General features: G+C 36.5%; 53 protein-coding genes, 2 pseudogenes, 1 riboswitch and 2 other annotated features. Of the genes and pseudogenes, 40 read left to right on the top strand and 15 right to left on the bottom strand.

Translation table 11 applies throughout. The features are described from left to right. The first annotated feature begins 337 nt into the window (after nucleotides 1-337). Nucleotides 338-862, top strand: coding sequence for a GNAT family N-acetyltransferase (locus BFJ97_RS08400; protein ID WP_068984198.1), 525 nt, complete (start codon nucleotides 338-340; stop codon nucleotides 860-862). A 244-nt stretch (nucleotides 863-1106) separates the two neighbouring features. Here BFJ97_RS08400 and BFJ97_RS08405 read toward each other — a convergent pair whose 3' ends face one another. Continuing rightward, the gene (locus BFJ97_RS08405) at nucleotides 1107-1727 is read right to left on the bottom strand and encodes a TetR/AcrR family transcriptional regulator (RefSeq protein ID WP_068984199.1); all 621 of its coding nucleotides are present in this window, start codon (nucleotides 1725-1727) and stop codon (nucleotides 1107-1109) included. Between the two features lie 254 nt (nucleotides 1728-1981). On the opposite strand from BFJ97_RS08405, the gene BFJ97_RS08410 reads away from it, so the two are divergent. The 3 genes from BFJ97_RS08410 (at nucleotide 1982) to BFJ97_RS08420 (ending at nucleotide 5695) form a co-directional block, all read left to right on the top strand. Continuing rightward, a complete protein-coding gene (locus BFJ97_RS08410; protein ID WP_068984200.1) occupies nucleotides 1982-3550 on the top strand; it encodes an AMP-binding protein in 1569 nt (522 codons plus the stop codon). 70 nt (nucleotides 3551-3620) lie between these two features. After that, complete coding sequence (locus BFJ97_RS08415) at nucleotides 3621-4913, top strand: MFS transporter (protein WP_254660139.1); 1293 nt, start codon at nucleotides 3621-3623, stop codon at nucleotides 4911-4913. A gap of 47 nt (nucleotides 4914-4960) precedes the next feature. After that, nucleotides 4961-5695, top strand: a complete 735-nt coding sequence (locus BFJ97_RS08420; RefSeq protein WP_068984201.1) for an SDR family NAD(P)-dependent oxidoreductase — start codon at nucleotides 4961-4963, stop codon at nucleotides 5693-5695. Nucleotides 5696-5848: 153 nt separating this feature from the next. Here BFJ97_RS08420 and BFJ97_RS08425 read toward each other — a convergent pair whose 3' ends face one another. Then, nucleotides 5849-7453, bottom strand: a complete 1605-nt coding sequence (locus tag BFJ97_RS08425) for an ABC-F family ATP-binding cassette domain-containing protein (RefSeq protein WP_068984202.1) — start codon at nucleotides 7451-7453, stop codon at nucleotides 5849-5851. Between the two features lie 281 nt (nucleotides 7454-7734). Here BFJ97_RS08425 and BFJ97_RS08430 point away from each other — a divergent pair, with 281 nt between their 5' ends. After that, complete coding sequence (locus BFJ97_RS08430) at nucleotides 7735-7962, top strand: hypothetical protein (RefSeq protein ID WP_068984203.1); 228 nt, start codon at nucleotides 7735-7737, stop codon at nucleotides 7960-7962. A gap of 332 nt (nucleotides 7963-8294) precedes the next feature. Here BFJ97_RS08430 and BFJ97_RS08435 read toward each other — a convergent pair whose 3' ends face one another. Further along, complete coding sequence (locus BFJ97_RS08435; protein WP_375200718.1) at nucleotides 8295-8519, bottom strand: DUF3923 family protein; 225 nt, start codon at nucleotides 8517-8519, stop codon at nucleotides 8295-8297. 801 nt (nucleotides 8520-9320) lie between these two features. Here BFJ97_RS08435 and BFJ97_RS25425 point away from each other — a divergent pair. Beyond that, complete coding sequence (locus tag BFJ97_RS25425) at nucleotides 9321-10175, top strand: excalibur calcium-binding domain-containing protein (RefSeq protein WP_068984204.1); 855 nt, start codon at nucleotides 9321-9323, stop codon at nucleotides 10173-10175. A 69-nt stretch (nucleotides 10176-10244) separates the two neighbouring features. Here BFJ97_RS25425 and BFJ97_RS08445 read toward each other — a convergent pair whose 3' ends face one another. Genes BFJ97_RS08445 through BFJ97_RS08455 form a run of 3 tightly spaced genes read right to left on the bottom strand, consistent with a single transcriptional unit; the run spans nucleotide 10245 to nucleotide 12397 of the window. Further along, a complete protein-coding gene (locus BFJ97_RS08445) occupies nucleotides 10245-11483 on the bottom strand; it encodes an FtsW/RodA/SpoVE family cell cycle protein (protein ID WP_068984205.1) in 1239 nt (412 codons plus the stop codon). Further along, entirely contained in the window at nucleotides 11470-11865 is a 396-nt protein-coding gene (locus tag BFJ97_RS08450; RefSeq protein ID WP_068984206.1) for a helix-turn-helix transcriptional regulator, read from the bottom strand. The genes BFJ97_RS08445 and BFJ97_RS08450 overlap by 14 nt, the downstream gene beginning before the upstream one ends. Continuing rightward, a complete protein-coding gene (locus BFJ97_RS08455) occupies nucleotides 11846-12397 on the bottom strand; it encodes a sigma-70 family RNA polymerase sigma factor (protein ID WP_068984207.1) in 552 nt (183 codons plus the stop codon). Before BFJ97_RS08455 ends, BFJ97_RS08450 begins: the two co-directional genes overlap by 20 nt. A gap of 285 nt (nucleotides 12398-12682) precedes the next feature. Here BFJ97_RS08455 and BFJ97_RS08460 point away from each other — a divergent pair, with 285 nt between their 5' ends. The 5 genes from BFJ97_RS08460 to recQ all read left to right on the top strand — a co-directional run bounded on the left by BFJ97_RS08460 (nucleotide 12683) and on the right by recQ (nucleotide 20461). Further along, nucleotides 12683-13705: a hypothetical protein gene (locus tag BFJ97_RS08460; protein WP_068984208.1), complete on the top strand. Its 1023-nt coding sequence runs from the start codon at nucleotides 12683-12685 to the stop codon at nucleotides 13703-13705. A 197-nt stretch (nucleotides 13706-13902) separates the two neighbouring features. After that, nucleotides 13903-14122: a binding site (T-box leader), on the top strand. A 174-nt stretch (nucleotides 14123-14296) separates the two neighbouring features. Then, complete coding sequence (argS, locus tag BFJ97_RS08465) at nucleotides 14297-15970, top strand: arginine--tRNA ligase (protein WP_068984209.1); 1674 nt, start codon at nucleotides 14297-14299, stop codon at nucleotides 15968-15970. 169 nt (nucleotides 15971-16139) lie between these two features. After that, nucleotides 16140-17318 (top strand): MFS transporter, encoded by a 1179-nt coding sequence (locus BFJ97_RS08470; RefSeq protein ID WP_068984210.1) that lies wholly within the window; start codon nucleotides 16140-16142, stop codon nucleotides 17316-17318. A gap of 252 nt (nucleotides 17319-17570) precedes the next feature. Beyond that, nucleotides 17571-18674: a TcaA NTF2-like domain-containing protein gene (locus tag BFJ97_RS08475; protein WP_068984211.1), complete on the top strand. Its 1104-nt coding sequence runs from the start codon at nucleotides 17571-17573 to the stop codon at nucleotides 18672-18674. Nucleotides 18675-18682: 8 nt separating this feature from the next. Continuing rightward, complete coding sequence (gene recQ, locus BFJ97_RS08480) at nucleotides 18683-20461, top strand: DNA helicase RecQ (RefSeq protein ID WP_068984212.1); 1779 nt, start codon at nucleotides 18683-18685, stop codon at nucleotides 20459-20461. Nucleotides 20462-20826: 365 nt separating this feature from the next. On the opposite strand, the gene msrA is transcribed toward recQ, so the two are convergent. Continuing rightward, nucleotides 20827-21378, bottom strand: a complete 552-nt coding sequence (gene msrA, locus BFJ97_RS08485) for a peptide-methionine (S)-S-oxide reductase MsrA (protein ID WP_083226964.1) — start codon at nucleotides 21376-21378, stop codon at nucleotides 20827-20829. A gap of 178 nt (nucleotides 21379-21556) precedes the next feature. Here msrA and BFJ97_RS08490 point away from each other — a divergent pair, with 178 nt between their 5' ends. Together BFJ97_RS08490 and BFJ97_RS08495 are read left to right on the top strand one after the other, a co-directional pair. Then, nucleotides 21557-22507, top strand: coding sequence for an LCP family protein (locus tag BFJ97_RS08490; protein ID WP_068984213.1), 951 nt, complete (start codon nucleotides 21557-21559; stop codon nucleotides 22505-22507). 64 nt (nucleotides 22508-22571) lie between these two features. Next, nucleotides 22572-23765, top strand: a complete 1194-nt coding sequence (locus BFJ97_RS08495) for an AI-2E family transporter (protein ID WP_068984214.1) — start codon at nucleotides 22572-22574, stop codon at nucleotides 23763-23765. A 102-nt stretch (nucleotides 23766-23867) separates the two neighbouring features. Here the strand turns inward: BFJ97_RS08495 and BFJ97_RS08500 are convergent, their stop codons facing one another. Then, a complete protein-coding gene (locus BFJ97_RS08500) occupies nucleotides 23868-24728 on the bottom strand; it encodes an alpha/beta fold hydrolase (protein WP_068984215.1) in 861 nt (286 codons plus the stop codon). A gap of 425 nt (nucleotides 24729-25153) precedes the next feature. Here BFJ97_RS08500 and BFJ97_RS08505 point away from each other — a divergent pair. Beyond that, nucleotides 25154-25571, top strand: a pseudogene (locus BFJ97_RS08505) (NUDIX hydrolase). A 31-nt stretch (nucleotides 25572-25602) separates the two neighbouring features. On the opposite strand, the gene BFJ97_RS08510 reads toward BFJ97_RS08505, so the two are convergent. Further along, complete coding sequence (locus BFJ97_RS08510) at nucleotides 25603-26778, bottom strand: aminotransferase class I/II-fold pyridoxal phosphate-dependent enzyme (RefSeq protein WP_068984216.1); 1176 nt, start codon at nucleotides 26776-26778, stop codon at nucleotides 25603-25605. Between the two features lie 218 nt (nucleotides 26779-26996). On the opposite strand from BFJ97_RS08510, the gene BFJ97_RS08515 reads away from it, so the two are divergent. Continuing rightward, nucleotides 26997-27821 carry a hypothetical protein gene (locus tag BFJ97_RS08515; RefSeq protein ID WP_368072740.1) on the top strand — a complete coding sequence of 275 codons (825 nt, stop codon included), beginning with the start codon at nucleotides 26997-26999 and terminating at the stop codon, nucleotides 27819-27821. A gap of 51 nt (nucleotides 27822-27872) precedes the next feature. Here BFJ97_RS08515 and BFJ97_RS08520 read toward each other — a convergent pair whose 3' ends face one another. Then, nucleotides 27873-28667 carry an enoyl-CoA hydratase/isomerase family protein gene (locus tag BFJ97_RS08520; protein ID WP_068984218.1) on the bottom strand — a complete coding sequence of 265 codons (795 nt, stop codon included), beginning with the start codon at nucleotides 28665-28667 and terminating at the stop codon, nucleotides 27873-27875. A 367-nt stretch (nucleotides 28668-29034) separates the two neighbouring features. On the opposite strand from BFJ97_RS08520, the gene BFJ97_RS08525 reads away from it, so the two are divergent. From BFJ97_RS08525 to queE, 4 genes are all read left to right on the top strand, one after another. Then, entirely contained in the window at nucleotides 29035-29910 is an 876-nt protein-coding gene (locus BFJ97_RS08525; protein WP_068984219.1) for a tyrosine-type recombinase/integrase, read from the top strand. A 252-nt stretch (nucleotides 29911-30162) separates the two neighbouring features. Beyond that, nucleotides 30163-30209, top strand: a riboswitch (PreQ1 riboswitch). Between the two features lie 354 nt (nucleotides 30210-30563). Then, nucleotides 30564-31223 (top strand): 7-cyano-7-deazaguanine synthase QueC, encoded by a 660-nt coding sequence (gene queC, locus BFJ97_RS08530; protein WP_068984220.1) that lies wholly within the window; start codon nucleotides 30564-30566, stop codon nucleotides 31221-31223. 3 nt (nucleotides 31224-31226) lie between these two features. After that, nucleotides 31227-31700, top strand: a complete 474-nt coding sequence (gene queD / locus BFJ97_RS08535) for a 6-carboxytetrahydropterin synthase QueD (protein ID WP_068984221.1) — start codon at nucleotides 31227-31229, stop codon at nucleotides 31698-31700. Then, nucleotides 31693-32421 carry a 7-carboxy-7-deazaguanine synthase QueE gene (gene queE / locus BFJ97_RS08540; RefSeq protein ID WP_068984222.1) on the top strand — a complete coding sequence of 243 codons (729 nt, stop codon included), beginning with the start codon at nucleotides 31693-31695 and terminating at the stop codon, nucleotides 32419-32421. Before queD ends, queE begins: the two co-directional genes overlap by 8 nt. 105 nt (nucleotides 32422-32526) lie before the next feature. Here the strand turns inward: queE and BFJ97_RS08545 are convergent, their stop codons facing one another. Further along, nucleotides 32527-33066: a recombinase family protein gene (locus tag BFJ97_RS08545; RefSeq protein ID WP_068984223.1), complete on the bottom strand. Its 540-nt coding sequence runs from the start codon at nucleotides 33064-33066 to the stop codon at nucleotides 32527-32529. A 242-nt stretch (nucleotides 33067-33308) separates the two neighbouring features. Here BFJ97_RS08545 and BFJ97_RS08550 point away from each other — a divergent pair, with 242 nt between their 5' ends. The 7 genes and pseudogenes from BFJ97_RS08550 (at nucleotide 33309) to bioF (ending at nucleotide 39158) form a co-directional block, all read left to right on the top strand. Then, nucleotides 33309-33827 (top strand): RNA polymerase sigma factor, encoded by a 519-nt coding sequence (locus BFJ97_RS08550; protein WP_068984224.1) that lies wholly within the window; start codon nucleotides 33309-33311, stop codon nucleotides 33825-33827. Beyond that, on the top strand, nucleotides 33824-34843 hold the full coding sequence (locus BFJ97_RS08555) for a DUF4179 domain-containing protein (RefSeq protein WP_068984225.1): 1020 nt from the start codon (nucleotides 33824-33826) through the stop codon (nucleotides 34841-34843). The genes BFJ97_RS08550 and BFJ97_RS08555 overlap by 4 nt, the downstream gene beginning before the upstream one ends. A 107-nt stretch (nucleotides 34844-34950) precedes the next feature. Then, nucleotides 34951-35507, top strand: a pseudogene (locus tag BFJ97_RS25795) (DUF4158 domain-containing protein); the annotation flags it as partial. Between the two features lie 394 nt (nucleotides 35508-35901). After that, nucleotides 35902-36450 carry a GNAT family N-acetyltransferase gene (locus BFJ97_RS08560; protein WP_068984226.1) on the top strand — a complete coding sequence of 183 codons (549 nt, stop codon included), beginning with the start codon at nucleotides 35902-35904 and terminating at the stop codon, nucleotides 36448-36450. Nucleotides 36451-36769: 319 nt separating this feature from the next. After that, nucleotides 36770-37273, top strand: coding sequence for a hypothetical protein (locus BFJ97_RS08565; RefSeq protein ID WP_068984227.1), 504 nt, complete (start codon nucleotides 36770-36772; stop codon nucleotides 37271-37273). Then, a complete protein-coding gene (gene bioW / locus BFJ97_RS08570) occupies nucleotides 37254-37985 on the top strand; it encodes a 6-carboxyhexanoate--CoA ligase (protein WP_068984228.1) in 732 nt (243 codons plus the stop codon). The genes BFJ97_RS08565 and bioW overlap by 20 nt, the downstream gene beginning before the upstream one ends. A gap of 3 nt (nucleotides 37986-37988) precedes the next feature. Beyond that, nucleotides 37989-39158: an 8-amino-7-oxononanoate synthase gene (gene bioF, locus BFJ97_RS08575; RefSeq protein ID WP_068984229.1), complete on the top strand. Its 1170-nt coding sequence runs from the start codon at nucleotides 37989-37991 to the stop codon at nucleotides 39156-39158. A gap of 224 nt (nucleotides 39159-39382) precedes the next feature. Here bioF and BFJ97_RS08580 read toward each other — a convergent pair whose 3' ends face one another. From BFJ97_RS08580 to BFJ97_RS24635, 4 genes are all read right to left on the bottom strand, one after another. After that, a complete protein-coding gene (locus BFJ97_RS08580) occupies nucleotides 39383-40237 on the bottom strand; it encodes a transglutaminase family protein (RefSeq protein ID WP_068984230.1) in 855 nt (284 codons plus the stop codon). Nucleotides 40238-40298: 61 nt separating this feature from the next. After that, nucleotides 40299-41264, bottom strand: coding sequence for an alpha-E domain-containing protein (locus BFJ97_RS08585; protein WP_083226965.1), 966 nt, complete (start codon nucleotides 41262-41264; stop codon nucleotides 40299-40301). Then, nucleotides 41218-42708, bottom strand: coding sequence for a circularly permuted type 2 ATP-grasp protein (locus tag BFJ97_RS08590; protein ID WP_068984231.1), 1491 nt, complete (start codon nucleotides 42706-42708; stop codon nucleotides 41218-41220). Before BFJ97_RS08590 ends, BFJ97_RS08585 begins: the two co-directional genes overlap by 47 nt. Before the next feature lie 55 nt (nucleotides 42709-42763). After that, on the bottom strand, nucleotides 42764-42922 hold the full coding sequence (locus BFJ97_RS24635) for a hypothetical protein (protein ID WP_175401719.1): 159 nt from the start codon (nucleotides 42920-42922) through the stop codon (nucleotides 42764-42766). A gap of 138 nt (nucleotides 42923-43060) precedes the next feature. On the opposite strand from BFJ97_RS24635, the gene BFJ97_RS08595 reads away from it, so the two are divergent. From BFJ97_RS08595 to BFJ97_RS08660, 14 genes are all read left to right on the top strand, one after another. Beyond that, entirely contained in the window at nucleotides 43061-43474 is a 414-nt protein-coding gene (locus tag BFJ97_RS08595; RefSeq protein WP_068984232.1) for a hypothetical protein, read from the top strand. A gap of 365 nt (nucleotides 43475-43839) precedes the next feature. Next, a complete protein-coding gene (locus BFJ97_RS08600) occupies nucleotides 43840-44799 on the top strand; it encodes a tyrosine recombinase XerC (RefSeq protein ID WP_068984233.1) in 960 nt (319 codons plus the stop codon). A 115-nt stretch (nucleotides 44800-44914) separates the two neighbouring features. Next, the gene (locus BFJ97_RS08605) at nucleotides 44915-45427 is read left to right on the top strand and encodes a DinB family protein (protein WP_068984234.1); all 513 of its coding nucleotides are present in this window, start codon (nucleotides 44915-44917) and stop codon (nucleotides 45425-45427) included. Nucleotides 45428-45708: 281 nt separating this feature from the next. Continuing rightward, on the top strand, nucleotides 45709-45858 hold the full coding sequence (locus BFJ97_RS08610) for a transcriptional regulator (protein WP_068984235.1): 150 nt from the start codon (nucleotides 45709-45711) through the stop codon (nucleotides 45856-45858). Between the two features lie 200 nt (nucleotides 45859-46058). Then, nucleotides 46059-46211, top strand: coding sequence for a transcriptional regulator (locus tag BFJ97_RS08615; protein WP_068984236.1), 153 nt, complete (start codon nucleotides 46059-46061; stop codon nucleotides 46209-46211). Nucleotide 46212: 1 nt separating this feature from the next. Continuing rightward, nucleotides 46213-46383 (top strand): transcriptional regulator, encoded by a 171-nt coding sequence (locus tag BFJ97_RS08620; protein ID WP_068984237.1) that lies wholly within the window; start codon nucleotides 46213-46215, stop codon nucleotides 46381-46383. Between the two features lie 258 nt (nucleotides 46384-46641). Next, nucleotides 46642-48342, top strand: coding sequence for a sensor domain-containing protein (locus BFJ97_RS08625; protein ID WP_254660140.1), 1701 nt, complete (start codon nucleotides 46642-46644; stop codon nucleotides 48340-48342). 567 nt (nucleotides 48343-48909) lie between these two features. Beyond that, nucleotides 48910-49455 carry a TVP38/TMEM64 family protein gene (locus BFJ97_RS08630; RefSeq protein WP_068984238.1) on the top strand — a complete coding sequence of 182 codons (546 nt, stop codon included), beginning with the start codon at nucleotides 48910-48912 and terminating at the stop codon, nucleotides 49453-49455. 371 nt (nucleotides 49456-49826) lie between these two features. Beyond that, nucleotides 49827-50047: a binding site (T-box leader), on the top strand. A 64-nt stretch (nucleotides 50048-50111) separates the two neighbouring features. Next, on the top strand, nucleotides 50112-51548 hold the full coding sequence (proS, locus tag BFJ97_RS08635) for a proline--tRNA ligase (protein ID WP_068984239.1): 1437 nt from the start codon (nucleotides 50112-50114) through the stop codon (nucleotides 51546-51548). Nucleotides 51549-51927: 379 nt separating this feature from the next. Continuing rightward, nucleotides 51928-52311: a hypothetical protein gene (locus BFJ97_RS08640; RefSeq protein ID WP_068984240.1), complete on the top strand. Its 384-nt coding sequence runs from the start codon at nucleotides 51928-51930 to the stop codon at nucleotides 52309-52311. A gap of 34 nt (nucleotides 52312-52345) precedes the next feature. Further along, nucleotides 52346-53182: a CbrC family protein gene (locus BFJ97_RS08645; RefSeq protein WP_068984241.1), complete on the top strand. Its 837-nt coding sequence runs from the start codon at nucleotides 52346-52348 to the stop codon at nucleotides 53180-53182. Between the two features lie 500 nt (nucleotides 53183-53682). Further along, complete coding sequence (locus BFJ97_RS08650; RefSeq protein WP_068984242.1) at nucleotides 53683-55365, top strand: DUF6138 family protein; 1683 nt, start codon at nucleotides 53683-53685, stop codon at nucleotides 55363-55365. Nucleotides 55366-55572: 207 nt separating this feature from the next. After that, nucleotides 55573-55983: a hypothetical protein gene (locus BFJ97_RS08655; RefSeq protein ID WP_068984243.1), complete on the top strand. Its 411-nt coding sequence runs from the start codon at nucleotides 55573-55575 to the stop codon at nucleotides 55981-55983. Nucleotides 55984-56306: 323 nt separating this feature from the next. After that, nucleotides 56307-57611 carry a PQQ-binding-like beta-propeller repeat protein gene (locus BFJ97_RS08660; protein ID WP_068984244.1) on the top strand — a complete coding sequence of 435 codons (1305 nt, stop codon included), beginning with the start codon at nucleotides 56307-56309 and terminating at the stop codon, nucleotides 57609-57611. Nucleotides 57612-57671: the final 60 nt, after the last annotated feature.

Raw genomic sequence — 57671 nt, forward strand, 5'->3', positions numbered from 1 at the left:
ATAATTTTTGAGCAAATTATTACATAATGAAGCATTCATATTATTATCTCAAACAACGAACAAGAAAAAATTGACATTTATATGTAATTTATTTAGAATATTTAGAAATAAAAGAAACGTATTGAATGAGAGTAGTAAGGATTTTTATCTTCATTATAGAGAAATCATATGGTGCAAGATTACAAAGAAATTTCCTAAACTTGCTCTAGAGTGGTAGGACGGATAAGGTCTTAACGGCTGATGTTCGTTATACGTTTCGAGTGGTACCACGTCAGTTACGTCTGTCGTCTCTTAGGTGATGATAGACGTTTTTTATTACATGAATGGGGTGATGAAGGTGAACATTAGAGAAGCTACAATTCAAGATGCACAAGGTATTGGAAAGGTTCATGTTGATAGTTGGAGAACGACATATAAGGATATTATTCCGGATCATTTCTTAAATAACCTTTCATATGAACAGAGAACAGAACTAGCGAAAAGGAATATTACAAAAAAAGATAATCACATGTTAGTAGCAGAAAATGAATTTGGAGAAATAGTTGGCTTTGCTGATGCCTCGACTAGAGAATCGAATGTCGTACCATGTTCAAGCGATTTAACGTCCATTTATCTACTAGAAGAATATCAAGGAAAAGGGATTGGAAAACTTTTATTGAAAGAGTTATTTATGTATTTTAAACAGAAAGGGTATCAGTCCATATTTGTAGAAGTATTGGCAGAAAATAAAACACGTTATTTCTATGAATATTATGGAGCGGAATATGTCAAAACAATGCAAATTACTATTGGTGGAAAAGTATTAGAAGAATATGTGTATGTGTGGAATGATATTGATAAGATCTTAGAAAAACTAGAATAAAGGGGCAATTGTCATCTTGTTCGCCTACCAAAATGATCAACCTTTTTTATTCTCCTATAAATGTTGGGGAATATAATTTCTAATCAGGTTTGTTCTTCAAACATCACACCTTATGTTTCCAAATATAAGATATTCCGTATCAATTAAATCAAATAAGAGTAGGCAATTCCCATGTAAAGTTAAAAAGGAATTGCCTCTTTTTATTTGGCGCAAATGATGAATCATATAGGTTATAGAATAAGTGTTATGAACATACTTCTGAATTAGAGATGCCCTTATATAAACCATTTAAAAATATTGAGATAAAGCCTTTACTCTCTTGCAATAAATCGAAATCCTTTCCAAAAACTAGCCAGTCGTATAAAGAACCACGCATACAACGAGAAATATAAATAGCAGTTTGCTGAACGTCCGTTTGTACAGATAGTTCGCCATCCGTAATGGCTTTTTGTATAAAAGAATGAAGAATTTTATAGAGTTTGCGTTCGGAATGGGTAAAGAAATTTTCTTCGTTTTCAATTAAGCCACTTTTGTAAACGGACCGCATTAAATCCATTCCTAAATCTTCTTTTAAATACTTCATTTGTGCCTCAATTAATGCAATAACCTTTTCCTTGAAGCAAAGATTTGCTGGTAATGTCGTTGTAAATTCCTCGTAAAAAAGATCAATTTCTTTAAATTTCTCTAAGAAAATATCGTACTTAGAAGAGTAATGACCATAGAATGCTCCTTTCGAGCTTTTGCTTTCTAGAACAATTTCATCAACAGTTACTTGATCAAAGCCTTTCTCTTGGAATAATTGAAGTGCTGTTTCGTATATATGTTTTTTTGTTTCTACCGCTTGTTGTTGTCTTGTTTTTTTCATTTTCTGCTCACCCAATTTTTATCAATTTCGCCTTTGCGTAAATCCATGACATCCGCCGGAAGCTACATCTTCATTCAATAAGTGTTTGAACACCAGTTGAATGAAGATAATATATTCTACTTAACTTTAACATAATTTGCGCCTGTGAATAATTTTATTTTTTGGAATAATCAGAAAAATATTGACAAATAATCGTCTTGCCGATTAATATACAGACTATAGTCTATGAAACTATTTTAAAAGGGGTGTACATAATGGATTTAATTGGAAATAGAACATTATGTTCTGTTTTAAGAGAGAGTGCTGAACAACAACCTGAAAAAAGTTTTCTTCATTTCGAAGATCAAAGTGGCATACTTTTTGAAAAAAATTATGGGGATTTTTTTCAAGAGGTCCTACGTTTCAGTAATGCACTTCTTAAGCTTGGCATAAAAAAAGGGGATCATGTGGTGTTACATTTACCAAATAACATGGAATTTTTTACAGCATGGTTTGCTCTTGCTGAAATTGGAGGCATTATGGTGCCAACTAACATTTTATCACCAGCAGATGAGATGAAGTATATGATTACACATTCAGAAGCTGTCCTTGTTATTACGGAAGAGGCTTACATCGAAAAGTTTGTAAGTATTAAGTGCGAAACGCCAACTATACAAAATATCATCATAACGAGACATCAAGGTAAACTTGAGGGAGTGTTAAATTTCAATGAGCTTATTAATAATGAAAGCGTTAACAATTCGCATTTTCCAACCGTTTTGTCAGAGGACATTGTGGCACTTCTTTATACCTCTGGCACAACATCGAAACCAAAAGGTGTTCAACTGACACATGCTAACTATATTTTCACAGGTGAATTAATGGCTCGTACCATTGCATTAACACCAGAGGATCGAACTTTTATTGTCTTACCGCTTTTCCATGGCAATGCACAATATTACTCAACGATGTCTGCCATCATGGTAGGAGCGAGTATTGCTGTGACTGAGAAATTTAGTGCTTCGCGATATTTTAAGCAAGCAAAGACATTAGGGGGAACAGTTGGTTCGTTATTTGCGGCACCTATTCGGATGATATTAGCAAAAGATTATGACGAAGATGTCAGGGATAATCCGTTACGACTTGTTCTTTTTGCACAAGCAGTAGCCGAACACCAGCTAATTCAATTCGAAGAACAATTTGATGTGAAATTATTGCAACTTTATGGTATGACCGAAACAGTTGGGACACCGCTTATTAATCCTCTATTCGGTAAACGAAAAAATATGAGTATAGGTAGACCAAGCATTGGCTATGAAGTTCAGCTGGTTGATGAACATGGGTTCCCGGTGAGACAAGGGGAAGTTGGTCAAATAGCTGTTAAAGGGATTCCAGGAAGAACTTTAATGGAGGGATACTTTAAAAACGAAGAAGCGACTAATGACACATTGAAAGATAACTGGTTACTGACAGGTGATAATGCACGAATCGATGAAGAGGGATATTTTTATTTTGTGGATCGTTTAAAGGATATGATTAAACGTTCAGGAGAAAATATTGCAGCGCATGAAGTAGAGGGTGTATTAGCGAAACATCCAGCGGTATTTGAAGCAGCAGTCATCGGTATACCAGATGAGATGCGTGATGAAGCTATTAAAGCTTATGTCATTTTACAGGCCGGCGCTACTGTCAGTGAAAAGGCGCTGATCGAGCATTGTCGAGAACGTCTCGCAAAGTTTAAAGTGCCAGATAGCATTGAATTTATGACGGATTTCCCTCGTACAGCTGTTGGCAAAATTCAAAAGCATGTTCTACGTAACTCGTATTTGATGACCAAAAATTGAATGTAGAGAGAAGGGGCTATATGAAAAATGTCAAAATATTATTAGCAAGTTTAGCGGGCTCGATCATTGAGTGGTACGATTTTTATTTGTATGGGACTGCAACGGGATTAGTTTTACTACATTATTTTTCCCTTCGACTAACCCTGCAATCTCTATTTTAATTGCTTTTGCTACATTTGGAGCTGGGTATGCAGCACGTCCAATTGGCAGTTTAATTTTTGGACATCTGGGTGACCGTGTCGGTAGGAAAGCCTCGCTAATGCTTACTTTAATAGGAATGGGCGGTAGTTCGTTCTTGATAGGTTTATTACCAACCTATGCACAAGTCGGGATACTCGCGCCAACGCTATTAGTCATTTTGCGACTTATTCAAGGAGTTGCTCTTGGTGGTGAATGGGGTGGTGCGGTGTTATTAGCTACTGAATCCGCTACGAAAGGTGTGCGTGGTTTTTTCGGTTCCATTCCACAGCTTGGTGTACCGATTGGCTTAGTGTTAGGAACATTTAGTTTTACACTTATTTCTTCATTAACGACAGAAGCGCAATTTATGGCATGGGGATGGCGCTTACCGTTTCTTTTTAGCGCTGTTTTAATTGTTTTAGCCATTTGGATTCGAAGCGGAATCGAAGAAACACCTGAATTTAAACGCAAAAAGGACAATGGTGAATTAGCTAAATTACCAATTGTCCAAGTATTTAAATATAACAAAAAAGATATTTTTCGCATTATTGGCTTAAAAATAGGAGACGGATTTTTCAACGTATTTTTAATGTCCTTTATTTTGGTTTATGCGACTACGTATATTGGCTATACAAGAGATGTCGCACTGTTTGCCCTGACAATAAGCTGTGCCACAATGATTGTAACGATTCCAATTGTAGGGTATTTATCAGATTTTATTGGTCGTAAGAAAATTTATATTGGCGGACTTATATCGATGTTACTCCTAGCCATTCCATATTTCGTCATGATTCCGATTCATTCAACTTATTTCTTTATTATGCAAGTCGTTTTACTAGGTGTCGTTTGGGCAGCTATTTTCGCAACTCAAGGTACGTTTTTCTCTGAATTATTCCCGGCGAATGTTCGATATACAGGATTATCCTTTGGCTATCAAATCGCTGCGGCTATAGTTGGTTTCGGACCTATGCTATGGACATCTTTAGCAACAGAATATGGGGCATCACCTTATTTATTTGGTCCATTAATGATCGCGGGCCTCCTTCTATCACTGCTACTTGCCGTATTTTCACCTGATACACGTACAATCACGCAATATGAAGAACCTGTTGAGAAAGTACATGAAGATGAACAGGTGGCAGATGCTCAAGTAGAAGTGGCGATGACCTCGGCAAAGTCGTAGCTTAATAAAGGAAATACGAGACAAGTAAACAATTAGGGGTGAAACAAATGGGAAAAGAAGTGGCAATTATTACAGGGGCTGCAAGTGGTATTGGACAGGCAATTGCTATTGCTCTATCAGAAAGAAAGATAAGTACAATTCTAGTAGATAAAAATCCATGTACAGAAACGATTCAGCAGCTTACAGGTGATTTCTTTGAACATAATGGTGATATCAATAGTGAAGCCTTTATCAATGAGGTCATTACGAATACAATCAAGCATTTTGGCAAAATTGATATTTTAGTAAATAATGCAGGAACGTGCGGTAGAAGTTCATTGGAAACAATGACACTCGAAGAATGGACACGCGATATTTCAACAAATTTACAGAGTACCTTTTTATTTATTCAAAAAGTAGTGTATCCGCATATGAAAGAACAAAAATATGGACGAATTATCAATATTAGCTCTATTTCAGGTATGAATGGCGGTGCTATTTCTGGGGGCGAAACAGTAGGAAGATCGGGCCCAGCCTATGCTGCATCAAAAGGTGGCATCATTGCGTTAACCAAATGGGTTGCAAAAGAAATAGGGACCCTTCATATCACGTGTAATTCTGTTGCACCAGGGGCTACTGAAACAGGCATCACAAAAGGTGTCAATTATGAAATTAGCAATCAGCCGATTAATCGTATGGGGCAACCAAGTGAAATAGCTGCTGCCGTTGCTTTTTTAGCAAGTAAAGAAGCAAGTTATATTACGGGGCAAGTGCTTGCGGTAGATGGCGGGTTATATATGTAGGAAGGATGACAATCTATGGAAGCGGGGAAGTAGTGATTAAAAGATTGAAGGTACTAGTTACTCAAATACAATCATTCATAGTTCAACATGATTCATTTACTTCATAAAATAACAGGGTTCTCCTTTTTGAATAGGAGAACCCTGTTTTGTGCATTAGTTTAAGCCTTGGCTATCTTTCCACTCTAAGAATTCATCATAAGTTAATAGTTTATCTAAAATTGTGCCGTCTTCACGGATTTCGATGACACGGTTCGCAATTGTTTGGATGAACTGATGGTCATGAGATGTGAAGAGCATCGCACCTTTGAAGCGCATAAGTCCTTCGTTTAGTGCTTGAATAGATTCAAGGTCAAGGTGGTTCGTTGGTTCATCTAATAAAACAACGTTTGCTGTGGCAAGCATCATTTTAGATAACATACAACGTACTTTTTCTCCCCCTGATAGGACAGAAGGGGATTTCTTTACTTCCTCACCAGAGAATAGCATACGACCTAAGAAGCCGCGTAAGAAGCTTTCTGTTTCATCATCAGGAGAGTATTGGCGTAACCATTCAACTAATGATTTCTCTGAACCTTCGAAGTATTTATCGTGATCATTTTCAAAGTAACTTTGAGAAGTTGTTACGCCCCATTTGAACGTACCAGCATCTGCTTTTCTTTCATCCATTAAAATATCAAGAAGAGCCGTTTTGGCCATTGGATTACCAAGTAAAATGATTTTATCTTCTTTGTTCATTGAAAAGCGAATATCCTTAAATAGTGTTTCGCCTTCATTGCTTGCTGTAAGACCTTCCACTGTTAACACATCGTTACCGATCTCACGTCCAGTTTGGAAGTTAATGAATGGATATTTACGGCTAGAAGGTTTAATGTCGTCAAGCTCGATTTTATCCAACATTTTCTTACGAGAAGTCGCTTGGCTTGATTTCGAAGCGTTCGCAGAGAAACGAGCAACGAATGCTTGTAGCTCTTTAATTTTTTCTTCTTTCTTCTTGTTTTGGTCTGCCATCATTTTTTGTGCTAATTGGCTAGACTCATACCAGAAGTCATAGTTACCAACATATAATTGGATTTTAGAGAAGTCTAAATCCGCGATATGCGTACATACTTTATTTAAGAAGTGACGGTCATGGGATACAACAATAACCGTATTTTCAAAGTTAATTAAGAATTCTTCTAACCATTGGATTGCTTTTAAGTCAAGGTGGTTGGTAGGCTCATCTAGTAATAGAACGTCTGGTTTACCAAATAAAGCTTGTGCTAATAATACTTTGACTTTGTCAGAACCTTCAAGGTCAGCCATTAGCATATAGTGAAGCTCGTCGCCAATCCCTAACCCGTTTAATAATGTTGCTGCTTCTGAGTCAGCTTCCCAACCATTTAGGTCAGCGAATTCACCCTCTAATTCAGCAGCACGCATGCCATCCTCATCAGAAAAGTCTTCTTTTGCGTAGATTGCGTCTTTTTCAGCTTTTACTTCCCAAAGACGTTTGTTCCCCATAACAACTGTATCTAATACATTGTATTCATCGTATTCAAAGTGGTTTTGTTTAAGGACTGATAAACGTTCGTCCTTACCCATTGATACGTGACCTTCTTGCGCTTCAATTTCACCAGAAAGAATTTTTAAAAATGTTGATTTACCAGCACCATTTGCTCCGATTAAACCGTAGCAATTCCCCGGTGTGAATTTTATATTTACGTCTTCAAATAGTTTACGATCGCCATAGCGAAGACCTACATTACTTACTTGAATCATGCAAGTTCCTCCTTTTTTTCACAATGCACCTAGTATATCATGAAATATGTTCCATAGTCTATAAACATTATTAAATCAACGTTTGACGTTATATAAACTATTTACAGTACGAATTACACCAAGATAAATTACCTTAACAGTATGCGTATGATGCAATACACTGAAAACGTATCATCAAAGGCATGCACGCTTGTATGTGTGCTACTGAATCGGTCGTCTCTTTGTATAATTATAGTACATTCCATTTATACTATCGTGTAGGTGAATGGAGGTGTTGACTAATGGAGTATGAATATAAAATGAAGTTTTACTTTGACGAAGGTCGTGAAGAAGATTATAAAATCAAGACAAATATTGAACAAGAAACATTTACAGAAGAAATGTCGAATAGATTCAATGAGAAACCCTGGTATTCATTTACGGAGACAGAAAATTATAAAACGATTTTTATTAGTACGAAAGATGTTTATAAGGTAGTAGTAGAAAAAGATGTTTTAACATTTGATTAATCCAATGTATTTAGTCACATCCAAATCAGGTGTGGCTTTTTATTATGTCTTGAAAGATCGAGTAGGATATAGAAAAAGGAAAGATATTAAAAGGGTTTTCGTTCTTTTAACAGATGCACATATTGCAAGTACTGATTCACCTTGATTTGTTAGCGTAGCATCAAACAGTTGGAGCTGTTTAGGCATTGCTCCTAAGTCAGCAAATATTAGTTTTTCTGTGATTGTGTTCGTGTCATGCAATACTTACAGTACATTAGTGCATATAAAAAAGCCACTTGAAGTGACTTTAAAAAACTATAACCCCGTTGAGTCAAAATAATCTTTTTATCGAATTATTGCGTTGTACTTTTTCTAACAAAATAAAGAAAAATCAGTTGAAACAGTACAACCACTATAAATACAATACCCAAAACTGCGAATGATATCATTTTAATTTCTGGCGTTTGAGCTACTCCTGCAGCATCGACTTCTCTTACTCCTATAAATATTGCTCCAACAGCAAAAATAATTAGCCACACAATATTTATAGCCCACCACATGATTTTAATAATAATCAACCTCTTTCTATAATTGTATTTGGTTCATCACCATAAATTAGAGTTGTTTTCCGTTCCAGCGGGGCACTTTCTAGGGTGCTTCCTGTAATCACTTTGGAGAAACCAGGAACGAAATCACTTAGTACTCTAAAATTCATACGCTCTTTAACCAAATGTCACTTTCGACTATTGGTGACGAATCGCAATCTTTTTTCGTATTTTTCCTTTTATGGTTTAATTATAATTCTTCTTCTTTTTATTGGAAACGAACTTGAGTCGGTGCTACCACTCAGCCTTAAGACTGATTTTCTTATCATTCACAAAATAAATGCAATAAACAGACAACCAAGAGTAGTTATCTGTTCCTTAATCTTAAATATTTCATTTATGTCTGTTTTTTAAATTAGTTCTTGCAAGACTTTGTTATTCAAGCACCCAAAAATCCTCGATATAGTTAGATGACAGCACTTTCTAATCCAATTCTGCGTTAACTCGATAGTACATCATGAAATATGTTCCATAGTCTATAAACATTATTGAATGAATGTTTATCATAAAATTAATGATTTGTCCTAGTTATTTGAAAATTATTGATTAATTCACCAATTTTGGAAACTATTTATGTATAATGAATTTGAAGGAGGGGAATTTTAACAAAAGTCTGACTGTAATGGTAAATGGATTGGCTTGTGACAAATAGCTGAGTTACTTCATTTCGAAATACGTATAGTTATTATGATAAGTATTCTTACATTATTTTCAAACAGACGCAAAAAGAAAGATAGCAAAAAATATACTAGACATAAATAGTAGGAGGAAACAATGAAACTGAAAACAATCGCAGCATTATTCGTTATGCTACTTTTAGCATTCAATTTTGAGGTAGCTGATGCGAGCTCATTTAAAGAAGTTAAAGTTATTACAAGTTCATCTATTGAAGTATATGAAAAACCCGATGCATCCTCAAAAGTATTAGGAACTGTGACAGAAGGAACGCTTGTAACACAAATCAGCGAGGGACATAATGGTACATTTTCACGTATATCCTATCTAAATAAAGATGGGAAAATAGTAAATGGCTATATAGCTGATATTGCACTTGATGATGCTCTATACGGTATTCAGATAGCTAGTTCTAAAAGTGGTTTGGTAGTGAAACAAACACCATCATTGAAAGGAAAAACAGTTGCGACTCTACAACATAAAATGGTTGTGAAAGACTTCGGTTCTGTTGGAAACGGATGGTCATTGGTACAATACGGTAATGTCATTGGCTATGCTACTACAAGTTTTATGAGTGAATCTAAACCAACAACAAAATATGTAGTAACACAAGGTCTTGTTGTTAGAAATATCGCTAGTCCTTCTGGAGATAATATCGGAGAACTTTCGAAAAACGAAGAAGTTTTAGTTCATTCTACAATTGCTGGTTGGTCATTTGTAACAACGCCACTGTACGGAGGTTATGTAATAGATTCACATTTAACTTCTAAAAATCCGTCGGCTAAAACTAGTAATGGATCAAGTGGCTCATCAACACCTTCAAACGGAAGTAAGTCAAAATATAAAAATTGTACAGAACTTCGTAAGGATCATCCAAATGGAGTAGGTAGCGATCACCCAGCTTATGAAAAAAAGCATGATCGTGATGGAGATGGATGGGCTTGTGAAAGATAATAAAATTAGCTACCTGTAATTGGGTAGCTTTTTTTTGATAAATTATTTAAGTTAATAATGCTCGATTTTTTAAATATATGATTTTCTTCGATAAATACTCAGCGTCAAGCCGATAGCAACGCTTCCTAGGAGCATTGGAAAAAGACCATAGCTAATAAATGGGATTGGCATTGACATAACGGGTACAAGGCCAAATAACATGAATACTTGGTAGACAATTTGTGTTGTTAAAAAGGCAAGCCCACCTATAATTAATAAACGACCATATTCGTTATGAATGAAACCTAGTGTGTGTGCTATACGATAAATAATGAAGCCAAGAATACATAAAACGATTACTCCTGCAATAATCCCATACGATTGTAAAATCGTGAGTAATACAAAATCAGTATGTGCTCCACCCGCAAATGTTTGACTGCTGGAGCCAAACCAAGTGAGGTCCTTCATCGCAGTTGAAATAAATAGTACGTTAGAAGAATCTTCTAAACCTGGTGTAAAGATCGTCTTCATTCGTGCAAGCTGATACGGTTCTAATGGCGCAACCATTAAGTATCCGATAAAAACAACAAATAGAAAACTAAATGCTGCAGTAATGGCTAGCTTGTGCTTACGAGAAAAGCTGCTTGTAAAAAATAATGTGGCAACAATCGCTGTATAGGTACTGAGTAAAGAAATGTCCGATAATCGCAAGTAAAAATATACGCCTATCGCATAAAGAATAAGTAGAAACCATAATGATTTTTTTTGTTTAGCGAAAAGCCCAGCAAAAGAAATTAAAAAGAGAGGCAACGTCATCCAACCTTGAATTTCAAGAGGACCTGCTTTAAAGAAAATTACACCATTGATCGCTTCGTTCCCATTTAAGACAATGAGAAACAAAAGACATGCAAGTATATACATATGCGTTGAATAGCGCTCTAGCTTGCGAAAATCGAATTGCATTAAGAAAATCGCCACAGCAATGCCAGCAATAACAATAACGAAATTACGTATGATAAAATCTCGTAAAGAGAGCTCTGCCGGCAGGAGCGGTAAGAAGCTACACATTGCTGCCAGCACAAATGGAATAACTAGTAGCCAATCGATTTTCGGCTGATGTATCTGATTGAGCGAGATACCAAGTTTCGTTGCATTACCCATTTCAAGCACCGCCTGATGTTCCGCATCGGTATCGTTGTATCCATTTTCCTGCCAAGCCTGCTTCGACTTCGCTAAATGATACGTCAACTCCTTTTCAACCGAATCATGTGCCTCCTTATTGCGAATATGTCCCTTTACGTGTTGAATATAGTCCTTAATCGTTCGCATAGCGTGCCTCCTTCAGTAATTGCTGAATAGAAGGGAGTTTGTGCGTTTCTTTGTTAAGCTTTGTCAATAGCTTGACGCCCTTATTAGAAAGTACATATCTTTTTTCGTTCTCCTGCCATTCACTAACGACTAGCTGCTGTTGTTCGAGGCGATGAAGCATGGCATAAATCATCCCTTCATTTAAATGGACTGTCTGTTTGTTGTTAGTATAAAGTAGCTGCGTGAGCTCATAGCCTGTGCGTGTCGTTTGTAGCATCGATAAGAGCATTTGATCAGAAAATTCCTCATGAATGCCTTTACGTATAGCTTCTCGATGTTGTTCTGTAAACTGCACTTTTTTAAAGTGATTTTTCATCGCTTGTTTAAAACGTGTTTCCGTCAAATGGATTCCCTCCTAACGCTTTTTGTAACAAAGTACGTGCCTTATGAAGTCTCGTTTTCACCGTGTTTTTATTCATTGATAAAATACTGGCAATTTCCTGAACCGAATACTCCTCAAAATAATAAAAGTAAATCACTTCACGATACTTAACAGGGAGTGTCATCACAAGGTCAAACAACGCCTCGTTCTCACTATTTTGAACGACCTGTTCTAACAAATTATCCGTTTCCAGTGTTTCCGCTAACACATTCGTTTCGGTAACATCAACGTTTTTCTTGTACCAGCTCTTGAGATAGTCCTTTGAATGATTAATAGCAATACGCCACAACCAAGTCTTCATACTAGCTTTCCCTCGGTAGCTAGGAAGGGCCTTATAGCACTTTATAAAAATCTCTTGTGTTAAATCCTCAGCAAGGGCCGCATCATGTACATATGTATAAACGAGCTGTAGAACTTCTTGACCATAGTCTGTCATTAGCTCCTCAATCACCGAATTTCGTGATAATGCGCTTATTTGAATCGTTTCCTCCATTTTCATCCCTCCTTACCTGTTCATACATTAGACGACTGCCAAATAGTACCGGTTTTGCTTTTATTATATAAAAAATCATCGATACTACTTCATTTTTAATTGAATCGAAGGATAGGCAATCATTTCATATGATTTTTGATAGGAGTTGCGAGCCTTTGGAAAGTGTTCTAGATGTTTAATGTGAGGGGTACATTAATAGAAGTATGAACCAATGGAAAAAATCTAATAGAATTACCGCCATTAGAGAGGTTAAAGAATCAAAACTATTAGGAAGAGGGGTAAACCTTGAATAAATTTTTCGTTTTTTTGATTATTGTATTTATTTGTATAGTCTTTAGTAATAAGATATTTTCAATTGCTAATAGTCCTTCCGAATCTAAGCTTTACATAAATGTTTTTGATCCTAAAAGCTTGATGTTTACATTTTATCAATACGACCAGATTCAAAATAAAAGTAAATTATTATTAAGTAAGGAAACGGCAGATTATACTTCTTTCGCTTATACTGAAGGTAATAATAAATTGTATTTTGCAGATGGTATATCAGATCGTACAATACAATTATTTGAAAATGACCTAAATACTAATCAAATGAAACAGTTAACCACTGTATTTAATAACGTTGACTTTATCCAAATAGACAAAGAACAAAAAATGATCTTTATGAGAGTCTTATTAAGAGATGAATTTAAAAATTTTCATATGGCTACCTATAATCTTGAAACACAGAAAATACAAATTTGGGAAGAAGAAAATAAGGATAGAAGTGTTTTAGATTTTAATTATAACCCAAACAATAATCAATTAATTGTAGTATCTTTCTCCCAGGACGAACATCAGAAGAAACTTGACGAGGCTAATAAAAATCAAACCAAATTACAACCAACCAAATACAGTTTAGATATTTATGATATTGAAGGACAAAAAAAGAAACATATAGCGAATGTGGAGAGATTTATAAGTGGAGCATCATTGGCGCCAGATGCTAATTCGGTTATCATCAGCTATGATGAAGCTATAGACAGTCCTATTTCGCATGTTGTAGAAATAGATATTAAATCAAAAAAGGTAAAGCCTTTACTAGATCGTAGTGGTATTTATTCGAAAATTCGCTTCGTAAAATTCGATGAAAAAAAAGAAGGGTTTTATTTCTTATCTAGTGTGATTGATGAAGAAAAGGGTTATAGTATTTTGAAAATACCTAAAGAGAGCGTACTTTCATACTATGACATTACGAAACAGAAAGTTAAAAATATATGGCGGGCTGAAAATAGTGTCATTGTAAACTATTCAGCTGATAATTTTTAATGAGTAAAGAGTGCTTAGTACAACGCCCAAATATAAAGAGAGCAATCTAGCTAAATTTTATTTGCGCGAAAAACATTACAAAAATACTCTCCATTGCCCTGAGAAGATGTTTTGGCGTTGTTTAATTAAATCAAATAATTCAGAAAAAACCATTGACTTTAGAAAGTTGTGCCTGTAAAATATTTCAAAATCAATAAAAAAATTCGATGAAAAAGAGAGTAGTTTATGGTGGGACTGGAAAGCGATTTAGGGACGGTGTGAGCCTAATGCAGCAACCATAAATGAAACGCACTTTGGAGAAGGTTCTCGAATGAGTAGTAGAGAATACCGGGGAGTCACCTCGTTAACAACGGAAAGTGGTCATATAATTTGGCAACTAGAGTGGTACCACGGGATAACTATGCTCTCGTCTCTATTTTAGAGACGAGGGCTTTTTTTATCTTCATTCAGCAGAAAACGCTTATCTCTAAAGGTAAGAGATGAAAAGGGGATGTGTTTCTTTATCAGTGAGTTTCCAACTCCATTGAATGAAGCCTTCGGACGCAATTCCATCAAGGTAAAATTGATTATATATTGGGAGGAGAAAAAAACATGCATACACAAATCGCGAAAAGCATTGCTGAGGCATTAAAGAATGAGCTTTCTGTCAACGAAATTCAACATTTACTGGAGAAACCGAAAAAATTGGACTTAGGGGATGTGGCATTTCCATGCTTTATACTAGCTAAGAAATTAGGGAAATCGCCTCACAGTATCGCTTCCGAAATTAAAAACAATATAAGTTGTGAAATAGTGCAAGATGTTCAAGTAGTAGGTGGTTACGTCAATATTTTTTACGATCAGCCGATGATTACAAAACAGGTAATTAGCCGAATAGTAAAAGAAAAAAATTTATATGGAACCCAACAGGAATCAAAAGGAAATGTAGTTTTTGATTTTTCTTCCCCTAATATAGCGAAGCCTTTTTCAATGGGCCATTTACGTTCTACAGTAATCGGTAATGCTTTGGCAAACATTGCCGAGAAAAATGGCTATAAAGCAATTCGTATTAATCATTTAGGGGACTGGGGAACACAATTTGGAAAATTAATCGTGTCCTATAAAAAATGGGGAGATCAACAAAAAATTGAAGCTGCTCCCATAAAGGAATTATTAAAAATATATGTGCAGTTCCATGAAGAAGCGGAGCAGGATGACACACTCAATGAACAGGCACGTGCCGCATTTAAAGCATTAGAGGATGGGGATGAAGGGACATTAGCTCTTTGGCAATGGTTTAGAGATGCATCACTTGTAGAATTCAAGACCATTTATCAACTGCTGGGCATTGATTTTGATTCATTTGATGGGGAAGCTTTTTACAATGATAAAATGGCTGCTGTTGTGAAAGAGCTAGAAGAAAAACAACTGCTAGTGAAATCGGATGGTGCGTATGTCGTTGAATTAGACAATATGCCACCCTGCTTAATAACGAAAGCAGACGGTGCTACGCTTTATGCTACCCGTGATTTAGCAGCAGCTTTTTATCGACAAAAACAATATGGCCCTAAAAAGATATTTTATGTTGTAGGAAATGAACAATCTCTCCATTTTAAACAACTATTTAAAGTTATTGAGAAAATGGGCTATAACTGGGCAAAAGACTTACAGCATGTTCCTTTCGGGATGATTCTGCAAGACGGGAAAAAAATGTCGACGCGTAAAGGCAAGATTGTTCTTTTAGCAGATGTACTAAAGGAAGCGATTGCTACAGCGAAGCGAAATATCGATGAAAAAAACCCAATGCTTGTGCAGAAAGATAGCATCGCACATCAGGTCGGTGTTGGTGCAGTCATTTTTAACGATTTAAAAAATGATCGTCTACACGATATTGAGTTTTCCATTGAGGACATGATGAATTTTGAGGGAGAAACAGGGCCATATATTCAATATACTTATGCACGTATTTCATCTCTTTTAGAAAAAGCAGAAGACAACGGTAACGAAGTATTTTGTGAAACATTAGGTGAGCAAGCATGGCCAGTCATTTTATTACTAGAACAGTTTCCCAATGTAATTACCAACGCTTTTGAGCAAGCAGATCCATCACAAATTGCTAAATATGCCCTACAATTAGCGCGTCTATTTAATAAATATTATGCACAAAATAAAGTATTGGTCGATGACAACCAAAGAAGTTCACGATTAGCATTTTGTCAATGTGTATCTGTTGTTTTAAAAGAATCGTTAGCATTGTTAGGAATTGAAGCGCCTAAAAATATGTAGTCGCTTCTATATCATCGTTGTAGATGCATTTTCAGTCATTTATTGCCATGAAATTGACCGCAACTAGAAAAAATGGTACAAGGAAATAGTGTGAAATTTAAGGTCTTATCAGCATGTTAGACTTTAGTGGAATTTTTCGAATTATATAGAGAGAAGGTTTTTAGAAAGTATGAAGAAAAAGCAATGGCGTGTTTCCGCGCTACTTGTGATTGTCAGTATTTTTTTCGTTGCACTCAATATGCGGCCAGCAGTCACAGGGATTGGACCACTATTTAATGTACTTTTGGAGTCACTCCATGTATCCAATACAAAAATGAGCTTTTTAACGTCTATTCCGGTGTTTTGTATGGGACTCTTTGCACCATTCGCTGTACCCTTACAAAGGAAACTCGGAACAAAAACAGCGATCACGCTACTACTAATCATCATCGCATTAGCAAATGGGCTACGCTTTTTTAAAGAAAGCTATGGACTACTTGTTGTCACAAGCTTTGCTGCAGGGTTTGCCATTGCGCTTATTGGTCCAATGTTAAATGCCTATATAAAAAAGAAATTCCCGACCCGTTTTACAACAGTTGTAGGTATTTATTCGTTTGGAATAGGAACAGGGGCAACATTAAGTGCAGCACTAACAGTAACATTTTATAATCATTTTCATGAGAGCTGGACTATGGCGCTTGGCAGTTGGGCAGTACTAGCAATGATCGCTCTTGTCATTTGGTTACTGACAATACAAAAAGACCAGGACGAGTTATCAGAAACAGATGTATTGAGTAAAAATGATGCGCGAAATCCATGGAAAAATGTTCGTGCTTGGACTATTTTAATTTATTTTGGTTTACAAACATCTTTGTTTTTCTCAATGATGTCTTGGTTAGTACCGATGATACAGGATAAGGGCTATTCACTTGTCGCTGCAAGTTCTATGCTAACTTTTATGTCGATCGTTCAAATGATTGGAAATATCACTGTCCCTATACTAATGGAAAAGTGGGCGAATCGAATGGGTTGGCTTTTCTCTTTAGGAATCCTAGGTATTATCGGCTTTGCACTACTATGGTTAAGTTCAGGTGCTATGTTGTGGATTGCCGTATTAATAATAGGGATCGTTTTAAGTGGCTTATTTCCAATTGGTCTATTGTTACCATTGGACGAGGCAAAAAATGATGAGGAGGCCAATAGCTGGTCATCAATGGTGCTTTCCGGAGGCTTTATGATAAGTGCCATCATTCCTATACTAATCGGTTATTGCTATGATGTGACGGGTAATCATACATTTACCTATGCCATATTTATGCTGTTAATGCTTGGCATAGTAGCTACTACAATTATTCTAAAGAAAAAATAATTTTGAGGCATGCGAGAATTTACGCGCATGTCTTTTTTTTATAAATAATATTTCAAACGCGATTTATAAGTCATTTTTCATAGTAAAGCTAGAAAAGAGTCGTTTTTTATAGGTATATCGAATTGGATAAAAGGGATGTGTAGTATTTTCACAACATATAGAACTTAATAATATTATTATGTAAACTTGAAACGTATAAAAACCTTGTTTATGATAGAGTAGAAAGATCTTTAAGAAAGTTTTGGTGAACGTATGCGGAAAAAGATGCTCATTCTTGGAGCAACAGCTTTACTATTAACAGGCTGTGAAAATGATTCATTGGCAGAAATGTTTCATACTAAAAAGGCCGAGGTAAAATCGGAAAAAGTTGTTATGAAGAAAGAAGAAAAAATTGTACCAGAAGTAAAAATAGTTGGAGAAAATGGAATCGGTGCAGGCATTATTGTAAAAAAAGAGGATGCGAAGCTTTATATTGTGACAAATGGTGCGCTCGTAGCTTCAAAGCCAGCTGCTCTCGTCCAATTTAATAATAATAAGCTTGTGGAAGCCAATGTGCACTATATGTCTACAGCATATAATATCGCCATTTTAGAAGTTACATACAACGCATCGGTAAAGGTGCCAACTGTTTATAACGGGGAATTAAATCAATTAGCTGTTTTTGTCGATAGTTTACCGCACGTCATTAAAAAATATAGTGACAGAAAAGCAGCTTATTACATAGATGCAGAACAAAACATACCTTTAGGGAGCCCTGTTCTAGAAGCGGAGAGTGGTGAAATTGTAGGCATCTATTTTAAACGCCAGCAAAACGATGTTTCACAGCCGTACATACTGCCATTTCAAGATATTGAGCAGTTTTTAGATGAATGGATTGAAGAAGGTATGAAGACAAGAGACCGGCTATCTCAGTCAAAAAATTTATATCCATATATAGAACAGGGTGACAAAGAAGCCGTCCAGCAAGCGATTGATCGATATGGAAAGAACATTTTTACTTATAATAGTGATGAAGTAAAACTATTTATAGATACATTTCATAAGCATTTACAAGCAGCTGTTGAGATTTATGATGCTAGTGTAATGAAACCTTTCGCAGGTACAGACGAGTTACAAAGCACACTGAATAATATGGTTGCGTATTACGAATCCAAACACGCGAAAATTCAATTTTCCAATACGACGATTAAAAACATTAAAATGGATGGACAAACTATTGTAGTTCGGGCAAAAACGGAATATGTACTAACGAATGCTGTTGGTCAAGAAGCACTTGCAAATTCTTTGATGGTATATGAAATAAATAAAAATGAACAGGGCGAGTATAAGCTTATTCGTCTAACAACTGAGGAGTGAAAAGTTGGATGGAGCAAGCAAGACAAATGCTACAACATCATTTTGGCTATGATTCATTTCGCAATGGACAGGCACCAATTATAGAGCAAACATTACGAGGTCAATCAAGTCTTTGTGTGATGCCAACTGGCGGAGGTAAATCAATTTGCTATCAAATTCCGGCGTTGATGCTAGATGGGCTCACAGTCGTCATATCCCCCTTAATTTCTTTAATGCAAGATCAGGTAGAAGCATTACGTGCCGCCAATATTCCGGCCGCGTATATTAATAGCACCTTATCTGTACAAGAAGTGAATGAAACGATGCAGCTTGCGAGTGCAGGTTATTTAAAGTTACTTTATATAGCGCCAGAGCGATTAGAGAGTGCAACGTTTTTACAAGTATTAGCGAATTTATCTGTGCCATTGATTGCTGTAGATGAAGCCCACTGTATATCCCAGTGGGGGCATGATTTTAGACCGAGCTACCGAGCAATTCAAAAATTATTTACATTATGGCCCCAAAAGCCTACAGTCCTAGCACTAACTGCAACAGCTACACCAGCAGTTTGTGAAGATATTAGACAATTATTAGAAATTGACGAGCATTCAACGGTGATCACTGGCTTTTCGCGTGATAATTTAGCTTTCTCTGTGTTAATTGGTGAAAATAAAGAACGTTACATTAAAGATTATTTAGTGAAAAATAAAAATGAAGCGGGCATTATTTATGCAGCGACTCGAAAAGCAGTCGACGCCATATATGAGCTTTTAAGTCGTTTGGGTGAATCTGTTGCTAAATACCATGCGGGACTACCAGAGGACATGCGTACGTCAGAGCAGGAGCGCTTTTTAAAAGATGAGGCACGTATTATGGTAGCAACTAATGCGTTTGGAATGGGGATTGATAAGAGTAATGTGCGCTTTGTCATTCATTATCAAATGCCGCGCAATATGGAGAGCTATTATCAGGAAGCAGGGCGTGCAGGACGTGATAGCTTACCAAGTGCCTGTATTTTGCTGTATGCATCAGGGGATGTCCAAACACAACGCTTTTTAATTGAACAGACGCAGGATGAAGCTCGCATTACGCAGGAACTAGCAAAGCTACAAACGATGGTTGACTATTGTCATACAGAAGGCTGTTTACAAAATGCGATCTTAACGTATTTTGGCGAAGAAGCAGGGGTGCCTTGTAGTCGTTGTAGTAATTGTAATGATGGACGGGAAGTCAAAGATGTGACAGTAGATGCACAAAAAGTGTTAGCCTGTGTCGTAAGGATGGGGCAAAAATTCGGAAAGACGATGGTGGCTCAAGTGCTAATTGGCTCCAAAAATCAAAAAATGACTGAATTTGGCTTTGCAAGGCTGTCTACCTATGGCATTTTAAAAGGCCAATACTCCTCGAAGGATGTCTCAAGCTTTATAGAATTTTTAATCGCTGAAGGTTTACTGGCAGTTAAGCATGGCACGTTTCCAACTATTTATGTACCTGAGGAAGGCAAAGAAGTGCTAATGGGTAAGCGAACGGTTATGCGAAAAGAAGCGGTTACTGTGCGTAAACTTGCAGACAATGACCCGTTATTTGAGCATTTACGAGGATTGCGTAAAGAGATTGCTGATGAAGAACAGGTACCACCATTTGTTGTGTTCTCTGATAAAACATTACGTGAGCTATGCGACAAAAAACCAATGGAGCTTGAAGGGTTGCGACATGTTAGTGGGATTGGTGAAGTAAAATTCGAAAAATACGGCAAGCGTTTCTTCGATGCCCTTCAGTCTTTTTTGAAAACAACATCAAATAGTTAGTTGAAAGTGATCAAGGAAAAAAGAAAGTGCTTAATTCAAAAGAATTAGGCACTTTTTTTCTAAGTAGATGTGAACTTACTCAACTTGATGGCCGAATGCCATGATGTCCTTAAATCAACAAAACAAAAAACCCGGAAAGAATTTTCCGGGTTTGATTCTCACTTACTTATAGTGCTCCATGACACACTGCCTCGCTTCCGCATTGAATCTTAAAATTTTTTAAGAAATCTGTGCTTTAGCTTCATTCAGTTTTGATGGTCCTTCTGAGTTACCGGTCAGCCCCACTCATCGGGTTAACCCTCCTTGTCATTGGATTTGAAGTGAAATCTTTACTAGTATAGACCTTTAATTATTTTTTATACACGTCATTTAAATTTTTCGATTGAAAGAGATAAATTTTTATTCCAATGCTCAGTGATGAACTGATCTCGACCTGACAGCGCACGATCTTTCTCATAATGCTCCGACTCTTTTTTATAATAGTCCTGATGATAATCTTCTGCAGGATAGAACTGTTTGGCATCGCGAATTGTGGTTACAATAGGTTTAATAAAGCGACCACTTTTTGCTAGTTTTTCCTTGGATAATTCGGCAATGCGCTTTTGCTCTTCTGAATAAGTGAAGATGGCCGTCGTGTATGATTCACCACGGTCATGGAATTGACCATAGGCATCCGTTGGGTCGATTTGCATCCAGTAAATATCAAGAAGCTGCTCATAACTAAAAACGCTAGGATCGAATTCGATTTCGACTACTTCTAAATGGCCAGAAGTACCTTTTTTGACATCCTCATAAGTAGGATTTTTTAAATGGCCACCCATGTAGCCAGAAGTAACCTTATGTATACCATCCCATTCAACAAATGGCTTAACCATACACCAAAAACAGCCACCAGCAAACGTTGCTTTTTCAATCATATTGATCATCCTTTCCACTCTATTTTGAAGAAATTATAGCATTATTTTGCTCGTTATTGGCATTTTAGGTGTAAAATAACGAAAAGGTAGTTGATGATAGGCTCAGCAACGTTTAAAATGAAACTTTCCTTACGATGAATCGTTACATTAACTATAAAAAATAGAGGAGTTATTAGTTATGGAAGAGCAAGATTATACAAGACGCTCGCAACGTCCCCAAAAACGTCGATTGCGAAAAGGGAGAGTATTGTTCACATTGTTATTACTCTGTGTCATTGGCGGCGTGGGCTATGCTGTTACGCAATATCAAAATGGGCTAGAATTAGCAAGCGATACAAAGGTAGCTCAGGAGGATTTCAGCGGCGACACAGTAAAAGGCGATATTGAAAACTATTTATTATTAGGAATCGATACACGTGGTGAAGAGAAATCACGAACAGATACAATGATGGTATTATCTTGGAATAAGAAAACAAATGATGTCAAACTCGTATCATTTATGCGAGATATTTATGCGGAGATCCCTGGTTACCAATCCTATAAGCTAAACACGGCTTACTATCTAGGTGGAGTTCAATTATTAAAGGATACGATTAGCAATATGTTTGGTCTTCCGATTCATCATTATGCGATTGTCGATTTCAAAAATTTTGAATCACTTGTCGATATTTTAGCGCCAAATGGAGTAAAAATCGATGTAGAGAAGGATATGTCTGAAAAAATTGGCGTTTCATTAAAGCAAGGTGAGCAAAACTTAAATGGTAAGGAATTACTTGGCTATGCACGATTCCGCCACGATGCTGAAGGCGATTTTGGTCGTGTCGCACGTCAGCAAAAAGTTATTGAAGCCTTAAAGAATGAAATATTAGCGCCTCAAAATATAGTGAATTTACCAAAATTCGTTGGTGCAGCACAAGGCTATATAACAACGGACCTTTCATCTAAAGAAGAGGTTCAACAAGTGCTTAAAATGGTGTCTAAAGGTAAAGTCAACATAGAAAAAGCAACGATTCCAATTGAAGGAAGCTTTAGTTACAAATACTTTAGTCATGCTGGTGATTCAATTGTTATTGATGTAGAGAAAAACAAAGAATTTTTACGTAAATTTTTAGGTATTTCTTTGGAGTGATGTTTCGCCAAAGCTAACATTTTCTTGTAAAATAAAGGTATAGGATTTGTATTGGGGTGAGTACATGGAAAAAGAAAGACCAAGAGAGCGATCGAATTTCTTTTCAACGAAGTTTATTCGCTTTTTAGGTGGTAAAAACTTATTTTTTACACTAATTATTTTAGTATTACTTGCGTGCGTTATTTTTATGTTCCAAAAAGTTGCCTTTATATTTACCCCGCTAAAAGTTTTATTTCAGGTAGTAATTCTACCAGGGGTACTTGCCGGTATTGCGTATTATTTATTACGCCCATTATTAGGGCTTTTAGAAAGGTGGCGTATCCCAAGAATTTGGGGTATTTTACTTCTGTATATCGCTGTAATTGGCATATTAACGTTATTAATATTACTTGTCTATCCGTTTTTGCGAGACCAGTTTACTAATTTAGCAAAGGAATTCCCAGAGTATTTTATGGCGTTAACGCAAAATGCGGTTGATTATCTCAATAATTCACGCATTACTGAGTACTTAGATAAAATGAATTTTAATGAAGTAGTGAAGAACTTTACTACGGATATGGTGAAAACAGTAAAAGATACGGCTACCAATTTAGCGCAAGGCGTAGCATCTGGTATTACTGGCTTCGTTTCAACATTAACGGGAATTGTTCTGTCATTAGTGACGGTGCCATTTATTTTATTTTACTTACTTAAAGATGGTGAAAAACTACCGAATTTTATTTTAAAAGCATGCCCACCACGTATGCGTAAAGAAGTACATGAAATTTTCCACGATATGGACAAGCAAATTAGTTCATACATACAGGGGCAAATTTTAGTATCCATGTGTATCGGTTCAATGGTAACAATCGGCTTTTTAATTATCGGTATGAAATATGCTTTATTGCTAGGGTTCCTTGCGATGATCACGAGTGTGGTTCCATACTTAGGGCCAGTCATTGCGATTACACCAGCTGTCATAATCGCTCTTGTAACATCACCGTTCATGCTATTTAAATTAGCCATTGTATGGACAGTTGTACAGCTGATTGAAGGGAAATTTATTTCTCCTCAAATTATGGGTAAATCACTAAGTATCCATCCAATTACAATTATTTTTGTGTTATTAACGGCAGGTTCATTATTTGGCGTACCAGGTGTTATTTTAGGGATTCCAGGCTATGCCATCTTAAAAGTACTTGTGACACATTTATTCAAGCTATTTAAGCAACGTTATAATCGTTACGAAGATGAGGAACAGCAAAAATATGAGGTGTAAGAAGAGACAGTTACTGCGAAAGTGCAGTAACTGTTTTTTTGATTAAAATCAAAGTTCACAAGCTTAGTCAACGTGAAGGAATGAAAGCAACTATGTCAATTTTTATAGGGGAGAAGTGTTTGAAGTTAGTCGATTTGTAAAAGTATGTAGTGCATCTAAAAATTTTTCATGTTCTTCAATAAAAGGGAAGTGGTTACTATTTTCAAATATTTGAAGGCTTGAATTTGGCAACAGGTTATGTAGTTCTTCAGAAAATTCAACAGGACACTGAACATCATATTTTCCGCATAAGATTAAAGACGGAACAGGATTATTATTTATGGTTTCACTGACATCATAATAACGTAATTCAGATGAATAAGCTGCCATTCTTGATTTATTAATAGCGACGAATTGCATTTCTTTGTAGTATTCATCAACTTTATCTTTAGAATGAATGCACAACTCGAAGAATTTTTTTGCTGCAGATTCTTTACTTTTCTTACTCATAAAAGGTAACATTTTAAAGAAGATTTTTATCATATCTTTTTTGTATTTACCATTTTCCACATTGAATAAATTGTTTTTAGATCGGTTTATTCTATTTGATACTGCTGTACCACATAAAATAATTTCAGAAAGTTTGTCTGGATACATAGAAAGATAAGTTAAACCTAAAAAACCTCCTGTTGAGTGTCCAGCAAAAGCCCAATTAGAATATTTAAGTTCCTTACGAATACTTTCTAAATCTTTCACAGTTTCTTCCATGCTTAAATCTTTTTTTGATCTAATTTTAGTGGAAGACCCCGTATTTTTTAAATTTACTAATATTACTTTATAACATTCTCCAATTGCAGCGGAATATGGCTCTTTACCAGATAAAAATTCTTGGTATAAATGTGCTATGCAAATTGGGTCTTTGCCTTTTCCACCAATAAATACTTCAAATTCTCCACGATCTGTTTTAATCATTTCTCTCAGCAAAAGACTTCATCCTTTCTTATTTAGAGTGGCAAAAAAATATAGCAATAGCTATAAATACTTTTTAAATGCGTTGTATAGTTTGTAAGATACGAGTTCATGTAGAAGTTGTAAGTTAGGAATATTGCATTTTGGTTGTGGGTTATACTTGAAACATCAATTTTTTTGAAGTACTTTAATATTAAGGTTAGTAATGTTTGGTAAATATTCCACTTTTCTAAGGTTAATTATATCACAAAAATTGGAAATGAACAGTTGGTTCAAATCATGTCTTAACTTATAGGGAGGGCTTTATGGGATATATAAAGGATTTGCGTAAAGTAGTTGGAAGTTAATGCCTCCGGCGGATGTCACGGAATCGGAAAGGAGTGGTTTGTGCAAGCACAAAGCCGATTCCGGACGCAATTATGCCGAGGCATAATTGATTCATATGCGGTGCTTGTGTATTAGTCATCAATAATCCTCAACAAGTTTTATTACAGCTTCGAATAGACAACGGGTGTTGGGGCTTGATTGGTGGTTCAATGGAGCTAGGTGAAACTTTAGAACAAGTCGCCCATCGAGAATTATTTGAAGAAACAGGGCTAACAGCTAAAAATCTAAAATTAATGAATACTTATTCGGGACAAGAATTTTATTATCAATATCCTCATGGTGATGAAGTGTATCGTAGTTACAGCTTTTGAATGTCAAGAATATAGTGGTTTACTCACTCATGATAGGAACGAGGCAACGATGCTTCAATTTTTCCCTTTAGATGATTTACCCAAAAACATTAGTCCCCCTGATCGACCGATACTAGATGATTACATAGTAAGCTACAGCAAAAACCCTTCCAACAAGTAAAGTTAGAAGGGTTTTCATATTGTTTACGTGTTTATTTTTGTAGTGTTACTTGTACTTGTGCTAATCGATCAATAGCTTCCTGTAACAATTCTTTTGGTTGTACTAAGGCTAAACGTAAATAGCCCTGTCCAGCAGAGCCGAATACTGTACCAGGAACTGTCACAATGCCGGCTTGCTCAATTAGTTTAAAGGCTAGCTCTGTACAGTCAATGTCGTACGGATATTTTGCCCAGACAAACATGCCACCGTCAGAAGGGGCTGCATCCCATCCTAAATCACGTAAGCCGTTCATTAGTGTTTTATGACGTTCTGAGAATGTTTCACGTAAACTTGCTGTAATTTCCTCTGCATTATCAAGCGCTACGACCGCAGCATCTTGAATCGGCTCGAAAATACCGAAGTCTAAGTTTGATTTTAATTGCTTGATGATGTCAATCATTTCAGCGTTGCCGGCGATATAAGCGATACGTGTACCCGCTAGGCTAAAGCTTTTCGATAAAGAGTTAATTTCCATCCCAACTTCTTTTGCTCCAGGAGCGGCTAGGAAGCTAATTGGACCATCACCTGTAAAGTAAAATTCAGAGTAAGCCGCATCATGTAAAACGATAATATTGTACTTTTTCGCAAAGGTAATGACCTTTTCAAAGTATGCTAAGGAAGGCATTGCAGGCACTGGGTTTCCTGGTAAGTTTAAAATTAATAATTTTGCCTTTTGTGCAATTTCTTCAGGTACAGCGTCAAGATCTGGTAAATAGTCGTTGTCAGCTGTTTGTGGCATATAGTATGGAGTTGCACCTGCTAAATGAATCCCTGCATCATAGGCAACGTAAGCTGGGTTTGTGGATAGTACGATGTCACCTGGGTCACAAAAGGCGATTGGTAAATGCACTAAGCCCTCTTGAGAGCCAATCGTTTGAATGATTTCAGAAGCGGGATCTAAATCTACATTACTACGACGTTTATAGTAGCGGCTAACGGCTTCATAAAAACGTTGTGTGCCTGTTAATGTATACCCGTAAGATTCTGCTAAACCTGCTCTATAGGATAAATGCTCACGGATTTTAGCGTGTGGGGGAAGGTCAGGGCTACCTAAGCTTAAATCAATCATTGACATACCTTTAGCTTCTTGTTGTTTGGCATGTTTTTTTAAATCTCCGAAAATTGCTGGTGTAAATAAAGACATTTTTTTAGATGGTACGATTTTCAAACTAGTACACTCCTTATAGTTGTATAACAGAATAGTAGTACACATTTTATCATACTAAAACACATAAAGGGAAAGTTATTCTGAAAAAAGAATATATTTAAATAATGGACAAGATGTGTGCGTAGGCTAGCGGAAATAATTTTGCTAATGCTGGAAATAATAATTATGACGGAAAATGAATAACATTTCTGCTATGATAATGAAATGGAAGGGAGGCTATGAAAACTATGAATGTTTATTCGTTAAGTGGCCCAAGCGGAACAGGGAAAAGTACAAGCGCACTTGTTTTTGCCCATAAAATCGGTGTAGAGGCTCTTATTGATGATGGACTTTTAATTGTAAATGGTGTGAAGGTAGCAGGAATCTCGGCCAAGTTTGAGAAAAATACGATTACAGCAGTTCGTCGAGCCATTTTTACAGATGATGTCCACCGTGAGGAAGTAAAAAAAGCACTTGATACATATAAAGTACAATCGATTTTAGTAATCGGCACGTCCGATAAAATGACGAAGACGATCGCTCGACAGCTAGAGCTTGATCCTATCGAGAAATATTACTATGTCGAGGATGTACGTTCGCCGAAAGAAATCGCCAAAGCTCGCTTTATTCGACAGACGCAAGGGAAACACGTCATGCCAATACCGTACCGCCAAGTCGAGCAAAACTTTTTTAAACGGCTCGTGCAAAAAGGGAAGGAGATTTTCTCTTCAAAGCGTGAAAAAATAGGGGAGACGACAATTGTTCGCCCTGATTTCCAACAGGAATATATAGCTATTGACAGGCATGTTTATGTGCAGTTATTAACGTATTGCTGTACAAAACAAAATATTGTACACAAGGTCGAGCAAGTACAATTTCACTTTGGTGAGCTAGCACAAGCAACGATTACATTACAACTTAAGCTACCAATTAATTATTCATTACCAGACCGATTGTATGAATTACAGAGAACGATACAGGCAGAATTTTCTCAGCATTTTGGTTATGAATTAGATGCGATTCATCTTCACATAAAGTCGGTAGTAATTAAGCGAAAATCATAAAAAATAGGTACTCCATTCGCAAGCGATGAAGGCGAGCAGAGTACCTATTTTTTATTTTGATTGACGTGTAAATTGAGGCAGACGTTTTTCCACAAAGGCACGGCAGCCTTCTGCAAAATCGTTTCCTACAAACGGTGTTGAACCGTTCCATAATGTTGGCACACTGTCCACGCATTCTTGAACAGATTGTTTCACGGCTAGTAACGATTCTGGTGACATCCCAGCCACAAGCTTACCCATGCGAATCATGTATTTATTTAAATCTTTTTCAGCAACTAAATAATTAAGCATACCAAGCTTAAAGGCTTCTTCAGCTTTAAACATACGACCAGTAAATACTAAATCCTTCGTAGTTGAAGGACCTACAAGTTGTACTAAACGCTGTGCAAATTTGTTATTTAAGGTAATCCCTAATTTACCGACAGGAATCCCAAGCTTTGCTTTCTCGGAGCCAATGCGGATGTCACAAGCTAAGGCGAGCTCTAAGCCAGCACCCATTGCGGGACCATTAATCACGCCGATCGTTGGAATTGGTAAACGTTCAATTGTGGAGATCGTTTTTTCCATATGTACAAAGGCTTCTTCCGCTTTTTCAAGGGAAATGGCGTTAAATTCTTTAATATCAGAGCCAGCAGTAAAGTTTTCACCAGATCCGCGTAAAATCAGTACTTTATTTTTCGGATTATCTAATACTTGAAGGGCAATTTTGGCTAATTGATCCCACATATTGGCTGTAAGTGCGTTTTTAGCCTGGGGGCGGTGAATCGTAATAATCGCTAGCCCAGCTGTTTCTTGATAAATAATTTTTGCTTCTTCTGCCTCAAGACGAGTTGTTTTTACTTGCATACTTGATAATCCCCCTATAGTTGAAATTTAATACACTTATTATATAACAGAAACCGTAATAAACACTAAATTATACGAATTTTCATGTAAATTAGCCGTGTTATACAAGAATAGGGTCATTTTAAAGAAATTGTACTACTACAGAGTACGGGAAATTGCTATTGTAAGAAAACAAAAGATGTGAGACACTGCTATAGGAACATTTGTTTCTTCATTGTAAAAGAAGCATTTGAACACTTGAAGCGGGATCGTGTTTGAATAATACAGATTATCCGACATTACTCTTTATATAAATAAATTAAACGTACGCACCCAAAATATAGTAAACTATTGATAAAACACGCACAGTTTACAAGGAGGGAGCCAGATGATCACACTAGAGGCGGCATGGAACAGCTATTTATTACTTTTAAACTCTTTAAAGAAAAGTGCTGCTACCAAAAAGCAGTACAATATCGATGGACAGCAATTTTTAGCGTTTGCTCATGAAAAAAACTACTTGCATGTGGATCGTCATTTAAAAGAATTGTTATTTATATATAGTAATTATCTGAAGGAAACCTATGAAAATATCAACACATATAATCATAAAATTGCTACATTGCGAGGCTTTGTAGACTTTGTCTTTTTACGAGAGTGGGTGGAGCCTTTTGATTACGAGAGCATTTTACAACCAAAAAAGAGGCACAAAGAGGCTTTAAAAGTACTGACAAAGAAGCAATTGATGCAAATTACAAATGTCTGGCCGACTTATTTTCAATTCGCGAAAACGATGGAACATGCTTGGCTAGCAAGACGTAATGGTTGTATTGTCCAAATGCTGATGGAAACAGGATGTAAACCAGCTGAGCTTGTTCGAATGAAATGGGCACATCTAAACATCGACTCTTCCTTCATCTACATTTCTAACCACAATGGGCGTCGAGAAATCAAGCTTTCTCCGATCTTAATGAATATGCTAGCGCATTATCAAGAGGCAACAGAGAAATTACATGAAGAAAAACTAAGTGAATGGGTATGGGTGAGCGAGGCTAGTCGATCAAAATCCATCTCAACGAAAACAATTGAGCGAATTTTCCAAACGATGTCAAAGGATATCGGAACAAATGTGAGAGCAACAGATTTGCGCTACACGGTCATGCAAAAGGCATTTCAAAGTGAAAAAACAATCGAAATTATTCAGGAAAAGATGGGCTATGTTCGAAAGTGGGTACTTACTGAAAGACAGGGGCGTTTTGAATAGAAAAGGATAGTTTTTTCGTCTGTATTGAAATGTTATAAAGCGTCCTTAAGGAGAACACATCATAAATAGTTGAGGTTATTCTGTTTGAAAAAATAGTAATGAATCTAAGCTCAGCAAAGTGTTTAGTGTACTACTAACATAAAGGACAGTGGTTTTTCCAGAGAAGCATTTATGAGAAGACTTTATAAAAAAAACATTTGACGTTTTGTACTATTTTAAGTATTATATTGAAAAAAGAATGCCCGGACTAGAACGGGAGAGGTTCATAGCTGATACCCTCTATAAAAAACTATGGAAACATGATAATATGCCATGTCCATATCGGACGTGGCTTTTTTTATGTTTTTACTTATGTTTTATTAGAATGATTGGTGATGCCTCTCTTGAAAAGTGTTGGGAAACATTTTACAAGGAGGTTTTTTTGTTTGTCCAAAGCCATGAAGAAGGACTAACGGATTTAACTTTATTGGGTAACCAAAGTACACAATATTCATATTTCATTTAATGAACCACGATCTTCATCCAGAAAAAATTGAAATGCGGACTTGAATAGTTCAATGAAGAAAGAGGTATTTAGCTATCCTCAAAAAAAACTAAGAAGAAAGCAGTACTTTTCTTAGAGTGCTGGTTTTTGATACAAGGGAGTTTTATAGATGAAGCAGGGAAAAGCAATTGTTGTATTTAGTGGAGGTCAGGACAGTACAACTTGTTTGTTCTGGGCAAAAGAACGTTTTAAAGAGGTTGAGGCAGTAACTTTTGATTATGGTCAAAGGCATCTTCTTGAAATTGAATGTGCGAAGATGATAGCAGAGGAGCTCGGTGTCAAGCATCACATTCTTGATATGTCACTCCTAAATCAGCTTGCTCCGAATGCATTGACACGACAAGACATAAAGGTAGAAGACGGAGAAAATGGTGAGCTTCCATCGACTTTTGTACCTGGCCGAAATCTTCTCTTTCTTTCATTTGCGGGCGTTTTAGCGAGTCAAGTAGGGGCAAAGCATATTGTAACTGGTGTTTGTGAAACAGATTTTAGCGGATATCCAGATTGCCGAGATGTTTTTATTAAATCCTTGAATGTAACGTTAAATTTATCGATGGATGATTCCTTTGTGATAGATACACCATTGATGTGGCTTAATAAGGCACAGACATGGGAACTTGCTGATCAGTTTGGGGCACTTGAATTTGTTCGGGAAAAAACGTTAACATGCTATAACGGTGTAATAGCAGATGGCTGTGGTGATTGCCCAGCATGTAAACTGCGAAAAAATGGGCTTGATGAGTATTTGAGTTACAGGAAGGAGTCGTAAGGCATGCCAGATTTTAGAATCGTCGATAAGCTCCAAAAAATAGATGAAGATATTCAAAGAAATCAATTAAAGTATCATGCAAAGCGTGTTCTCGTAAGCAAAGAATTTACCTTCGATGCTGCCCATCATTTACATAATTATGAGGGGAAATGTAAAAACTTGCACGGTCATACGTATCGCGTAGTATTAGGACTGAGTGGATACACAGATGAACGCGGTTTGATGATTGATTTTGGCGATATAAAAAGAATATGGAAAGAAAAAATAGAGATACATTTGGATCACCGTTATCTCAATGAAACGCTTCCACCGATGAATACGACGGCAGAGAACATTGTTGTTTGGATTTACGAAAAGTTGGCTGAGGCCTTGCTTGATGAACAAAAATATAACGGAGCGCGTATAGAGTTTATCAGGCTATATGAAACCCCGACAAGCTATGCAGAAGCGAGACGGGAGTGGATGGAAGTTGAGTAAGATACCGGTTATCGAGATTTTTGGACCGACGATTCAAGGTGAGGGAATGGTAGTTGGCCAAAAGACAATGTTTGTGAGAACTGCGGGCTGTGATTATTCCTGTTCTTGGTGTGATTCATCGTTTACGTGGGATGGCAGTGGAAAGCATCTTATTGTCCAAATGACGGCGGAAGAGATTTGGTCTGAATTGAAACGTCTTGGAGGCAGTGGCTTTTCATTTGTCACGATTTCAGGCGGCAATCCTGCACTCATCCAAAATTTGCAGGAGCTCATTGCCATTTTAAAAGAAAATGATATAAAGATAGGGGTGGAAACACAGGGAAGTAGGTGGCAAAAATGGATGTATGAGATTGATGAGTTGACAATTTCACCAAAGCCACCTAGTTCAGGAATGACCACAGACTATTCGGTGCTCTCTGATATCTTCGAAAAACTTAAAAATCGAAACAGTAATCACCATATATCCCTCAAAATAGTCGTCTTTAATCAAGCGGATTACGATTATGCTAAACAAATTCACCACCGGTATCCAATGATTCCTTTTTATCTACAGGTCGGTAATGATGATCTCACGACGACTGACAATACACGATTAATACTACATTTATTAGATAAATATCATGCGCTGATTGATCAAGTGATTAACGATGAGGAATTAAGAGATGTTAAAGTACTGCCACAGTTGCATGCCCTTGTTTGGGGGAATAAAAGAGGTGTATAGTGCCATTACGGGGTCCCGTCAGAAAAATGCGGATTTACAACGTTAAGGAAAAATGGATTAAAAACGAGAGTATGCTCAACTCTAAATGTTGTGCTGCTCTTGTTTTTAATTGCGATAAATTGTAGCGCGACTAATTCCGGTCATTTCAACAATTTCACTGACGCTATATTGTTCAGATTTATATAATTTGAGTGCCTTTTTCAATTCTCTTTCATTTACTTTAGGACGACCACCTTTTCGACCTCTTGCTCTGGCACTATTTAATCCTTCCTTCGTTCGCTGGACAATTAAATCACGTTCAAACTGACTGAACGCTTGAAAGACAGTCATCATTAATTTCCCTTGTGGCGTGGAAGTATTAAAGTTTTCTTTAATGCTAAGTAGCTTTATCTGTCTTTCTTTAAAATAAGCAACTAATTCAATTAAATCCTTCGTACTTCTACCTAATCGGGAAAAGCTTTCTATGACTACCATATCCCCTGGTCGCAATTTGTCCTTCAAACGATTTAACCCCGGACGTTCTGCTTTCCATCCAGACATTTTCTCTGTTAAAATCTCGTGGCAATATTTTAGTAAGTCCAACTGTTGATTCAATTCTTGCTGTCGTGTACTCACTCGTGCATAGCCATAAATATACGAAGTCACAGTTTTCGCCCTTTCGATATTACAGATATAATATCATAAAGGGTGCTTTATGAAACATAGATTTTGAGCAAAGTTTTGAAACAGCATTTATACAAAATACAGGAAAAAAAGTAGCCTAATAAAAACGTCTCAAAAAAATCGTTTTCGAGATTAGAACATGATATAAAAAAATATTAAATTCTATGCAACTAAATATCCTTTCAAATGCTCTAACGGTTGTAAGGAAAAGAGAGGTGCTGGTAATGGAGAATGACATTTTAGTAAAGAAAGCGCAGAAAGGAGATGGCGAAGCATTTATACAGCTGATTCAGCAATATGAACTTATTTTGTATCGCACAGCAAAACGACTAGGTTTAAAGGATGAGGACATTGCGGATTTATTGCAAGAAACCGTTATGACCGCATTTGAAAAAATCGCAACGTTGAAAAAGGGACAGTATTTTAATACGTGGATATGTCGGATTTTATTGAACAATTCCTACCGCTTTATGAAAAAAAATAAACCTTTAGCTACAATGGATGAAACAGTTCTCAATAATTTATCACATCAAGATTTTTTGTCGTTGGAGCTAGACGATGCACTAAATAGTTTAGATAACAATCACCGGATTGTACTAACGCTTTATTATGTAAACGGCTTTACTACGAAGGAAATTAGTGAATTTCTACATGAATCCGAAGGCACCATAAAATCACGTATTTCAAGGGCCAAAAAAAAATTGAAAAATACGTATTATATGGAAGGAGCTAATTTAATATGAAACGTAATGCGGATGACTTAGTACGCGAGGATATGAACAAGGAGCAAGAATTACCTGCTTCAATTCGTTCTGCTTTTGACCAATCATACGAACAAATTCGTCAGCAATCCAAGAAAAAAGCAAAAAAATCATGGCTAAAACCAGTATCAGCAGCGGTGGCAGCACTTGCATTAAGCTCGGCTGTCTTATTAACCAACGATACAGCATTAGCAAAGTTACAAGCTTTTTTAGGCATTAACGACCCAGGTTTAGAAACAGCTGTTGAAAATGGTGATTTACAATATATTGGGCAAACACAGGAGTCTGAAAATATTACCATTACATTAGCTAATTTTTTTGCAGATGCCTATCGCCTAGGTCTACAGTTAACAATTGAATCAGATCATATTTCGAAGGACAACTTAAACTACTTAAGCTTTGAATACCGTCTTTTTGACGCAGATGGTAAAGAGATCAATGCTCTTGTATCGGATACAAAGGAAATTGCAGGTCCAGGGATTTATAGTGGTGGAGAATTCCAACTTACAGATGTGAAAAATAATATCGCAACACTTGAACTACTTGAGGAGTCAACTACGACAACTGCTCCATCTTTAGAAGGTGCTCAATTGGTTGTTGAAGCCGTGCATTTTTTCAAAAAGGACGGAGGTATTACATCCGTTGATGGCAAGTGGGCATTTGATTTAACATCTGAAAACGTGGTAAAACAAGTGTATGTAGCAGAAAATTCAGTTCCTGGTTTAACATTAGAACAAGCTAGCATAACAAATGGTTCGATGCAAGTGAGTTATAAAATTAATGGTATAAATGAAGATGAAAATGATATTTTTGAAACAGCATTAGTAAATGGAAATGGGGAATCCTTCTATGCAAAAAGCGCAAATGTCGAACGCTTAAATGAAGAACAGCAAACAGTGATTAGCCTTGTTTTCCCTTACAGTGTGTGGAATGAACAGTCATCACTTTCATTAAAAGTGAAGGGGTATGAAGAATTAAAATTAGTAGAGAAAGAGTAAACTGTACGGAGCATTTAAAAGAAATTATTTTACTATAAGTAGTCCACTGTCATTTTTAATGACAGTGGATTTGCTGTTTTTAATATTAATTACAGGGTTGGTGAATCATGAAAACTTTAAGAGGACTCGAGCTACTAACAGAAAATCAACGAAATGAAATGATGGAATTACATACAGATGCATGGATCCTAGGAACGTATTATACTTTTTCAATGCAGGATTTGTAGGTAATTCACAAACGAAGACGTGAAGAAAATCGATTAGGTTTTGCAGTGCAGCTCGCTGTTTTACGTCGAAGCATCTTGCGCCCCTTGTCTTATAAAACGGGGAAATGATGTATTTAATAAATACGTGTTTTGAATTCTTAAGAAAAAATAAAATTATTTTTCCAGCTTTAACAACACTAGAACGAGTTATATGGGAATCACGTGACCGAGCCGAAGAAAATTATTTAACCTGATTCATTACGCTTTGACACCTATTCAAATAGAAAAATAAAACTCCACTTGGCTGGTTAAAAGAACCGATGGGATTCCTCACCCTAGATACCTTTTTAAAAGTAATTGAACGTTTAGAATTTATACGAGAAATGGACTTAGGCAGTATTTCATTACATACTATTCATCGAAACCGATTAACTCAACTTGCTCGACTCGGCACACGCTCAAATTGTATTTTCCTCTCAAATGGAATTATTTTTAAGATAGAAAAAAACAAGATTGGTATAGACTACCACTCTAATTACAAACAAAATACAAAGTTTCTGATTATGATTTCCTTTCATGTCTGAAGATGCAAATCAATCTTCAAATACATGCTGTAAAACCTTCAAATCGAATGGGAAAAGATAATAATTTAAACCAATGATGTTTTCTTTTAAAAAATATAAGGAGGGGGACATTAATTCTACCTGAATAAATGAAAGGGACAATTAATCAATCTAAATAAAATGGACATCTGCTATTTGAATTAGATACTACTTTAATAAGAAGGAGATAATTCCCTTATATCTAATATACTATTTAAGAATAGGAAGTAATTCTAGATGAGGTGTTCGATTGAAGAAAATAAGAACTGAAACAGAAAGATTAGTCATTCGATTTCTTGAAGAGGGAGATTATACTTCTTGGCTTACCCAGTATGAAAATCGTTTACCATCTCAACATAAATACGATGAAGGTAAATTAGATATGAGCATCTGCACGAAAGAATGGTTTCGTGATTTATTTACTAAACATCATCAGATGGCTGAGGATGACAAGGTATATGTATTTGGAGTGTTTAGAAAAGTAGATAATACTCATATTGGCTTTATAGACTTTTCAACAATTATGAGGGAAGAATTTCAATGGACCAGGTTCGGATATACAATTCATAACCACTTTTGGAGAAAAGGTAATGGAAAAGAGGCTGTAAAGGCTGCCTTTGATCTAGCGTTTGAAAAATTAAATTATCATCGAATAGAAGCTCACATAAACCTTGATAATATTGCATCTATAAAGCTAGCAGAAGGTGTTGGAATGGTGTATGAATGCACGAGGAAAGGATTCATATACGAGGATGACAAATGGACTGATCATCTAGTTTACTTTATAAACGCAAAATAAGCTTTTAAGTAGACAAGAACGAAGATATTTTTTGTATAGATTCTCTCAAGAAAATTAAAAAGCAATAGATTTCAATAAAAACCCCTGATTCTTCTGCTTAGTGTAGAAAAATCAGGGGTTTTTATTTACACATTTGATAAGAAACAAAATCTATTTACACAAATAATAAAAAATCCTACCATTTTATCTACTATCCAACCCACATTTGTGTTAACTTATTATTAAATTAAGTTAACACAAATTCAAGGAGAATAGGAGGAAATAACATAAAGTTATTACAAGTTAATTATGTGCAAATTATTTAAGGTGGAGGAATAAAATGATTCGAAAATTTTCTACATATGATCTTGCCCAGATTTCATTGCTAGCTTGTCTTATTATCGTTTCAGGCATGTTTAAAATTCCAACAGGTATACCTGGCTCTGAGTTTCAATTATCAGCACCCATTGCAGTTGCGATTGCAGCCGTGTTTGGATTTAAGCGATATTTTCTAGCGGGCATCATAGCAAGTTTAATTTTATTTTTACTCGGTATACACTCAATCTTAAATGTGGAGATCTCATTAATTTTTCGATTGACTGTAGGTCTACTCATTGTTGTATTTGGGACTTCTATTCCGGTACTTGTTTTGGCAGGCCCAATTGGAACAACGATTGCTAGATTTGGTTTGGCCTTTACGTTAGGGACTCCATTTTTACCATTATTCGTTTTGGCTATACCAGGCATGATAATCACAGCTGTTAGTGTTTATCCAATAACGAAAATGTTACAGACAATTAATAGGAAAGTAGCAGGTAATAATCATGTTAAAAACGTGTTATAGCATACGAATGCGTGCGGCTGAAAGAAGTCCTGAACTAGGGGAAAAGCATATATCTGGTGGTGAACGGATAGGTAGTAAATCTCAGATAGAACCAATTGTAAAACAGTTATTGAACAAAGCAAGTAATCATTCACGTGGAGATGCTGACTTTATTCAAATTACCATTGAAAAAATTGCGCGTGATCAAATACAGTATATACCACCCTTAGAAATAACGACAGTTGAGGCGGCTTCAATTGAAAAGGCCCATAGTGAAGCAAGAAAAATACTAACCTCCTTAGGTGTTTCAGAAGAGGCATTGAATGTTGCTTTTCATCAACTTAGTAGTAATCAAAATCTCCGTGGGGCCATCATCTTAAATAGTAAAACCGGCTTACGGCTTGACGACCGGGGACAACAAGGGGTTCGTGTATCACGAATCGATTGGCAAGATGCTAATGAGGACTTAAATGAGCGTGTCCGTGAAGCGTTGGCTCTGGCGTCGAAAGTGGCAAATTCTCCGTTTACTATTGCAGAATTATGTTGGTCTGATGATCCAGAATATGTGACTGGATATGTAAGTAGTCGTGATATTGGTTATGTCAGAATTACACCGTTAAAAAGGGAAGGCTGCGAGAGTGGAGGGCGTGCTTTTTTTGTGTCAGATGAAATTGACCTAGAATCTTTTATAAACTATTTAGAAAGCGTACCGGTTCTCATCAGGAGGGATTAAAAAATGGATCATTGGTTTCAACAGGAACTACAATTAATAGAAGAGAAAGGATTGACAAGGAAGTTACGTTCGTTTTCAACTGGAAATGAAAGCGAGGTAATCATAAATGGTAAGAAATTTTTGCTTTTTTCATCTAATAACTATTTAGGTCTTGCAACAGATTTTCGATTAATAAAGAAGGCATCTGAAGGTATTAGTAAATACGGTACAGGAGCTGGTGGTTCGAGATTAACAACCGGAAATTTCGTCATTCATGAACAGCTTGAATCTGAAATTGCCGATTTAAAAAAAACGGAAGCTGCCATTGTTTTCAGCAGTGGTTATCTAGCAAACATTGGTGTGATTTCGAGTGTGATGAAGGCAGGGGATATGATATTTTCTGATGCGTGGAATCATGCGAGTATTATAGATGGTTGTCGACTTAGTCAAGCAAAAACAATTGTTTATGAACATGCGGATATGGTGGATTTAGAGTATAAATTAAGGCAATCACATGGAGATGGAAAGAAGTTAATTGTGACGGATGGCGTCTTTAGTATGGATGGTGATATTGCTCCACTTCCCGAAATCGTTGCGCTAGCAAAGAAATACAATGCTTACATAATGATTGATGATGCGCATGCGACAGGTGTCTTAGGAAATGACGGTCGTGGTACGGCTGATTATTTTGGACTGAAAGATGCGATAGATTTTACAGTAGGCACGTTGAGTAAAGCGATTGGTGCAGAAGGTGGTTTTGTGTCGACGTCGTCAATTGCAAGGAACTATTTACTCAATAGCGCCAGATCATTTATTTTCCAAACAGGTTTATCTCCAAGTGCGATTGAAGCAGCGCGAGAAGGAATTTCCATTATTCAAAATGAGCCCGAACGAAGGGAACAATTGCTGAATAATGCTAAATATTTACGTTTGAAATTGCAGGAATCGGGTTTTGTAGTTAAGGAAGGGGAAACGCCCATTATATCTCTTCTTATTGGTGATTCCCATGAAGCTATTCAATTTTCTGAGAAACTTATGGATGAAGGTGTCTTTATTCCAGCAATTCGACCACCAACTGTGCCAAAAGGGTCAAGCCGGTTGCGGATTACAGTGATGGCCACACATACAAAGGAGCAGCTCAATACAGTCATAGATAAAATCAAAAAAATAGGAAAAGAAATGGGTATTGTATAATCCTTATATAATAAAGAATGTCAACTCTTTTGAAAGATTATTATAGTTATTTTACCTTTTTAATAGAACTTAATAATATTAAAAAGATGTTTAATCGCTAAATTGCTGTTGGACAATTGTAAAATTGAAGATTAAAATCTGAAACAATAGATCTTAATAAACCCCTGATTCTTCTGCTTAACATAGAAAAATCAGGGGTTTAATTTATACCATTGTATGTTTTACTACAAATGATTCACTGCTTTGACGCTCACTTTAACTGTTAAATCATGTTTTCCACCTGAATAAACACCTTCAACCGGACTAATATCGGAATAATCACGGCCAATGCACAAAATAATGTGATTTTCTAATACTTCCACATTATTAGTTGGATCTAAGCCAATCCAGCCGATTCCTGGTATCATGACTTCTACCCAAGCGTGGGTTGCAATATCACCGACCAAAGCAGAGTTTTCATCAACATATAAATAACCACTAACATAGCGAGCTGGAATTCCTTTTGCTCTTAATACCGCAAGCATGACATGGGTGAAATCCTGACAAACACCTCGCTTAAGGGCGAAGGCTTGACTTGCAGTTGTCGTAACATCAGTCGCACCAGGATCATATTCAAATGTCGAGTATAAATATTGCATTAAATTCAGCGAAAATAACACGGGATTTTCTGCATGACCAATCGCATGATAAACTTCCTCTAACTGATTTTCTGTCATATACGTAAAATGTGTAGACTTTAAATAGGGCAAATAATGTTCATAAAACAGCTGAGAATGAAAAATTGTTTGCATCTCATGTGAATATTGAATGCGATGAATAAAGGGTGCACGTTGAATGCTGACAATAGAGGTCGTTTGAATTTCTAGCTCTTGATGCTGCTCAGGTATATAAAAAGTGCCAACCGTATTGCCCCAAATATCTGTATGCTCACGCGTTAAAGATGAAGGTGTAATGGCAATTCGATAGGATAATAAGCGCTGACGCTCATCGCCTCTTGGTTTCAAGCGGATAGTATTTAAGCTTTGATCGACTTCAGACTCATATTGAAAAATATTAGTATGTTGAATTTCAAATTTCATGGTGTCCGCTTCCTTTTGATTACTGACTTGCTTGTTGAAAGGGAGCTGTGGGTGATTCCTTTCAAGGTTGTACGCTGGGTTCATATAAATGATAAATTGTTGCAAATGTATTTCCAAAATCAATACATTGACACAATCTTTCCTCCATTAACAGAATCGTTTCCTCTAAGGTAATATTCCATAAGTCCACATTCATCATGGCAAATAATAAATTCTTTAATGGGGTATGAAGCTCTATATATCTTGCTGAAATAGGATCATTTTCTAAACAACTTAACGATTCCTCTAATTTTTGTAAGCAAAACATCACTGAACGTGGGAAGTGCTTATCCTGTAATAAATATTGAATGACACAAAGTAAATTTGTTTGGCGATGCTTCCGCAAATAAGACTCCGTCGCCTCCGATAAATCAAGTAAAAACGTTCCGTCCACTTCAAATAAGGAGATAGCTACCTCCTTATGTTGCTCCAGTATAATTAAAGCCATACGAATCGTCTTTTCAGCTCGTTCTAACCATTTCCCAACGTGCATGAAATAATAAGGTAAATCTCGATCCATCGAGCCTTCGATAAGCCCAGTAACCGTTAATGAAGTCTTTCGAACATTTTGCAAAAAAGAATTCAGAACGATAAGTGGAATAGGTCTTTCGCGTCCGATTATTTCTTGCTGTAAAGATAAATAAAAGGCATTTTGCAATTCCCAAAGCTCAATCGGGATGCTATCTCGGGTTACCCGCGCATTTTCCCTAACCGCACGTAAAGTAGCATGAAGGGCGTTACAGTTTTTATCAGAAAATAGAAGATATTCGATCAGTAGATTAACTCGAATGGATTCATAAAAAGTCAAATACTCTTCCTTCGAGGCACAAATATCTAACACCGCTTCCCAATGGTCGATGTATTCATTTTCTTTACCTGATTGCTCCAACATATTCAACAGCTGTACTTGTAATATATGTGCATTCGTTTGTGTTCGTTCACTATATCTTGCCATCCAATACAGTGCATCGGCTACTCGACTTAGCATACTGTAATTCCTCCTTTAATATCCATGTATCTTTTGCTCCTCCGCCCTGTGACGAATTCACGACTAAAGACCCTTCTTTCAGTGCCACACGGGATAACCCACCAGGGAGTACATAAATATCATCACCCTTCATGACATATACACGCAAATCGACATGGCAAGGGTAGAATTTCCCATCCTGAAAAGCAGGTGCTCTAGACAAGTTAATCGTCGGTTGTGCAATATATTGAAACGGGTTTTCTATAATTTTTTCTTTAAATTTAGTAATTTCTTCATCACTCGCATGCGGACCAATTAGCATATCATAGCCACCAGAGGCACTAACATTTTTTATGACAAGCTCTCTCATATGTTCAAGTACCCAAGCTCGCTGCTTGTCATCATCTAAATGATAGGTCTTCACATTTCGTAAAATAGGTTCCTCATTTAAATAGTAGCGAATCATATCTGGCACATAGGCATACATCGCTTTATCATCGGCCACACCGTTACCAACAGCATTTAAAATAGCAATATTTCCAGCTTTATAAGCATCCATGATATGAGGGACTCCAAGTAAAGAATCCTTTCGAAAAACAACAGGATCTAAGAAATCATCATCAATTCGACGATAAATAATATCGATTTGTTCTAGGCCATAAATTGTCTTCCTATACACCTTATTATCTTGAACGACTAAATCATGCCCTTCTACAAGCTGAATATTGAGTTGCTGAGCTAGGAAAACATGATCATAATAAGCTGAATTATACATGCCCGCTGTTAATAGAACAGCCTTAGGTTCTACACCTGGCTTCATACAAGCTGGTCGATGAGCAAGTAGTGCCTTTTTCATAAAGGCCATTTGTTTGTCGAGTGACTGAATGGAATGCTTAGAGAAAAACTCAGGATAGACTTCCTTCATGACATATCGATTTTGAAAAACATAGGAGATACCTGAAGGATTTCGTAAATTATCCTCTAACACGTAGTAAATACCGTTTTCATCACGAATCAAATCAATGCCTGCTAAAAAAATATGATTATCGATTGGTACTTTTACACCAAGCATTTCTTTATAGTAGTATGGATTGTTTTCAATAAGCCTTTTCGGAATAAGCCCATCCTCAAAAATGGACTGTTCATGATAGACATCATGCAAAAAGCAATTTAAGGCTTTGACACGTTGCTTCATACCAGCTTCAATTACTTCCCACTGTTCATGTGGAATAATAATAGGGATAAAATCAAAGGGCATTGTCCGTTCTGTACCACCTTGTGCTCCATATACGGTAAATGTAATGCCTTGTCTAAGGAAGCTTGATTGTGCTTGTTGGTATTTTTCATCTAACTGTTCCTTTGGAAAAGCATTAAGCTTATGATGGAAAGACCGATAATGAGGCTTCGGTTGATTGCCATCAAACATTTCATCAAAAAACATACCAGATTCATAGAACTTCATCATATGGATCGCCCTCCGAATTTAAGTAGTAGAGAAAACGTGTTACACTAAATAAGAATCAATTTCGCCTTGGCGTAATTGTTGCTGTCGCTTCGCTTTCGCACAGATAAACAATTGTTGCTGTCGCTTCGCTTTCGCACAGATAAACAATTGTTGCTGTCGCTTCGCTTTCGCACAGATAAACAATGCGTTCAGATTTTGAATTGTGTGTGCACAATACAAAATCCGTAATATCCGCCGGAGGCTTTATCTTCATTCAGTTGGTGTTAGAGCACTAATTGAAAAGGAACCACAACTGCATTCATTCTCCACTTTTAGAGGAATGAAGATAAATACATAAAAGGAGCTAGAAAAAATGACAATCATTAATTTAATGCAAGCTTATGAGCTAGACAAGCTTTCAAAATTAGGTTTAACTGATGAGGAGATTGTAGGCACATTGCATACAGGGGAAGTATCAGTCTGGCAAGAAAAAGTACCAAACTATGAATTTTCCGAAACAATGGCACTTTTTAAAGAAGGGGAACAATTGTTCTTAGATGCTCTGCATGGTAACTATCGTATCAAATATGTAACTTTGCCAGGCATTCAGCGTTTGCTGCATCTTCGTTTTTCATTAGAAGAAGATAAGGATTATCATTTATTAGAAACAGGAATCCAACATTTAACTTGTAATGAGGAAACTATCGTGAAGCTTCAACATATGCTATCAACAAACTGGTCTCTAGCAAAACAAGTAGATGGGACGTATAGTGTTTTTGTTAAGTAATTCACTTCCACACAGAAAACATTGCATTCGGAATCAACAAAACCAGATAATTCCATGCGCATTGTGAGATAAATCGACACATATAGTTACCCAGCTTTTCTTTTTTCGAATCGTCTCACAGCATTTTAGTACACTAGATTTAAATATTCATTTTCGTTGCACTTTATGCATGAAAAAGTAGATCTTTCAAAAAATCTTTCAAAAAGGTGATTTTCTTTATAAAGAGAATCATCTTTTTTTACGCACAATTAAACAAACATACGTTCCGTTTTGCGAAAAAAAGGCACTTTTTTCACCATAAAGTTCCCAAATTTATATTTGGGAACGTTTTTTCGTGGTAAAATAGAGAAAATAGAGGTGATTTTATGGAAAAGACAAAGCTCCCTAAAATAATGAGGGACTTCCTTGTCTATTTAACGACGATTAAAGGGAAGTCTCCGCGCACAAGAAAAGAATACGAATATGATTTGACATTATTCTTCCGTTTCTACATAGCAATCCAGAATGATCTGGATATAACAGATATAACGAAAATAGATATTTCTACTATTACAATAGAAGAAATCCGAGAGATTACACTGGAGGATCTTTATTTATTTATGGAGTATTGCGAAGTACAGCGCGGAAATTCTGCATCCGCGAGAGCACGTAAGGTGGCAACGTTAAAATCATTTTTTAAATACCTTAAAGGGAAACGCCGGCTTCTTGAGGAAAATCCCGCTGATGAATTAGAAACACCAAAGATTGGACGAAAAAGACCTATTTATATGAATCTTGAAGAAGCCACTCAATTTATTGATGGCATCCAGCCAAATAGCGCATCTCCAAGAAATTATTGTATGATGATGTTTTTCTTAAATTTAGGGATTCGTGTAACCGAGCTATGTCAGCTACATAGGTCATCTATACAAGGGCGCTACTTAACTGTTGTTGGTAAAGGGAATAAGGAACGGACCGTATACTTGAATGATAGCTGTATGCAGGCACTTGAAGACTATGAAAATAGTGGAAAGGCATCGTATAAAGGTGAGGGAGAAGAGCCACTTTTCGTCTCACAAAAGGGCACACGCTTTACACGTCAAACCGTTGCTAAAATCGTTAAACGAATCAATCAGCAATCCGGGCTACAAAAAGAACGACTGACACCACATAAGTTACGTCATACATCCGCAACGATGATGTATAAATCAGGGGCAGATATTCGAAGTCTTCAGCATATACTTGGCCATTCAAGTGTTGCGACGACACAAATCTACACACATATTGAAGATGAAGAACTGCAACATGTACTCGAAAATAATCCGTTCAATATTGTGCGAGAATGATAATTTTCGAAACTAATCTCCAAAATTTTAAAGGAAATCAAAGTAATCGAAGAGAATACTTTACATTGTATAGATTTTATACTGAACTAATAACTTTTGGTGAGGGGAGTAGTTTATGAATCCATTAATAAATGATCATCTGCGTGAAACGAGAAATACTTTAGTGAAGGAAATTGAGTTATTAAGTGATCGTCAATTGAATGATAAGCCTGATTTAAAAAGTTGGAGTATCGCCCAAATTTGCCATCACCTAGCCTTAGTGGAAGAGTCTTCAGTAAAGGCGATTACATGGGGATTAACACAAGTAGAGAGTAAGCAAACGGAGCGCAAAAATGTTCAGCTTATCGTAGATCGAACAAAGAAAATAACAGCTCCAAAAATTGTTGAACCTGCTGAAGACTTCTTTACAGTTCAACAAATCATTGAGATGCTGAACGATTCGAGAATAAAATTAACAACTTTCCTTGATACAATTGAAGATAAATCCATCTTAGCCGAAAAATCCGTGAATCATCCTGCACTTGGTGAACTACCTCTTGATCAATGGGTTGAACAAATTTATTTACATGAGCAACGACATATCGTGCAAATATTAGAAATCAAAATGTGTTTAGAGGTTGAGCATTAATGAATTCACAGGAGACGGAATACAAGCAATATAAGCCGGTTCGTTAAAGAAATGATACTAGCAAGCAAAAATTCAATCGTAATAGAACTTGTCTGGAATATGTTGATGTTTTTTTCAAAAATGGAGTAATAGATGGTGAAGGGGCCGATTTCTCAGTATTACTATTGAGAAATTGGCCTTTTTTATTGAATCAGCCACTTGACGAAAGAAATAAACTGTTATATATTAAATAAAAATAACATAGACTGTTATAAAACAGTTTGAATCAGGGAGGAATTCTAATGTCAAAGTATCGTGTTGGTTATGATTTTTATTGTGAAATGTGTGAGCGTTATGGATTGGAGCCAATTTCATTCCGCTATTATGTATTACAGTTATCACAGCAGCAACTTTCAGCTTATAATATGCAAGCAAAACAATTAGGTATTTAATAGTTATCGTTAATAAAGGATGTGGTTATGACGGAAGCCGATGTGAATATTTTATGAAAAGCCCAGCCATACTAACTAAAATGGACTGGGCTTTCGTATATTTAAAAGAAATATCAGATAATTCGTTGACATAATAAACAATCTGTTATATATTATTAAAAAATATTAACACTGTTATATAACAAAAAGGAGGGATGTATATGTCACATTATAAAGCTGGATATCAATTTTATTTAGAGAAATGCGAACAATTTGATTTAGAACCGATTAATTTCTATTATTATGTCAATCAATTATCGCAAGAACAATTAGAGTATTATAACGAAGCTGCACAAATGAAAGGAAGTTATTAGAATGACAGATTATCGTGAAGGCTATGAATTTTATCGACAAGTATGTGAGACACACGATCTAGAGCCAATAAATTTTCACTATTATATTTTAAACTTATCTCATGAGCAACTAAATGCTTACAATGAACGAGCCAAATCATTGGGAGGTCCAATAGAATATGAAGTCTCTTAACTTATAAAATGCCTTACTGCCGTATTGACAGTAAGGCATTTTATGTGCAAATCATAAATTAAGAAATTGCAAAACATCGAAAAATTACAGAAAATTCATAAATATAGGCTAAATATAATACATAGAATAGGTTTAATATTTGGGTTGAATTAACTGCTTTTCTCAGATTATAATAGAACTACAAAACTATGTACCTCACTTTAATATAAATCAAAAGTACCAAACCCTTCTTATTTTAATGAACGGAGAATGAAAATTATGAATATCACGCCTAGTAATATCAATCAAGTTACCTACAGTCTAAAAGAAAAACAAGATATCTTTTCAGCAATGAATAGTTCAATCATCGTAGCGATTACAGATCGAACCGGGAAAATCACGTTTGTTAATGATCATTTTTGCAAAATTTCTAAATATACTCGTGAAGAATTATTAGCGCAGGATCACCGATTACTCAATTCAGGATTCCATCCAAAATCTTTCTATAGAGAGATGTGGAAAACTATAGGTAAGGGTGCAACGTGGAATGGCGAAGTATGCAATCGCGCAAAGGACGGCGGTCTTTATTGGGTGAAGACAACGATCTTTCCTTTTCTTGATGACTTTGGTAAACCGTATCAATATATTGCTATAGGGGTCGATATTACTGCACAAAAGGATATAAAAAAGGTTACCCATATTGCTTTTCACGATGAATTAACAGGGCTACCCAATCGTCGTAAATTAGACCAACGTTTAGAATATGAATTCCATCAATCTCGATGCACTGGCGAAAAGTTTGCGTTATTTTTCATTGATGTAAATCGTTTTAAAAACATAAACGATGGACTTGGCTATATCATCGGGGATATGTTCTTAGTGGAAATGGCGAATCTTTTACGCAACGTTGATTTTACATCCAATTCTATTTACCGCCATAACAGTGATGAATTTGTTATTATACTAAACGATGTTGACCGTATTGAGGAAAAGGCCAAGGAAATAATCGACATCTTTAATGAAAGTTTAATTGTAGATACACATGAATTCTATGCAAGCATTAGTATGGGGATTAGTATTTTCCCAGATCATGCAAACTCCATAGAGGTATTATTTAAGAATGCCTATATAGCCATGAATGCTGCGAAATCTTCACGTGGTAATCAATATCACTTATACCGTCAGAATATGGATGAAATCAATGATAAATGGCTCTTACTTGAAACAAAATTACATCAAGCGTTAAAAAAAGATAGTTTTGAGTTACATTATCAGCCAAAAATCAATTTAAAAACGAATAAAATGACTGGCATGGAGGCATTACTTCGCTGGTATGATCCTGAACTAGGCCATATGTCACCAGATCGTTTTATTCCATTTGCTGAGGAATGTGGGCTTATAAATGACATAGGTGTATGGGTATTAAGAAAAGCATCTGCCCAGGCACGTACTTGGAATGCGATACATAATTCAAATTTACGAGTAGCTGTAAACATTTCTCCGATTCATATTAGTACATCAGGATTTGTCGATATGGTACAAGAAGTGATTGCAGAAACAAAAATTAATCCGCACTTTTTAGAAATTGAAATTACAGAAATGAGTATGCTGGACTATACGGAAGACTTGCTCAATACAATTAACCAATTAAGAGCACTTGGTATTACAATTTCAATAGATGATTTCGGAACTGGCTATTCGTCGCTAAATTATTTAAAGACATTCCCGGTCGATGTCTTAAAAATAGATCGTGCATTTGTCCGAGATATTGTGCCTGAAAAATCAGGAATTGCCATGATTTCAGCCATGATTTCTCTAGCGCATGCCTTAAATCTTCAAGTAGTAGCTGAAGGGGTCGAAGAAGAAGCAGAATTAAACGTGCTGCGTGAGTATGGCTGTGAATTCGTCCAAGGCTATTACTTCAGTAAGCCATTACCCGTAGAGGATTTTACTCAGTTGATTGTAGATAGTTGTATGTAGGTAGTACGGAGGATCTTGTCTTTAGTTTTGGACAAGATCCTCTAAGTGTTCATAGATTATTAAGATAAAATAACAAACATATTTATTAAGCAAAATTTTACAGTTGTTGAATAGTTTATGTCCCAATGAAAATTTAGGATTTCTTTCTCCCTAATTCGTCTTTCTAGTGTCTGGCCAAAACAAAGAAACAGGCATGTGAAACCTGTGAATAATAGAGATTTTGTTTGAAATTTAAGATTGATTAACATTCTGCTTCTGAAAGTAAGTTTTGAATGAGCGTAAAAATCGTGTTATTCTTGTTCAAGAGAGATTCCTCATTTCGTAATTGTTTGTGTCGTAACTAACATTTTACACTGAGAATCTCTCTTTTGTTCATTTTTTATTGGAGGAAATTAGATAATCAACACGCGTGATAAAATAACTGATTCAATAATATTTATAGATTTTAAATAGTCAATTTTGACATGGATGATTTTTTTGTCATAGTCACTAATTAGAAATCAACCAGATTTGTTTATGTTGTAATTTTATTTTATGATTAATATAAAAATAAGAAAGAGATATACTATGCAAGAAACTTTTTTTCAATTATTAGAACAGGCTGGTCTGTTTGCAGTCTTTTTAAGTTTATTCATTAATATATTAGTGAGCATTATAGGTATATTACCAAGTGTATTTATTACAGCAGGAAACCTAACAATTTTTGGTCTATATAATGGCTTAATCGTTTCTATTATTGGTGAGGGGTTAGGCGCATTCATTAGCTTTATTTTATATCGAAAAGGGTTAAAGAAATGGAGACATACAGATACCCAACATCCTGTTATTTTAAAATTAAAGCAGCTTGAGGGATTTAATGCATTTTGGGTTATTTTATGCTTAAGAATTCTCCCATTTACTCCATCTGGTGTTATAACGTTAGGAAGTGCATTTTCAAAAGTTTCACTTGGTATATTTACAGTTGCTAGTACGTTAGGGAAAATCCCTTCACTTATTATTGAAGCAGGCGCAATATATGGTTTTATGCAAATTGATTCTAAGTGGAAATATGTAAGCATTGTTGTTATCTTGATTCTCTTTCTATTATGGAAGTTAAAAAATAAGTCTTCATGATGAAGTAAGCATTCGAAGGGAGCATTATTCCAGTCATGAGTATTTTGTGGCTCATCACCCTAACTTTGGTGATAAACCACTTTGTGGAATAACTCTAAGATTAGCAATAAAATAGAACGCTATTTTTCTTTCACTGGATCCACTTGCTATCGCGAATACAGAAAATGTCAATTAAAATGAGTGTCAAATTGCAGATGTATTTGACACTCATTTTTTATTGTTGTGGAACCCTTTTTTGTTAATTAAGAATGCTTTGAAATATTTATGAATTAGTTAAAAGCAATTCTGTTTACAAGCAATAGAAATAATTTTCTGATATTTCCCGAAAAATAATTGATATTATTTAACAGTTTTGCTAAAGTTATATGAAATATCAATCGATGATGTGGCCAAGTAAGTAAGAAATGTGAAACAGAAAATATAGCAATTGCTGAGAGCTATATCACCACTTCTTATCTGAAACCTACCACGGAGATGTTATGCAAACATAACCGAGTCGTTTTCGTTACAAAACGTTAGAGGGTTTTAAGATTTTTCTTAAAACTAAATTCAAGGTGGTACCACGTTTATTTGGCACAAAGACGTCCTTATTTGGAGGACAGCTTTGTGCTTTTTATTTTTTCAGTATGTAAAGTTACAGAAATGGAGGAGAGAATATGACAACACAACAAAATGATTTTTCAAAATGGTACATTGAAACAATCCAAAAGGCCGATTTAATGGATTATACACCGGTCCGTGGCTGTATCGCATTTAAACCAGACGGCTATGAAATTTGGGAACATATTCAGGAAGAAATGGATCGTCGTTTTAAAGAGACAGGTCACCGCAACGCTTATTTCCCTATGTTAATTCCTGAATCCTTCTTCCAAAAAGAAAAGGATCATATCGAAGGTTTCTCACCTGAGCTTCCTTGGGTCACGGAGGCAGCTGGCGAGAAATTAGAAGAACGTTTAGCCCTTCGTCCGACATCTGAAACGATGATTGGACACCTTTATTCAAATTGGATCAAAAGTTACCGTGATTTACCTGTCTTGATTAATCAATGGGCAAATGTCTTTCGTTGGGAGAAAAAAACACTTCCGTTCATTCGAACATCTGAATTTTTGTGGCAAGAGGGCCATACAGCGCATGTTGATGAAGAAGATGCGCGTCAAGAAACAATGCAAATGTTAACTATCTATAAGGAAGTTGTAGAGGAGTTGCTGGCAATCCCAGTCTATGATGGACAAAAAACACCTTCAGAGCGTTTTGCAGGGGCTGTAGATACTTATTCTATCGAAGCAATGATGAAAAATGGGAAGGCCGTACAAGCCGGTACCTCTCATTATTTAGGGACAAAATTTGCTGAAGCCTTTGATATAAAATATTTAAATAAAGCCAATCAGCATGAATATGTACACACAACATCTTGGGGGACTTCCACACGTTTAATAGGTTCAGTAATTATGGTTCACGGTGATGAGCAGGGGCTTATTTTACCGCCACGAATCGCACCAACCCAAGTTGTCTTAATACCTGTAGGTCCATGGAAAAAGACCCCTGAAATTATGGAGAAACTAGATGACATTTATGCAGTCCTTAAGAGGAAGGGAATTCGAGTACGTCTTGATGACACCGACCAATCACCAGGCTTCAAATTTAATGAATGGGAGTTAAAAGGTGTACCGGTTCGAATTGAATTAGGACCTCGTGACTTAGAAAACAATCAAGCCATGTTAAAAGCACGCGATGAAGATGAGAAACAAGCAATTGATCTTAACAACATTGTTTCTGCAATTGAAGAAGAACTAACAACGATGCAAACTCGTTTATTTGACAAAGCGCGCCAATTCCGTGATGCAAATGCTCATACACATATTGATACGCTACCTCAATTACAGCAGCATATTAATACTTCCAAGGAAAATGGATCTATTTCAGGCTGGGTGCTTGCTGGATGGTGTGGAAATGATGCGTGCGAAGAAAAAGTGAAAGAAGAGACTAAGTATACTTCTCGTAATATACCGTTTCATCCACCAACTACTAAAACAACGTGTATTTGCTGTGGAAATGAAGCGAAACATACAGTTTGGTTTGCTCAGGCATATTAAGGTCAAATTTGCTCACACGCAAGTACTCAGCTTTTGTAATATCTTCATATTTCCAATCCATATACAGATTATCTGTGACGGCTGTTATTTTTTCTAAATCTTGTTGTTTAGTCTTGTAAAATTGTTCTAATTGTTTAGATTTCGTCTGAACGATAGACTGTTTATTATTCCTTAATGACGGTGGTCATATCAGTAGGGACATTCTTTCAATTTTGTTTTTGTTTGTTTACGACTCGTTTTCCCCTGCATTTCCATCTGGAAATGCAGGGTGTGTTTTTATCTTGATTCTACAATGTTTTTTCTGTGTTTTCAAAAAAATACTTGTATGCTAAAATAAAAACAGAACATATATTCTTTTTTTTCGCGGAGGGTGAAAACAATGAGTTATGATTTAATGGTCTTTGATAAAGAGCAAGCTCCAAACAATAAAGAAACATTTTTGCAATGGTATGATGAACAAACAAAATGGGCTGAACCACATGATTACGCAACAATAAGAGTTACAACACCAGCATTACAAAAATGGTATCAGGATATGGTGGAACAATTCCCCAATATGAATCTGGTGGATGAGGAATTATTGGATGAGGATGAAGATGACGAGTTAGAGATTCGTTTGACTGAATATAGTATTGGTTATGCCGTGATTTACACAGCTTTTGCCTGGTCTGTAGCGGATGAAGCATATAGTACGATGAAGGAGCTTGCCAAAAAGCATGGAGTCGGTTTTTTTAATGTGAGTGGTGAGGGGGAGATTTTCTAAATCTTTAAATCGTATGTCGAGAGGTGGATAAGAAATGACAGAAAATCTTATTGCGCAATGGCAAGAGCAAAGAAAGACATTTGATGCAAAGAATGACAAAGCAATTAACGCCATGCATACGCTAAGGGAGCAAGTTCAAAAAGCGGAGCGAACAGAGGTAAATTTGCGCATGCTCGTCGAAATTTTCTGCATGTTGAAAATGTATGACGAGGCATACAAAATTTTTACATCCGTCATGGATTTACGTAATAAAAAAGATCAGAAAAAATACGGCGCGATTAAATATTGGATTGACAATCCACAAACTGTAAAGCCACTATTGCCACGTGTCATTCAGGAGCAAGCGGAGATGAAAATACCATTACCAACATTTAAATATATGCCGAATCCAATACAAGCGAATATTTTTAAAACGGGTGAATTAGTTGTTTGCGACTGCTGTGCGCAAGAAGTGGACATTTATTGTACTATAGGCATTTATGCAATTGAAGAGGTGGAATATCTTTGTCCAAGCTGTATTCATAGTGGGCTTGCTGCACAAAAATTTGACGGTCAATTTCAGCAAGATTTATTAAATGCCGAGCTTGTGAAGAATGATGACTATACAGATGAAGTGTTGCATCGAACACCTGGCTATATTAGTTGGCAAGGAAATGACTGGGTAGCCCATTGCACGGATTATTGCGCATTTATTGGTTATGTTGGCTGGCAAGAGCTAGTGGAGATGGGCATTACGGAGGAGTTTGAACATTTTAATGGTCATACCAAAGATGAGCTAGCCGCTACTTTGCGTAATAATGGTTCGCATCAAGGTTATTTATTTCAATGCTTAGAATGTCAGCAATACATTCTGTATTCCGACTTTGATTAAATCTAGGTTACATAGGTGAAGTATGGGGAAGTTGACCATGGCTCTGGAGAAAATCTACCAGAGTTACTAACTAGTTAGTGTGGAGAAATGACCAAGAAACAATAGATGAATTTCATGGAGACTATTTGTTTCATTTTAGCGAAATTCACTTGTTTTATAGATTGGAAGAAGTCTTTTTCAAGCATCTGGATAGTCGGTAAGGCATCGATTTCATCCTTGCGATAATCCTCGTCAATTGGCTGTTCAAGACGAACTAGTGTAATAACTCTATGTAAAAGAATGGTGAGTAAAAGTACATTGACTTCTTTTTGGTACAAGCTTAATTGATGGATTTTGAAATGTAATACAAGGATAGTCGTGGTTTTGGTGCAAAAATTAGGTACTTGTAGTTTGATAATTAAGAAATCACGATTGTCCTTTTTTTGTGAAGTGAAGATAAATACTGACAAAATAATAATTACGTAACTTTATATCCAAACAATCGAATGGGGGAAATGAATTTGTCACAGTATATAGAACAGTTTTTGGCGGATGTGTGGCAACAGTTAGAGCGCTTTTATCAGCAGGAAAACGAGCGAATTAGTAAAACGAAGGACTGGAGCCGGCTCCATATAGGGGTTACGGATTTTGTAAAGGTTAAATGGACATCAGAAAAATTGAATAAATTACAATGGGGAACCCCTCATTATGGAACGATTTCGATTTATACATACGAGCCATTTAGTTGGCGTGATGATGCTTATAAAGTAGCAGCGGGCGATTACATGCAAGAAATAACAGACATCAACCAAATAGAAGAATTATTTTCCGCTTTATGTGCCAAAATGGATGCGGTTTTCCAATCCGATGAATATCATGCGAGGCTTTTTGATTATCGCCTTCAACTTATATTGGAATTTGAGCATGAGGGGCGTGCGATTTGCTATCAAAAAGAGCTACTAAATAACGACAAATTCACATTAGCGAAACAAACGTTAGCTACTTTTATTGAAACAAAAGTGATGGCTGATTTACCTGTATATCCTGCTAAGAAAGATGGATTTTTCTTTGCTCGTTTCCTAGTCAATCCTCATTTTTTCCATCAGCACGTAGCTGATATCGAACCATTAATGCAAAAGTTATTGGAGAAGTATAGCGGGAATGAAGAACGCTTAAAACAGTGGATATATGATTATACATTGGCATTTAAAGCTTGGGCAGAGGAGTATATTTTATCGGTTTATTTTGAGGAAACAGGAGAATATGCAACGAAATGGATACTAAACTCAGAGGCTAGACCTAAACAGAAGGAGCTAGAGTTCTTCGTTTATATTGCCTTACAAATCGGATCTAAAGAACCTGATACACGTATGCAATATCTTGAATTGGCGCAGCAACTTGGGTCACAAGAGGCGGAGGATTATTTACAAAATGGCAGTAATCATTTTGAACATAGTAGGAAAAGTGCGTGCTTTCAAGGAACAGCCAATGATATTCGAAAAATCATTTCAATTCACATCATTGTTGAGGAAGAAGAAGCCTATCGTGAAGCGTTGCAATACATCATCGATTTGTTACAAGCGGGCTTTATCAAAAGCTATAGCTTACAGTTAGAGAGTCAGGAAGAAAATTATTTACCGATTCAAGGCCTTGCGAAAACTGAGCTGCATCAATTTTTTGCAAATTGCCTTGCGTATCCAAACCTGTTCCCATTGATTGCCGACTATGCAAAAGTGGCAATGGAGGAATATGCATGGTATGAGGACGTGGAGCCTAGCGAGCTATCCGCTATGCCTGGGACATATGCTGTATTTGGTTTAGGGCTTTTTAGCGATGCTTATTTTCCCCTTGTGCAAAGCTATATGTCACTTGTTGATTCAGAGCACCAGCTTGTACAAAATAACTATGCAGAAGCTTTTCTTAACATGCACGCACTATCAGTAGAACGGATGCCTGTACTGATTGACATTTTACTTAGCGCAAATGAGGGGGAGCTCGAGCAGTTAAAAGGAATTCACGTTGATGAACTGGAATTGCTAGCTGAATTGATACATCAACTGGAGAACAAAGAAGATTACCAACGTAGCTATGTGTTATATCAAATTTTTGGTAGTATGGAGGATCTAGCACAGCGCATTAAAAAAGAATCAGCGCCAATCCAAGAAATGCTAGAAAAATTACTAGGTTGGATGGAAGATTATTAATGGGTTAGCTTTCCTTAGTACTTTAAAAGGCAGGACATCTCTGTAGAGTAGGAAGTGCAATGTTGAGGAGATGCTAGCAAAATGTCATTTTTAGCATCGAGAGTAAAAGAGCTGCAAGATAGTTAAAATCGCAGTTGCTTTTGCTAAAAAATCAAATTTTTTCACGACCTTCGAGTTGGTGAAAAATCAAGAAAGAGGAGGATTCTATTGTTAGATATTAATCATACTACTGCTTGGATCGAGTTGTTGTCCACTTATGAAGTTAATCCGAAATATGGCAATCCTGATGTAATTGATCAGTACCTGGATCAGCGGGATGCCGATCCGTTTGATTCACAATGGATTGCTGCACATGGCGACCTGACAGCTATCATTGACAGTATATTGGTGGCGGATCGAAAGGAGATAGAGATGCTTCAGGATCGCGCCAGTAAACAAATTTACGAAACAATCATTGGACAGACTAGTCACTCTGATCTAGCCGCCTATGCATCCGATGATGTAAGGCTGATTGTTGGCTTCCTTGTGACGGGCCGAGTTAACAGTTTTGTTCTTGAAATGAAGGAAAGTTACGAACGCGGCGATTTACCCAATGTTGAAGAGAGTCCTTTTTCATGAGAAAAACCGTACCTGCTGATGTTTTAATCCGCTGTCGCACAGTGATACCCGGCAATCTAGGCATAGTTTGTTGCTTGATTTAGAAAAAGAATGTGTGCTTGTCAGTGATGGTTGGGGTGTAGCGTTTGCTGCATGGCGACTATGGGCTTTTACCTGAGGATGGACGCGAAATGGTATCTTCTATCTGTTAGAAAAGGAGCCTCAATCCGATTTCAATGTGATGGTCTTATGCCGGATAGTTGGCTTCGGTTAGGATGCGTTCAGAATAATGAGAAAAGCGTAAAACATGATTAGGTCAGTTAATTAACAAGGAGACTACTACAATGACAAATGATACTTTACAATTATCCCAGAAATGGCGAGATGAGGGGTTACGTTATGCAAGTGAGATTAATGCCTACGTGCGCAGAGGATTAGAAAGCAACTGGGAGACACCTGGAGAGGAGCCATCTGAAGATTCACGAAGACAATTAGCTTCGCAAGTGTATAAATTTATTAAAGAAGCGAATAGAACAAAGGAACTAGAAACGCTCCGTGAACAGTTTCCAGCTGCTTCTTGGCCTTTTCAGGAAACGCACGGCCAACTAATGCGAGCTGTTTATCCAATTGCGCTTCTACGTGATGGTGCATTCCTTGTTGCAGCGCAAAATGAAGATTTATCACGCACTGTCTATGTGATGGATAAACAGGAAGCAAACCGTATCGAGCATGTACAAGCGGCAAGTTGTTCTGCGGATGGGCGCGACATTGCTTTGATGGATGACCAAGGAGTTCGTATCGTACGCGAGCCTGATCGAGAGTTGAACGGTGCTCTGCTGGCTACATACACATGGGCGACAATCATCGACCAATTGCGCGAAAAATACCCCAACATTGAGACCTTACAGCCAGAAAGCTATCGAAGCGCAGATGTCATTCCATTCGCTGATGGCACGAAGTTGTTGATGGTGTCGCATGACGGCATCTATTTGATTGAGGAAACAGGTGCCCTCTTGTTACACCCGACAGTGGAAAATATACGGGAGTGGGCAAGGGAAGATGATGACTTGACAGCAAGTTTAGCGATGCCACATGGAACTGTTTCGCGAAGCGGCAGATGGCTGGCTTATGGAAGTCAAGACAGCGAGCATATGTTGCTGGATATGGAAAAGTATGTTACCCACTCGTTTGAACCGATGTCGAGTTATCCGCATTACAGCTTGTTCAGTGCCAATGATGAGCATGTTTTGTTCAATGCATGTCATTTTTACAATGGATGTACGCTAGGTATTTCACTCCATGATCTAGAACAGTACAATAATCAAGAACCCCCTTCAATAGATAATAGTATGCGTGTATATGCCGGTGTTGCAGTGCAAGGGGGCAACATTATGGGTGACGCATATGGTTATTTACGAATGATTGATTTGGAGGGGAATGAACTTTGGCGTTACTTCGTATCTGGGACAATTAGTGGTATGGCATTAAACTCTGAGAAGACAATATTGCTTGTCGGTACATACAATGGAACGCTACATGTACTTGATTTGACTAGTACAGAGCCAAGTCCGTATGAGATTAGCACAAGCTCAATACGTGAATCGTACCGCTGGATCTTCTGGGATCATCAACAACCACTGTACTGGTAGTTTTATAGGCAAAATCGACGAAACGATAAGGTTTTTTTATCAACATCATATGTAAATGGA

Source organism: Lysinibacillus xylanilyticus, assembly GCF_001708185.1.
GTDB lineage: Bacteria > Bacillota > Bacilli > Bacillales_A > Planococcaceae > Lysinibacillus > Lysinibacillus xylanilyticus_A.

Bases quoted from the DNA above. Each gene is read 5' to 3' on its own strand.
- BFJ97_RS08405 (WP_068984199.1), bottom strand. From the start codon at position 1,727: ATGAAAAAAACAAGACAACAACAAGCGGTAGAAACAAAAAAACATATA.
- BFJ97_RS08410 (WP_068984200.1), top strand. From the start codon at position 1,982: ATGGATTTAATTGGAAATAGAACATTATGTTCTGTTTTAAGAGAGAGT.
- BFJ97_RS08420 (WP_068984201.1), top strand. From the start codon at position 4,961: ATGGGAAAAGAAGTGGCAATTATTACAGGGGCTGCAAGTGGTATTGGA.
- BFJ97_RS08425 (WP_068984202.1), bottom strand. From the start codon at position 7,453: ATGATTCAAGTAAGTAATGTAGGTCTTCGCTATGGCGATCGTAAACTA.
- BFJ97_RS08430 (WP_068984203.1), top strand. From the start codon at position 7,735: ATGGAGTATGAATATAAAATGAAGTTTTACTTTGACGAAGGTCGTGAA.
- BFJ97_RS25425 (WP_068984204.1), top strand. From the start codon at position 9,321: ATGAAACTGAAAACAATCGCAGCATTATTCGTTATGCTACTTTTAGCA.
- BFJ97_RS08445 (WP_068984205.1), bottom strand. From the start codon at position 11,483: ATGCGAACGATTAAGGACTATATTCAACACGTAAAGGGACATATTCGC.
- BFJ97_RS08455 (WP_068984207.1), bottom strand. From the start codon at position 12,397: ATGGAGGAAACGATTCAAATAAGCGCATTATCACGAAATTCGGTGATT.
- argS (WP_068984209.1), top strand. From the start codon at position 14,297: ATGCATACACAAATCGCGAAAAGCATTGCTGAGGCATTAAAGAATGAG.
- BFJ97_RS08470 (WP_068984210.1), top strand. From the start codon at position 16,140: ATGAAGAAAAAGCAATGGCGTGTTTCCGCGCTACTTGTGATTGTCAGT.
- BFJ97_RS08475 (WP_068984211.1), top strand. From the start codon at position 17,571: ATGCGGAAAAAGATGCTCATTCTTGGAGCAACAGCTTTACTATTAACA.
- recQ (WP_068984212.1), top strand. From the start codon at position 18,683: ATGGAGCAAGCAAGACAAATGCTACAACATCATTTTGGCTATGATTCA.
- msrA (WP_083226964.1), bottom strand. From the start codon at position 21,378: ATGATTGAAAAAGCAACGTTTGCTGGTGGCTGTTTTTGGTGTATGGTT.
- BFJ97_RS08490 (WP_068984213.1), top strand. From the start codon at position 21,557: ATGGAAGAGCAAGATTATACAAGACGCTCGCAACGTCCCCAAAAACGT.
- BFJ97_RS08495 (WP_068984214.1), top strand. From the start codon at position 22,572: ATGGAAAAAGAAAGACCAAGAGAGCGATCGAATTTCTTTTCAACGAAG.
- BFJ97_RS08515 (WP_368072740.1), top strand. From the start codon at position 26,997: ATGAAAACTATGAATGTTTATTCGTTAAGTGGCCCAAGCGGAACAGGG.
- BFJ97_RS08520 (WP_068984218.1), bottom strand. From the start codon at position 28,667: ATGCAAGTAAAAACAACTCGTCTTGAGGCAGAAGAAGCAAAAATTATT.
- BFJ97_RS08525 (WP_068984219.1), top strand. From the start codon at position 29,035: ATGATCACACTAGAGGCGGCATGGAACAGCTATTTATTACTTTTAAAC.
- queC (WP_068984220.1), top strand. From the start codon at position 30,564: ATGAAGCAGGGAAAAGCAATTGTTGTATTTAGTGGAGGTCAGGACAGT.
- queD (WP_068984221.1), top strand. From the start codon at position 31,227: ATGCCAGATTTTAGAATCGTCGATAAGCTCCAAAAAATAGATGAAGAT.
- BFJ97_RS08550 (WP_068984224.1), top strand. From the start codon at position 33,309: ATGGAGAATGACATTTTAGTAAAGAAAGCGCAGAAAGGAGATGGCGAA.
- BFJ97_RS08555 (WP_068984225.1), top strand. From the start codon at position 33,824: ATGAAACGTAATGCGGATGACTTAGTACGCGAGGATATGAACAAGGAG.
- BFJ97_RS08565 (WP_068984227.1), top strand. From the start codon at position 36,770: ATGATTCGAAAATTTTCTACATATGATCTTGCCCAGATTTCATTGCTA.
- bioW (WP_068984228.1), top strand. From the start codon at position 37,254: ATGTTAAAAACGTGTTATAGCATACGAATGCGTGCGGCTGAAAGAAGT.
- bioF (WP_068984229.1), top strand. From the start codon at position 37,989: ATGGATCATTGGTTTCAACAGGAACTACAATTAATAGAAGAGAAAGGA.
- BFJ97_RS08580 (WP_068984230.1), bottom strand. From the start codon at position 40,237: ATGAAATTTGAAATTCAACATACTAATATTTTTCAATATGAGTCTGAA.
- BFJ97_RS08585 (WP_083226965.1), bottom strand. From the start codon at position 41,264: ATGCTAAGTCGAGTAGCCGATGCACTGTATTGGATGGCAAGATATAGT.
- BFJ97_RS08590 (WP_068984231.1), bottom strand. From the start codon at position 42,708: ATGATGAAGTTCTATGAATCTGGTATGTTTTTTGATGAAATGTTTGAT.
- BFJ97_RS08595 (WP_068984232.1), top strand. From the start codon at position 43,061: ATGACAATCATTAATTTAATGCAAGCTTATGAGCTAGACAAGCTTTCA.
- BFJ97_RS08600 (WP_068984233.1), top strand. From the start codon at position 43,840: ATGGAAAAGACAAAGCTCCCTAAAATAATGAGGGACTTCCTTGTCTAT.
- BFJ97_RS08605 (WP_068984234.1), top strand. From the start codon at position 44,915: ATGAATCCATTAATAAATGATCATCTGCGTGAAACGAGAAATACTTTA.
- BFJ97_RS08610 (WP_068984235.1), top strand. From the start codon at position 45,709: ATGTCAAAGTATCGTGTTGGTTATGATTTTTATTGTGAAATGTGTGAG.
- BFJ97_RS08615 (WP_068984236.1), top strand. From the start codon at position 46,059: ATGTCACATTATAAAGCTGGATATCAATTTTATTTAGAGAAATGCGAA.
- BFJ97_RS08620 (WP_068984237.1), top strand. From the start codon at position 46,213: ATGACAGATTATCGTGAAGGCTATGAATTTTATCGACAAGTATGTGAG.
- BFJ97_RS08625 (WP_254660140.1), top strand. From the start codon at position 46,642: ATGAATATCACGCCTAGTAATATCAATCAAGTTACCTACAGTCTAAAA.
- BFJ97_RS08630 (WP_068984238.1), top strand. From the start codon at position 48,910: ATGCAAGAAACTTTTTTTCAATTATTAGAACAGGCTGGTCTGTTTGCA.
- proS (WP_068984239.1), top strand. From the start codon at position 50,112: ATGACAACACAACAAAATGATTTTTCAAAATGGTACATTGAAACAATC.
- BFJ97_RS08640 (WP_068984240.1), top strand. From the start codon at position 51,928: ATGAGTTATGATTTAATGGTCTTTGATAAAGAGCAAGCTCCAAACAAT.
- BFJ97_RS08645 (WP_068984241.1), top strand. From the start codon at position 52,346: ATGACAGAAAATCTTATTGCGCAATGGCAAGAGCAAAGAAAGACATTT.
- BFJ97_RS08660 (WP_068984244.1), top strand. From the start codon at position 56,307: ATGACAAATGATACTTTACAATTATCCCAGAAATGGCGAGATGAGGGG.